Genomic DNA, 57671 nt, shown 5'->3' with positions numbered 1-57671 from the left:
GGAGACGTCCACGCGCAGGACCGGGCCGTCGATGGTGGCGCCGCGGTGGGTGATCGGGCGGGTGGGCGCGAGGATCCGTAAGGACCCGCCCGCCCGGTCCGCCGTGACGTCGTGGGCCGCGGCGGCGTAGGAGGCCCGCACCCCGGGTCGCATCCGCCAGTAACCGTCCTTGAACTTCATCCCGTCCGTCCCCCGAGGTGGGTCAGGTGCGCCGGCGCAGCGCGGCGACCGCGCGCGGCGGCAGTGTCACGGGGCCGTCGGCGACGGCTCCGGTCAGCAGGTCCTCGCAGCGCCCGCCGGGGTCCACGCGGGCCGTCGCGGTGCCGTGGTTCAGCAGGAACAGCACCTCGCCGCGGCGTACCGCCTCGACACCGGCGGGTAGCTCGGCGACCTCGCCGCGCACGCCCGCGTCCGCCAGCGCCCGCGCCATGACCTCGGCGAGGGCCGCGGGCTCCGGCAGCGTGGCGACGTACCAGGCGGTGCCGCCGCCGGCCCGGTGCCGCAGCACGGCCGGCCGCCCCGCCAGGTCGCCGCCCGTGAACTCGGCCACCGGCTCGGCTCCTTCCGCGGTCATCAGCTCCGTCCAGGTGCGGGCGGTGAACGCGCCGCCGCCGTCGCGCCAGCGGCAGCCGGCCTCGCCCGCCGCGGGCAGCCACTCCTCGCCGGAGGCGCCGAGCGCCGCGCGCAGCGGCGCGGGGAACCGCCCGGCGCGGACGTGCCCGTCCGGGTCCACCACGCCGGAGAACGGCCCGACGACCAGCACGCCGCCGCCGCGCACGTACGCGGTCAGCGCGGCCGCGTCCCGGTCGGCGACGAGGAACAGGTTCGGGACCACGACCAGCGCGTACCCGCCGAGCTCGGCGTCCGGCGGGACCACGTCCACGCTCACGCCCCGCTCCCACAGCGGCAGGTAGTAGGCGAGCGCCTGCTCGTCGGCCCGCAGCCGGTCGCTCGGCCGGCCCGGCTCCTCCAGCGCCCACCAGTTCTCCCAGCCGAACACCAGCGCCACCCGCGCCGGCACCGGCTGCCCCGCGACCTCGCCGAGCCCGCGCAGCTCCCGCCCGTGCGCGCGCACCTCGCGGTGCAGCCGGGTGTCCGGTCCTGCGTGCGGCACCATCGCCGAGTGGAAGCGTTCGGCGCCGAAGCGGGAGGCGCGCCACTGGAAGTAGCACAGGCCGTCCGCGCCCCGGGCCAGCGCCTGCAGCGACTCCAGCCGGAGCTGCCCCGGCGGCTTGGGCAGGTTGTGCGGCCGCCAGTTGACGGCGCCGGCCGCCTGCTCCATCAGCAGCCACGGCCGCCCGCCCGCCAGGCCGCGCATGAGGTCGTGGACCAGCGCGGTCCGCGCGGGGGCCAGCGGGTCGCCGGGGTCCGGGTAGCAGTCGTTGGAGACGACGTCCTCCTCGGCGGCCCACCTCCAGGCGTCCACCGGCTTGAACAGCCCCATGAAGTTCGTGGTGACCGGCACGTCCGGCGTGCGCTCGCGCAGGACGTCGCGCTCGGCCCGGAAGTGGTCGAGCAGCGCGTCGGAGCAGAACCGCCACCAGTCGAGGCTCTGCGTCGGGTTCACCAGGTAGGGGGCCCGGCGCGGCGGCAGGATCTCCGCCCAGCCGGAGTAGCGCTGGCTCCAGAACGTGGTGCCCCACGCCGCGTTGAGCGCGTCCAGGCCGCCGTAGCGCCGCTCCAGCCAGTCGCGGAACGCCTGGGCGGAGACGTCGCAGTGGCAGACCTGGCCGTACTCGTTGCCCACGTGCCAGAGGGCGAGCGCGGGGTGGCCCGCGTAGCGGGCGGCGAGGTCGCGCACGATGCCGAGCGCCCGCTCCCGGTAGACGGGCGAGGACGGGCAGAACTGGTTGCGGGAGCCGTACCAGAGCCGGTGCCCCGAGGCGTCGAGCGGCAGCGTCTCCGGCCGGAGATGCCCGAGCCACGGCGGCGGCGAGGCGGTCGGGGTGGCGAGGTCCACCGCGATGCCGGCGCCGGCCATCAGGTCCATGACCCGGTCCAGCCAACCGAAGTCGCGCGCCCCCGGCTCCGGCTCCAGCCGCGCCCAGCTGAACACGCCGACGGTCACCAGGTTGACCCCGGCGTCGCGCATCAGCGCGGCGTCCTCGGCCCAGACCTCCTCCGGCCACTGCTCGGGGTTGTAGTCGCCGCCGAACAGCAGGCCGCGGCCCGCGGTGAGGCGGTGCGTCCCGCGCGGGCGCGGCCCGCTCACGCGCCCGCTCGCGGGGGACCCGAGCTGTCGCCGGGCACCAGACGGCACGGCAGCAGCCGCTGCCGCGGCGGGCCGTCGCCCTGGAGCCGGTCGATGAGCATGCGCGCGCCGAGCCGGCCCAGCTCGGCGCTCGGCGGCTCCAGCGTCGTCAGCCTCGGATGGAACATCGCCGCCGCCCGCGCCGACGACAGCACCAGCACCAGCGTCAGGTCCTCCGGGACGCGCCAGCCGCGCGCCGCGACGCCCGCGAGCACGCCGGCCGCCGCGAGGTCGCCGGCCACGGCCAGCGCCGTCACGCCGGGGCGCTCGGCCATCAGCCGCTCGAACGCCCGCCTGCCCTCCTCGGCCGAGCCGGGACGGAACCCGTCCGCGTAGCCGAGGCCCGCCTCGCGGGCGGCCGCGGCGAACTCCCCGGCCATCCGGGCCGCGGGGCCGTAGCCCTCGGCGTACCGGCCGGGGGAGAGGTTGAAGAAGGCCAGCTCGCGGTGGCCGAGCCCGGCCACGTGCGCGACCGCGTCGCGGGCGGTGACGGCGAAGTCGATGTCGGCGTGGTCGATCGCGTCCGGCTCGCGGGTACGCCCGATCATGGCGAACGGCACCCCGGACGCGGCCAGGAACTCCGTCCGCTCGTCGTCGAGCCGCACCTCCATGAGCAGCACGCCGTCCACCAGCCCGAGGCCGGTGAGGTGGCGCAGCTCGTCGATCGGGTCGGCGTTCTCCGGCGACAGCAGCAGGTGGTAGCCCAGCTCCTTGGCCGCCTCGGCGGCCCCGGTCGCGAAGAGCATCTCCGTGTGGCCGAAGCCGCCGTCCGGCGTCGGGAACAGCAGCGCGAGGATCCTGGTCCGCTTGCTCTGCAGGCCGCGCGCCAGCAGGTTCGGGCGGTAGCCGAGCTCGGCGGCGGCCTGCTCGATGCGCCGCTTGGTGGCGGCGGCGACCGGCCGGGTGCCGTTGAGCGCGGCGGAGACCGTGCTGACCGCGACCTGGGCGCGCTCGGCCACGTCACGTAACGAGGACATCGGGCTCCGGACGAGAGCTTGTCGAAACGTTTCGCATCAACCTAAAGTCCGATTTGTGGTGGTGTCAACGGCGGCTCATCGCCAGGCTGTGGACCGGGTGCTCGCCCTCGGTCTGCAGCCGGTACTCCCGCCCCGACTTGGCGCGGTTCTCCGTGATCACCCGCTCGGAGGCCGGTTGCTCGCCGCCCATGACGGCCTCCTGCATCTTCTCGAAGCGCTCGTGGGCCTCCTGGACATAGCCGGTGCCCAGCGTCGTGTAGTCGATCTGGGTCGCCAGCAGCTCCCGCAGGTACGCCTTGTTCGGCTCGAACGTCACCGCCTGCGGCAGCTCGGGCGCGCACACCTGCTCGGGGTCGCGGCCGTCGTGCTTCTTGAACAGCTCGGCCGCCAGCCGCAGGTGCTCCAGCTCCATGTTGAGGTGCAGCTCCCAGATGTTCTTCACCTTGGGGTCGGACTCGGTCTGCATGAACGAGTGGTAGAGGTAGCACTCGTTGTACTCGTGGTTGAGCAGCATCTCCCACCAGCTCTCGCCCGGGTCCACCAGGGACTCGTAGTGGGTGACGTGCTCCTCCTCCACCATCCCGATCTCCTGGTAGAGCTGGCGCGCGATCGGCTCCATGTACGTCGGGCCGACGTTCATGTAGAAGTTCATCGTCTGCTGCTCGGCGGCCATGATCGTCAGCGCGTGCAGCTTCGAGACCGGCGCGGTGCTGGAGCGGTCGTAGGGCTCACGCACGTTGTCCACGGGGTCGCGGTGATGCAGGTACGTCGGCCGCCCCGGCATGACCTCGGTCAGGTTGTCGACGATCTTCTCCGCCTTGCGGTGCTCGATCATCTCGTACAGGTTGGCGTAGCGGTAGAGGTGGTCGAAGTCCTCCAGCACCCCGAACTCGTAGGCCTGCTTGAGATACGGGTCCGGCTCCATGCGGGCCACCCACGCGGTCAGGTCGACGGCGACCTGCTCGTACGAGATCGTCGTCTCCAGCACCGAGGCGACGCCGGGCAGCAGCCAGTTGACGGCCTTCTGCTGCTGCGCCTCGATGTAGCGGGTGCGGGCGAGCTGCTGCTTGAGCTCGATGTCCGGGCAGTGCCGGGCGAGGTGGTGGCTGAACAGGATCGCCTCGATCTCGATGCCGTTCATCGTGATGATGCGGCAGAGCGTGTAGGGGTCGCAGTGATCGGGGTCGACGGGGGTCACGTTCAGCTCGCGCCAGTTCCGCAGCTGCTTGTCCAGCGGGATACCCCGCTCCTGCAATGGGTTGAAAGGCATGACGCCGGGCTCCTTGCGTTGGTCGGGAACATCCGGTTTCCGGCGTACCCGAGCCCTTTGGGGGCAACCTCCCGTCCTGATCGGCCGGAGGACTGGAGTTGGTAATGCCGCCGCAGGTCAGGACAGGGTCATGAGGCGGTGCCGCTCGCCGTACCACTCGACGGTCAGCACCGTGGCGTCGTCCTGCAACCGGCCGCCCTGGTGCCGCAGGATCGCCTGGATGAGCCGGCGCAGCGTCTCCGGCGCGGACACGCCGTCGGCCTCGTGCCGCACCACGAAGCCGGCGAAGCCCTCCAGCCCGAACAGCTCGCCGTCCGGGCTGCGCGCCTCGACGATGCCGTCGGTGTAGAACAGCAGCCGGTCGCCGGGTTCGAGCTGGTAGCGCAGCAGCCCCCTGGACATGCCCAGCCCGAAGCCCATCGGCGGGTCCGGCATGGGGACGCTCTCCAGCGTCGCCACCCGCCGGCCGCCGCGGATCACCAGCGCGACCGAGGCGGTCAGCCCGGCCGCCGTGTCGTGCCCCATCGCGTCGAACAGCGACACGTGCAGGACGTCCCCGTCGACCGCGTGGTCGTAGGCGTCGCCGCCGTCGAGCAGCGGCACCCACAGCCGCCGCGGGCCGCCAGCAGGCCGCCCAGGGCGCGCTCGCCGTCGCTCCGCATCGCCCCCTCCTCTCCGGCGGATGAACCGCTCCTACCCGCGCGGCACGGGATCACCCTGCGGTGGGACGCGCCGCCGAGCACGTTGACGTACCTGCCGGCCCTACCAGCCGAGTTCGGCGCGGAAGGCCGCCCGCGCCTCGGCGAACGCCTCCCGCTCCAGCACCGCCCCCCGGTACGGCCCCTCGGCGACCGGCTCCTCGTGCAGCCTCGCGGGCAGCTCGTCACGGCCCGCCAGTCCCTCGCGCGCGGCGTAGGCCCGCATCGCGTCCAGCCGCTCCTGCCCGGCCGCCAGCAGCTCCGCGACCGGGAACTCGCGTCCCAGCACGGCGGCGGCGAGCCCGGTGAGCCGGTCCAGCGTGAGCGGCCGGGTGGGGGAGGAGGCGAACAGGCACACGTTGAGCGCGTCCAGGGCACTCCACAGGCGCAGCAGGCGGGCGGTCCGCGTGCCCCGCGCCGCGTCCAGGCGGCCGGCCGGCGCCGGCTCCGCCCCGATCCGCGCCGCCTCGGGGAAGCAGTACGTGAGCCCTTCGACCGGGTCGAAGTCCAGGTCGTGCTCCAGGGCGTCGTAGCGGGGACCGCCCGGAGCGAGGGCGTAGCCGAGACCGAGCCCCGGCTGCACGCGCGGGTCGAAGCAGGGCAGCTCGGCGCCCTTGACCGTCATCGCGTACCGGACGGTCTCCGGGCCCAGCCTGCCGGCCGCGCGGGCGGCGCCCCCGGCCAGCAGGCCGCCCAGCTCGCCGGCCCGGTGCGCCACGTCCGCCACCAGGGCGGGCAGGGCCGCCGCGTCGCCGAAGGCGGGCCCGCCCGGCAGCAGGCCGCGTCCGGCGCACTCCATGGCGAAGGCCAGCGTGCCGCCCAGGCTCACCGGGTCGAGGCCGAGGTCGTTGCAGAGGGCGTTGGCGGCCAGGACGGTGTCGAGGTCGTCGATGCCGAGGTTCCAGCCGAGCGAAGGGAACGCCTCCTGCCCGAGCCCGCCCGAGCGGCGCTCCGGCGCGGACGGCGGCGCGTACACCTTGAGGCAGTCGTTGGGGCAGCCGGGGCAGGCGCCGCGCAGCGTCACCGCGCGGCCCGCGTAGCCGTCCTCCTGAGGGGCGCGCAGCCCGGTCGCGGCCGTGACGGAGAAGTTGCGCACGGCGGCGTAGCCGGGCGCGGGCGGCTCGCCCGTCCACCCGGCGAACCCCGGCTCGCCGTGCTGCCAGGCCGCGAGCCGGTTGCCCGGCAGCGCCTCCCGGTAGAAGGCGGCGACGCCCGCCAGCGCCTCCGGGCCGGCGACCGGCGGCCTGGCATCGCCCACGCACACCAGCGCCTTGAGGTTCTTGGCGCCGAACACCGCGCCGATCCCGTACCGGGGGGCCGGGTGGGCGAGGTCGGTGACGACGCTCGCGTACCGGACCAGGTTCTCCCCGGCCGGGCCGATCGCCGCCACGGAGGCGTCGCCGCCGTGACGGGCCCGCAGCGCGTCGGTGGTCGCGGCGGTGCCGAGGCCGCGCAGCTCCTCCGCGTCCCGCACGCTGACCTCGCCGTCCTCCACCAGCAGGTACGACAGCCGCGCCGCCCGCCCCGTCACCGCCAGCGCCCGCACCCCGGCGGCCCGCATCCCGGCCGCGAACGGGCCGAGCGCGTGCGTCTCCCCGGCCACCCCGGTCAACGGCGACTTGGCCAGGAACACCGCCTTCGCCAGGCCGGGCGCGCGGACGCCGCCGAGCCGTCCGGGAGCCACGAACAGCAGCGCCCGGGGGTCGTACGGGTCCAGGCCCGGCGGCGTGCGCTCGGTCATCAGCCGCAGGCCGAGGATCGTCCCGTCGTGGTGGGCGGGCCCGTCGTCCCGGTGCTCGCGTTCGACGGCTCCGCTGGTCAGGTCCACGATGATCGGCACGGCACAGCCTTTCTGGAAAACGTTGCGGTACGGGTCAGCCGGGGCCGCCGAGGCTCCACAGGCGGAGCCGCCGGTCCTCGCCCACCGTGGCGACGACCGGCCGGGTCACCGCCTGCTCCGTGAGCGCCAGCGCCCGGATCCCGCCGCCCTCGCCGGAGCCGAACTCCCCGACGATCTCCCCGTCGGCGAGGCTCCAGACCCGCACGAACGCGTTCCCGCCGGACGGCGTGTGCGCCACGACCGCGACCGGCACGCCGCCCAGGGCGCCGGTCACCAGCGCGGCGGTGCCACGGTCGTCGGGGCTGCGGTCGCTGAAGTCCCACTTCTTCCTGCGCTTGCCCGACCTCAGGTCGTACACGCGCAAGGTGGCGTCCAGGTGCGTCGAGACCAGCACCGGCTCGCCCTTCAGCTCACCGCACGCCAGCCGCTCGATGCCGCCGACCTCGCCGGTCTTGAACGTGCCCGACACCACCCCCGTGGACAGGGGACGCACCCGGATCCGGTTCGCGCCGTCGCCCGTCACGAGCACGTCGGCGCCGCCCAGGCGGCCGAAGGCCAGGCCGTTGACGCCCTGGAAGTGCTCGGTGCCCGTGGGGCCGATCTGCCTGCCGGTCGTGACGTCCCACAGGCGGACGGTGCCGCGCAGGTCGCGCAGGCTGTCGTACTTCTGCGACACCGCGACCACCCGCCCCGCCGCCGTGACGGTCACTGCGATGATCGGATCGGGCGCCTTGTGCGCGGCCAGGCTCTTGCCGGACGGGCTCCACAGGCGCATGCGGCCGTCGGCGTGACCGGAGGCGATCACCGGCTCGCCCCGGCTGTTGCCGTACGCGACGGCGGTCGCCGCCGCGCCGCCGTCGCCGAGCCTGCGGGCCGGGCCGGCGGGGACGTCCCAGGCCACGACGGAGCCGTTGTTCGCGCCGATCGCCACGAACGGCCCGCTCGCCCCCATCGCCGCCGACGGGGTGCCCGTGCCCGCGGGCAGCGCCGCCGGGTCCCCGATCAGCGTCCCGAACGGCTCGGCCGCGACCGGCGTGACGGGCGGCCGGGTGGACGGCTGGAAGGACGTGGGCGTGGGCGAGCCGGGGGCGGAGGACGTCCCTATGGCGTCACCGGTGTCGGGGACGGGCGGCTGGTCCAGCGCCCCGTCCTGGCCTCGGGCGCCGCCCTCCGGCCTGAGCGCGACGAACGCCGACACCGCCGCCGTCGCCAGCGCCGCCGCCCCGGCGCTCAGCACGGCCCGCCGGCTGACGCCCTTCCCCCTGCCTCCCGGCGACGTCTCCGCGTCCGGCATGCCACCGTGGTACGGCCCCTGGAACCCGCCGCCGCGCTGAGCGGACCCGCGTCCCTCGACGGTGCCCTGCCCCCGACGCCCTCCGAAGCCCTCCTGCCCCTCGGCCATCGGCTGACCACCGCCCCCAACGGGCCCGGCCGAAGGGAGACCGGCCACACCGGCCCCCGGCCAGGGCCCGGCAGCGGCGGGCGCGGCGGGAGCGGCCGGGCCGCGGTGGGTCATCAGGTGCTTCATCAGGTCCGTGGGCGACGGCCGTAAGGCCGGATCCCTCGCGAAGCACGCGCGCAGCGCCTCCGCCAGCCGCTCCGGCACCCCGCCCAGGTCCGGCGCGCCGCTGAGCACGGCGTTGAGAATGGCGGGGACCGTCGCCCCGGCGAAGGCGGGCCGCCCGGTGGCCGCGAACACCATGGTCCCGGCCCAGCTGAACATGTCCGACGCCGGCCCGACCCGCTGCCCCTCGAACTGCTCCGGCGACATGTACGCCGGCGTCCCCACCACCCCGGACGCCATCGTCGTCGCGTCCAGCGCCTTGGCGATGCCGAAGTCGATGACGATGGGCCCCTCCGGCCCGATGAGCACGTTGCCCGGCTTGAAGTCGCGGTGCACGATCCCGGCCTGGTGGATGGCGGCCAGCGCGGTCAGCGTGGAGATCGCCAGCCGGTCCAGCGCCCCGCCCGTGCGCGGCCCGTCCGACCGGACGACCTGCTGCAGCGTGTCGCCCGCGACGTACTCGCTCACGATGTACGGGCGCTCGTCCGCCGTGCCGACGTCGAGCACCGCCGCCGTGCAGAACGCCGCCACCCGCCGCGCCGCCTCGACCTCGCGCAGGAAGCCGCGGTTGACGGCGTCGTCGCCGCTGAGGTGGCTGTGCAGCAGCTTGACGGCGACCTCGCGCCCGTCTTCGCCGACCGCCTTGTAGACCGTTCCCTGGCCGCCGGAGCCGAGCACGCCGACGAGCCGCCAGCCGGCCACCCGTTCGGGGTCGCCCGGCCGGAGCGGGCGGATCTGCGGCATCCCGCTCCCTCCGCGGACGTCCATGTGAGCGTTCCACACGATAGCCAATTTCCGCTCGGACGGGCCGCCGGGGGGAGGGGCGGGTCAGCGGGCGCTGAGGGGACGCATGTCGGTCCAGACCTCCTCGATGTGCGCCAGGCAGTCGTCCTTGCCGCCGCGGAACCCGGCCGCCCGCCAGCCGGCCGGGATGTCCTGGTCCGCGGGCCACACCGAGTACTGCTCCTCGTGGTTGATCACGACCTGGTAGTCGTCCATGTGTCCTCCTTGACCGGGGCCCCGCGTTCGCGCAGGGCCTGGAAACCGATGAGGTCGTCGGGCAGCGCGTCCGGCACCAGCGCGTCGAAGTCCCACAGGACGCGCCGCCGCCTGGCGACCAGCACGCAGGCGGCGATGGCGGCGCCGAGCAGCACGTACAGCAGGCCGATGCCACGGCCCTCGCCGGTGCCGATGACCCGGCCGACCGTGTCCGCGAGCGCGCCGCCGTCGGCGAGCAGCGGTTCGAGGAGGGACGTGCCGAGCGGCGCGACGACGGCGTACCCGATGGGCAGCGTCGAGAAGGCCACGAGCTGGTTGAGCGCGAACACCCGCCCGTGGTAGCGCTGCGGGATCTTCACCTGGACGATCGTCGTGTAGACGCCGTTGAGCAGCGTCAGCGACAGGAACAGCCCGAACACCCCCGCCGTGACCACCACGAGGTCCGGCCGCGCGCCGATCACCACGGCCGAGAGCGCCAGCGTCAGCGTGAACATGAGCTGCCCGCGGAAGCGCCGCACCCGCGGCCCGCCCCACACCGCCATGACGAGGCCGCCGAGGAACACCCCGAGCCCGCCGGCGAACGACACCCGCCCCACGTCGGCGATCGTCCCCGACGACAGCACCAGCGGCGAGATCATCAGGAACAGCGCCGCCATGAACAGGTTGACCACGGCGAAGAACGTCACCATCCGCCGGAAGCCCTTGTTGCCCCACGAGTAGCGCAGGCCGTTGACCAGTTCGGCGGCCACCGTCTCGCGGCGGCGCAGCGCCATCGTGGCGGGGAAGCGGATGAGCAGCAGGCTGACGATGGCGATCGCGTAGCTGACCACGTCGAGGACCAGGATGCCCTCCAGGCCGATGAGCGACATCAGCCCGGCCGCGGCGAGCGGCACGACGAGCTGCGCGACGCCGTTGATCATGCCGACGACGCCGTTGGCGTGGCCGAGGAAACGTTTGGGGACGAGCTGCGGCACGGCCGACTGGTAGGCCACCCGCTGGAACGCCAGCGCCACCGACAGGCCGACCAGCAGCGGGTAGATGTGCCACACCTGGAGGTTCCCGGTCCACAGCAGCAGGCCGAGCAGCAGTTGCGTGCCGAACGCGCCCGCGTCGCCGAGCAGCATCACGCGGCGGCGGTCGCTGCGGTCCACGATGGTCCCGGCGAGCGGCGCGACGACCATGCCGGGCACCAGCGCCAGCACCGAGAACAGGGCGAAGTCGACGAGCGAGTCGGTGGTCAGGTAGATCCAGAGGGGGACGGCGAACTCGGTCAGCGCCGACCCGACGATCGACACCGCCTGACCGGCCGCCACCGCGAAGAACCGCCGCATACTCGGCCGCGGCCCGCCCGCCCCGCCCCGGCCCGGCAGCCCGGCCGGTCCGCCCCGGGGCGGCATCCCGGCCGCTCCGGAGCGAGGTGGGATCCCGGCGGCCGCCCTCGCCTCGGCCGCCGGGACGTCCATGGCCCGCGCCCCGCCCGCGGAAGACTCGTGGGAGACGCCCTCCAGCCACCACGTCCGCCCGCCGTCCCCCCGCTCCAGCGTCGCCGTCTCCCCGGTGGCGAGGGCGGCGTGCGTCCGGGTGACGATCTCCGCCAGCTCCCCGGCCCGGTACTTGACGAAGAAGTGCGCGGCCTCGTCCAGCACCGCGCACGCCGTCACCGGCGACAGCACGTGCCACTCGCGGAAGCGCTCCTGGTAGAACTCCATGATCGGGTCCCGCTCCCCGGCCACGGCGATGACGGGCGCGCCGAGCCGGCCGCGCTCCTCCTCGAACAGCCGGGTGAAGTAGCGTTCGGCGGCCCGCGTCCCCTCCCGCCGGTTGCGGACGATCAGCCGCAGCTCCTCGGGGCTCAGGTCCGACACATCCAGGCCGGCCGCCGTGAGGGCGTTGATCCGTCCCTGGTCGCCGCGCAGGTCGTCGAGGCGGTCCCTGAGCCGGGCCATGCGCCCGCCCGGCCGGGCGAACGGGAAGATCCCGCCCAGGTAGACGGCCTCCACCTCGCGTCCCGAGTCGTGCAGCAGCCGCGCGGTCTCGGCGGTGATCATCGCGCCGAGCCCGCAGTGCCCGTACAGCACGACCGGGCCCTCGATCCCGGCCAGGATCTCCTCGGCGCAGCGCCGCGCGACCTCCTCCGGCGGCATCGCCTCCTCGCCGAGCTCGTGCCCGGGAACGGCGAGCGAGTACAGCGCCCAGTCGCCGGGCAGCGCGTCGGCGAGCGGCTGGTAGATCACCGCGCTGCCGCCCCCGTACGGTGCGCACACCAGCGTGGCCGCCGTCGTGGCGCGCGCGGGCGTGAGCCGGTGCAGCAGCCCGCCGTCCCCTTCGCGGGCCCGCTCCTCCCCGGCGAGCAGCGCCGCCGTCTCCCTGACGGTGGTGTGCTTGAACAGGTCCATGAGCGTGACCCGCCGCTCCGGCGCGATCCTGCGCAGCCGCGCCAGCACCCGCATGGCCAGCAGCGAGTGCCCGCCCAGCTCGAAGAAGTCGTCCAGCGCGCCCACCCGGGCGAGCCCGAGCACGTCGGCCCACACCGCCGCGACGGCCTCCTCGGCGGGCCCGTCCGGCGGGACGAAGGCGGCGCCGCCGTCCGGCCGGTCGTCCTCGGGGTCGGGCAGCGCGCCGCGGTCGACCTTGCCGTGCGACTTCAGCGGCAGGTGGTCGAGCCAGACGTACCGGGCCGGGATCATGTAGTCGGGCAGCCGCTCGCGCAGCCAGGCGCGCACCTCGGCGGCCGGCGCCCGCGCGCCGCCCTCCACCGGCAGCAGATAGCCGACCAGGCGGTCACCGCGCAGCTCGGCCACCGCCTGCGCCACGCCGGGGAACTCGGCGAGCACGGACTCGACCTCGCCCAGCTCGACCCGGTACCCGCGGATCTTGACCTGCAGGTCGCGGCGGCCCAGGAACCGCAGGGTGCCGTCCGGCAGCCACCGCCCGAGGTCGCCGGTCCGGTACAGGCGCGAGCCCGGCGGGCCGTCGGGGTCCGGGACGAACCGTTCGGCGGTGAGCGCGGGGCGGCCGAGGTAGCCGCGGGCCAGCCGGTCACCGCCCAGGCAGATCTCGCCGACCACCCCCACCGGCACCGGCCGCAGCCGCTCGTCGAGCACCCGTACCCGCGCGCCGGGCAGCGGCCGGCCGATCGGCAGCGTCGTCTCCCCAGCCGGTCGCTCCGGGTCCACGGCGTACGTGGTGATGCCGACCGTCGCCTCCGTCGGCCCGTAGTGGTTGACGACGGCGCACCGGCCGCGTCCCGGAGCCTCGTACGCGGCCAGCTCCCTCGCCCACGCCCACGAGGACGCCTCGCCGCCGAGGATCAGCAGCCGGCGCGGCAGCAGCTCGCCGGGCCCGGCCTCGCCCAGCAGCGCGGCCAGGTGCGACGGGGTGATCTTCAGGTAGTCGGCGGGGCTCTCCCGGAAGTGCTCGGCCAGCTCGCGCGCCGACGTACGGGACGGCAGCAGGTCGAGCCGGCCGCCGGTCATCAGCGCCAGGTAGAAGACCGTCACCCCGAAGTCGAACGCCAGCGACTGCGGCAGCGCGAACGACGCCCCGGGCTCGACGCCGAACCGCTCGCGCACCCCCGCCAGGTACGTCACCACCTCCCGGTGCTGCACCGCGACCCCCTTCGGCCGCCCGGTGGTGCCGGAGGTGTAGATCACGTACGCGAGGTCCGACGGCCCGATGCCCGCCGCGACGGGCGCGTCCCCGCCCGGCACCCGGTCCGGGTCGATCTCCGTCAGGCCGCCGGGCAGCGCCTCCCGCGCCCCGCCGGAGGTGATGACCGTGCGCACCCCGGCGTCCTCGACCAGGTACGCGAGCCGCCCGGCCGGCTGCGCGGGATCGAGCGGCACGTACGCCGCCCCGGCCGCCAGCACGCCGAGCAGCGCCACCGCCACCCCCGCCGACTGCTCCAGGCACACCGCCACCCGATCGCCCGGCCGCACCCCGCGGGCGCGCAGGTGGGCGGCCAGCCGCCGGGCGCGCCCGGCCAGCTCACGGTAGGTGAGCCGGGTGCCGCCGAAGACCACGGCGGTCGCGTCCGGGGTCCGCCCGGCCTGGGCGAACACCAGCTCGTGCAGCAGCTCCGCCTCCGGAGGCGCGGGCGGCGCGGCGGTCTCCAGCGCGGCCAGCCGGGCCCGTCCGGCCTCGGTCAGGATCTCCAGGCCGGACACCGGCGTGCCGGGCGCGGCCACGGCCGAGCGCAGCAGCGCCTCCAGCGACTCCGCCATCCGCTCGACGGTCCCGGCCTCGAACAGCGCCGTGTTGTACACGAACGTCCCGTCCAGCCCGCCGCCGGCCGCCCCGTGCAGGTACAGGCTGAGGTCGAAGCGGCTGGCCACGGTGTCGGCGTGGAACCACTCCAGCTCCAGCGGCCCCGCGTCCACCGGCCGGGCGGTGTAGTTCTGCAGCGCGAACATCACCTGGAACACCGCGGGGCGGCTGACGTCCCGCGTCACGTTCAGCTCGCCGACGAGCTGGTCGAACGGCAGCTCCTGGTGGGCGAAGGCGTCCAGCGCCGTCTCCCGCACCCGCCCCACCAGCTCGTCGAACGACGGGTCGCCCGACAGGTCGGCCCGCAGCGCGAGGGTGTTGACGAACATGCCGACCAGGCCGTCCAGCTCCGGCAGTCCGCGCCCGCTCACCGGGCTGCCCACCGCGAACGAGCTCTGCCCCGACCACCGGCCGAGCAGCGCCTGGAACGCGGCCAGCAGCACCATGTACGGCGTCGCCCCGCGCGCCTCGGCCAGCGCCCGCACCGCCCCGGCCTGCTCCGCGTCCAGCCGGAACCCGTACGCCGCCCCCGTGAACGTCTGCTCCGCCGGGCGCGGCAGGTCCGTCGGCAGCTCCAGCGCCGGCACCCCGGCGAGCTGCGCCCGCCAGTAGTCCACGTCCGCCCGGTACGCGGCCGAGCCGGTGCGCTCACGCTGCCAGAGCGCGTAGTCGCCGTACTGGACGGGCAGCGGCTCGGGCTCGCGGCCGGCCAGCAGCGTGAACAGCTCGCCGAGCACCACGTCCCAGCTCCAGCCGTCGGCCACCGCGTGGTGCGCCGCCAGCATGAGCACGTGGTCGTCCGCCGTGCCGGCCTCGGCGGGGCCGGCTTCGGCGGGGCCGGCCTCGGCGGGGCCGAGCCGGATCAGCAGGACCCGCAGCAGCGGGCCCGCCGCCAGGTCGAACGGCCGGGCCAGCTCCGCCGACACCAGCGCCCGCGCCTTCTCCGGCGTCCCGGCCGCCGCGACCAGGAACTCGGGCGCGGGCTCGGCGTCGATCACCAGCCGCGGCGTGCCGTCCTCCGCGGTCGCGAACCGGCTGCGCAGGCTCTCGTGCCGGGCCGCCACCTCGCGCACCGCGCGGCGCAGCGCCCCTTCGTCCAGCTCGCCGGTCACCCGCGCCGTGCAGGAGACGGTGTAGGCGGCGGTGCCGGGCGCGTACTGCTCCAGGAACCACAGCCGCTCCTGCGCGTGCGACAGCGGCGGCGGCGTGCCGGGCGGACGCGGCGGGACCGTCGTCGCGGCGGCCCGCCGCCGCAGCCGCTGGGCCAGCAGCGCCTGCTTGGCGGGGGACAGGCCGCCGGGGGAGGAGAGCGTGGTCACCGGGCCTCCGTGGGGTCGAGCAGGCGCAGCGCCTCCTCCTCGGACAGGTCCTCCAGCTCGGCCAGCAGGATCTCCTCCGTCGCCGCCGCGAACCCGGCCAGCGTCCGGTGCGTGAAGAACGTCCTGATCGGCACGTCCACCTCGACGGTGGCGCGCAGCCGGGCGGCGGCCCGCACGGCCAGCAGGGAGTGGCCGCCGAGCCGGAAGAAGTCGTCGTCGACGCCGACCCGGGCCACGCCGAGCAGCTCGCCCCAGACGTCGGCGACCAGCGCCTCGGCGTCGGTGCGCGGCGCGACGTAGGCGGGACGCGGGCCGGTGCCGGCGGTGCCGACGGTGGGCGGGGCGGGCAGGCGTTCCAGCCGCCCGTCCGGGTGCCGCCTGACCCGCTCACCGGTACGGACCCCGCCCCGCCACAGCTCGCCGATCGCGCCCGGCGGCACAGGAACGCCCCACGGATCCAGCACCCGCTCGGCCCCTTCCCCGCCGCCCGCCCCCGCCGGCTCTCCCGAGCCGGCCAGTTCGGTCAGGCGCCGGGCGGGGTTCCTCGCCACGGCGCCGAGCAGCGCCAGGAACCCGTCGGCCAGCCGCGCCACGCTGTCCGCCGTCAGCACCGCCGCGTCGTGGTGGAAGGCCAGGACCAGGCCGTCGCCGTCCGGCCGGGCCTCCAGCGCCACGTCGTAGGCGAGGTCGGCGGGCCGCGGCGCGAACGGCTCGCCGAAGGCGGCCTCCGGCGGGGCCTGCTCCCGCACGGTGAGCGTGGTCTGGAACAGCGGCTCGCGGCCGGGGTCCCGCTCCACGCCGAGCGCGGTGACGAGCCGTTCGGGGGAGAGGTCGGCGTGCTCGCCCGCCTCCCGCTCGGCCTCCTGCGTACGCCGCAGCAGCTCGCCGAAGCCGGGATCGCCGGACAGGTCGCCGCGCAGCACCAGGTGCCGGGTGAGATGCCCGGCGACCCGGGAGAGCTCCGGCCGCTCCCGCCCCGGCACCGGCAGGCCGATCACGAACCCGGTCTGCCCGGCCTGCCGGGCCAGCAGCACCTGGTACGCGGCCAGCAGCACCGTGGACAGCCCGCCCCCGGCGTCCGCGCCGAGCCGCCGCAGCTCCCGGGCCAGGTCGCCGCCCAGCCGCGCCTCGTGGCTCGCGGCGATCCTGGAGGGTACGGCGGGCCGGGGCCGGTCCAGTGGCAGGTCGAGGACCGGGGCCCCGGCCAGCCGGGCGCACCACTGCTCCAGCGCGGGCTCGGCCAGCCGCTCGCGGCGCGCCCGCCAGAGCGTGACGTCGCCCGCCTGCACGGGCGGCGGGGGGACGTCCCGGCCCTCGTACAGCGCGGCCAGGTCGGCCAGCAGCATCGGCAGCGTCCAGTCGTCGGCCGCGATCGGGTGCGCGGCCAGGCACAGCACGTGGTCGTCCGGGGCCAGGCGGATCAGCGCCGCCCGCACCGGCGGCGCCGCCCCCAGGTCGAACGGCTCCCCGGCGACCTCCGCCACCAGCTCCGCGGCGGCCGCCTCTTTGAAGGTGAGGCCCTCGGCGGCGCCGGGCCGCGTGCTCAGGTCGTGGCGGGCGAGCGGCAGGGTGTGCGCGTCCTGGACGACGGCGCGCGGCCGGCCTTCGGCGTCGGCCTCGTAGCGGGTGCGCAGCGCCTCGTGCCGGGCGGGCAGCGCCGCGACGGCGGCCGCGAGCGCGTCCTCGTCCAGGGGGCCGCGCAGCCGGCGCGCCTGGCTCAGGTGGCCGGAGGTGTCCCCCTCCAGGTACGAGTGCAGGAACCAGAGCCGTTCCTGCGCGGGCGACAGCGGCGGCGCCGTCCCGGCCTCGCGGGGCCGCGGCGGCGTCTCCTCGCCCGGCCGCGTCCCCGGCACGGGCAGCGCCCCACGGTCGATCTTGCCGTTGGGGGTGCGGGGCAGCGCCTCCATCGGGACGACGAGCGAGGGCACCATGGGCGCGGGCAGCCGTTCGGCGAGGCGTTCCCGCACGTCGCCGGGGGCGTCACCCACCAGGTACGCGATGAGGGTGTCCTGGTGGACGGACGCGACGGCCTGGCGGACGCCGGGGAGGGACTCCAGCGCCGACTCGATCTCGCCCAGCTCGATGCGGTGCCCGCGGAGCTTGACCTGGGTGTCGGTGCGGCCCACGTACTGGAGGGTGCCGTCGGTGCGCAGCCGTACGACGTCGCCGGTCCGGTAGAGCCGGCCGCCCGCCGCGCCGAACGGGCCGGGGACGAACCGTTCGGCGGTGAGGGCGGGCCGGCGGTGGTAGCCGAGGGCCAGTCCGTGGCCGCCGAGGTGCAGCTCGCCGGTGTACGCCGGTTCGCCGTGCTCGTCCAGGACGTAGACCTGGGTGTTGCCGATCGGGCGGCCGATGAGCACGTGCCCCGGGTCCCGCGGCACCTCCCAGGCCGTGGACCAGATCGTCGTCTCGGTGGGGCCGTACACGTTGAACAGCCGCGCCGTGCGCGCCCGCAGCTCGCGCGCCAGGGGCTCGCTCAGCGCCTCCCCGCCCGCCAGCGCGGTGACTTCAGGAGCGCTGAAGCCCCCGGCGAGCAGCACCCGCCATCCGGAGGGCGTCGCCTGCACGTGCGTGACCCCCTCGGCGCGGACCAGGCCGGCCAGCAGCGCCCCGTCGAGCGCCGCCTCCGGGCCGGCGATCACCGTACGGCCGCCGGTCACGAGCGGCAGGTACAGCTCCAGCCCCGAGATGTCGAACGACAACGACGTGAGCGCCAGCCAGACGTCGTCCTCGCCGGAGCCCAGGAGGTCGCGCATGGCGACGAGGAGGTTCAGCAGCGCCCGGTGCGGCACCACGACGCCCTTCGGACGCCCGGTGGACCCGGAGGTGTAGAGCAGGTAGGCGGGGTCCTCAGGGTGGACGGTCACCTCCGGCTTCGCCGCGCTGTACGCGGACAGGTCGGCGTCGAGGGACAGCGCCGCGACGGGGGTGGCGGGGAGGCGTTCCCGCAGCTCGTCCGGCACGAGCACCGCCCGCGCCCCGGAGTCCTCCAGCACGAACCGCACCCGCGCGTCCGGATAGTCCGGGTCGACGGGGAGGTAGGCGGCTCCGGTCTTGAGTACCGCGAGCATGGCGGCCAGGGTGCGGGCGGAGCGGCCGGCGTACAGGGCGACGACGTCGCCGCGTCCGACGCCGGCCTCGGCGAGGCGGCGGGCCAGCCGGTTGGCGGTGGCGTCCAGCTCGCCGTAGGTCCAGCGGGCCGCGCCGTCCACGACGGCCACCCGGCCCGGGTCCCGCGCCTCGACCAGCGGCAGGAGGCCGGGCACGGCGGGCAGCGCCGTCGCGGTGTCGTTCGGGCCGTGTACCAGCCGCTCCCGCTCCTCGCCCGTCACCCGGGTCAGCCGCGACAGGCGCGCCTCCGGCTCGGCGACGGCGCCGGCCAGCAGCGCGGTGAAGCGGCGGGCCAGGCCCTCGACGGTCGCCGCGTCGAACAGCGCGGCCTCGTACCCGAAGACCAGGTCCAGCGCGCCCTCCGCCGGCCAGGCGTCCAGCGTCAGGTCGAAGCGCGCCGGCGCGTACGCGGCGTGGAACACCTCGGCCGTGGCCTCGCCCACCGGCACCGGCGCGCCGTCGTCCTGCGTGTGCAGGATCATCATGGTGCTGAACAGCGGACTGCCGTCGCCCGCGCCCAGCCGCTCCATCGGCACGTCCCCGTGCCCGAGCGCGCCGAGCACCGACTCCCTCGTCCGCGCCAGCAACTCGGTGAACGCCGGATCGCCCGACAGGTCGGCGCGCAGCACCAGCGTGTCGGCCAGGAAGCCGACCAGCGGCTCCAGCTCCACCCGGTCCCGCCCGGCGACCGCCGTGCCGACCGTCAGGTCGTCCTGCCCGGCGTGCCGGCCCAGCAGCGCCTGGTACGCCGCCAGCAGCACCATGAACAGCGTCGTCCCCGTGCGCCGGCCGAGCTCCTCCAGCGCGGAGACCGTCGCGTGCGGCAGCCTGGCCCGGTGGAACGCGCCCCGCCGCGCGAGGCCGGGGGAGCGGGGCCGGTCGGCGGGCAGCTCCAGCGGCGGCGCGCCGGCCAGCCGCTCCCGCCAGTACGCCAGCGCGGCCTCGCCCGCGCCCGCCGCCTCCCGCTCGCGCCGCCAGTGCACGACGTCCCCGTACCCGACCGCCAGGGCGGGCAGCTCCCGGCCCGCGTAGCAGGCGGCCAGGTCGGACAGCAGCACGTTCTGCGACCAGCCGTCGCCGATCACGTGGTGGAACACCACGCACAGCACGTGCTCCGCCGCCGAGAGCCGGATCAGCGTGGCCCGCACCGGTGGCGCGGCGGCCAGGTCCAGGGGCGTGTTCACCCGTTCCGTCACCAGCCGCAGGGCCGCCGCCTCCCGTTCGTCCTCGGGCAGCGCCGACAGGTCCAGCCGCTCGACCGGCACCGGTCCCGGCGGCTCGACCACCGCGACCGGCACGCCGTCCACCTCGGGGAAACGGGTGCGCAGCGGCTCGTGCCTGGCCGCGACGCGGGTCAGCGCGTCCGCCAGGCGGCCGGCGTCGAGCGGGCCGCGCAGCCGCCGCGCCAGATGGACGTTGTAGGAGGCGTCGTCCGGGTCGAGCCGGTACAGGAACCACACCCGCTCCTGGCTCGGCGACATCGGCGCCGGGCTGCCCGCCGGGCGCGGCCGGAGCGGCACCGACGGGGCGGCCAGCTCCTCCAGCGCCCGCGCGAACCCCTCCACCGTCGGATGCGCGAACAGCGCCGCCACCGGCGCCTCGACACCGAGCCGCCGGGTGATCCGCGCCGCCGCCCGCGCGGCGAGCAAGGAGTGCCCGCCCAGCAGGAAGAAGTCGTCCCCTAGCCCCAGGCCGCCGGCCCCCGGCGACGTGAGCGCCGGCCCGCCCGGCCTGGTCCCGCCCGCGGCCGGCTCGCCCGGCCCCATCTCGCCCGGCCCCATCTCGTCCGGCCGCGGGGCCAGGCCGAGGACCTCGGCGAAGACCTCGGCCACCGCGCGCTCGGCCGCCGTCCGCGGCGCGGCCCCCGCGCCCGCCTCCGGGGCGGCGGGCTCCGGCAGGGCCTTGCGGTCCACCTTCCCGTTGGGGGTGAGGGGCAGCGCCTCCATCGGGACGACGAGCGCGGGCACCATGGGCGCGGGCAGCCGCTCGGCGAGACGTTCCCGCACGTCGTCAGGAACGTCACCGACGAGGTAGGCGACGAGGGCGTCCTGGTGCACGGCGGCGACGGCCTGCCGCACGCCCGGCAGGTCCTCCAGCGCCGACTCCACCTCGCCCAGCTCGATGCGGTGCCCCCGGAGCTTGACCTGCGTGTCGGTACGCCCGAGGTAACGCAGCCCGCCGGGCTCCGCGCGCACGAGGTCGCCGGTCCGGTAGAGGCGGGCGCCCGGCGGCCCGTACGGGTCGGGGACGAACCGCTCGGCGGTGAGCCCGGGGCGGCGGTGGTAACCGAGGGCCACGCCATGGCCGCCGATGTACAGCTCACCGGTCTCGGCCGGCTCGCCGCGCTCGTCCAGGACGTGGAGCTGGGTGTTGGCGATGGGACGGCCGATGGAGACGTCCGCGGGTTCCTCGGGCACCTCCCATGCGGTGGACCAGATCGTCGTCTCGGTCGGCCCGTACACGTTGAACAGCCGCCCGGTGCGCGCCCGCAGCTCGCGGGCCAGCGGCACGGTCAGCGCCTCGCCGCCGACCAGGGCCGTGACGTTGGGGCCGGCGTATCCGGCGGCCAGCAGCACCCGCCATCCCGAGGGGGTGGCCTGCACGTGCGTGACTCCCTCGGCGCGGATCAGCCCGGCCAGCCGGTGGCCGTCGCGGGCGGCGGCGGGCTCGGCGATCACCGTACGGCCGCCGGTGACGAGCGGCAGGTACAGCTCCAGCCCCGAGATGTCGAACGACAACGACGTGAGCGCCAGCCAGACGTCGTCCTGGCCGGAGTTCAGCAGGTCGCGCATGGCGGCGAGGAAGTTCAGCAGCGCCCGGTGCGGAACGGCGACGCCTTTGGGGCGGCCGGTGGATCCGGAGGTGTAGAGCAGATAGCCGGGATCCATCGGATCAACCGCCACCTCTACATTTACAGCGCTATATGCGGATAAATCGTCGTCAAGGGATAAAACGGACGCCGAAGTGTCCGCGGGTAAACGTTCCCGCAGCTCGTCGGGCACCAGGACGGTCCGCGCCCCGGAGTCCTCCAGCACGAACCGCACCCGCGCGTCCGGATAGTCCGGGTCCACGGGGAGGTAGGCGGCTCCGGTCCTGAGCACGGCGAGCATGGCGGCCAGGGTGCGGGCGGAGCGGCCGGCGTACAGGGCGACGACGTCGCCGCGTCCGACGCCGGCCTCGGCGAGGCGGCGGGCCAGGCGGCCGGCGGCGGCGTTCAGCTCGCCGTACGTCCAGCGGGCCGCGCCGTCCACGACGGCCACCCGGCCCGGGTCCTGCGCCTCGACCAGCGCCGTCAGCCCGGGAACGCGGGGCGTCGCCGTGGTGGTGTCGTTCGGTTCGCGAAGTTCGCGCATGCGCCATCCTTCGTCGGACAGGCGGGGGACAGGCGGGAATTCATGGGAACGCTCCCACGGCTTCGTCAGCGTAAGGAGGCTTTCCGCTTGCGGTCAACGACAGTTGAAAATTTGATGGAAATACCCCACGAAACCGGGCGATAACGCTTCTAGCTGCGGTTCCTTACAAGCCCGTTTCGGAAACATTACAGAGTCTGTTCCCTTGACAATGCCGAGTCGTGATTCCAGGCTCGTTCTGGGGGCGATCCCGGGGTCTTTTTTGGGAGCGCTCCCAACTAGACAGCCCTGCCCTCTGAACCTCCGGAGAACGGTAATGACACCGACCGAGGAAGCCGTCATGGGGATCTGGACCGGCCTCCTGAGCACTCCTCCGCGCTCCCTCGCCGACGACTTCTTCGCGCTCGGCGCGCAGTCGCTCACGGTCGTGCGCTTCCTCGCCGAGGTGCAGGAGCGGTACGGCGTGGAGCTCCCCGTGGACGAGCTGTTCGCCGGCGACTTCACCGTCGCGGCGGCCGCCAGGCTCATCGACGAGACGCTGCTCGGCGAGGTCACCGAGGACCAGCTCGCCGAACTGCTCGACGAACTGGAGGGCATGTCCGAGGACGAGGTGCGGGCCCTGCTGGACGAGGGCACCCCGCTCGGCGAGTCCTCGCCGTGACGCCCGGCGGCCCGCTCACCCGCGTCCTGCTGGTGGCGCACGGCAGCGACGGCGACGTGCTGCCGTTCGTCCGGCTGGGAGGCGTGCTGCGCGAGCGCGGGCACGACGTGACCCTGCTGACCCACGCCCCCTACCGGGAGCGGGTGGAGGCGGCGGGCCTGGACTTCGTCCCCGTCGACACCCACGACGCCTTCGCCCGCTACTCCGCGGACACCGCGCTCCTCCCCGACGGCCTCGGCACCCTCGACTGGCTGTCCTTCTACCGGCGCAACCACCTGTTCGAGCAGTTCGCGGGCGAATGCCGGGCCCTCGTGGCCCGGGTCGTCCCGGGCCGGACGGTCCTCGCCGGGCGGCACACCTCCGCCCTGTCGGTCCTCGCCGCACGCGAGCTGACGGGCGCGCCGGCCGCGTGGATCGCCGTCGCGCCCATCCAGCCGCTGGCCGCCGAGGTCGCCCGCCACCTGCACCAGCACGTCCTCGGGCCCGGCATCGACGCGGTGCGCGGCGACCTCGGGCTGCCTCGCGTGCCCGACTGGCGGGCCTGGTTCTCCTCCGCCGACCTGCGGCTCGGGCTCTGGCCGCGCTGGTTCGACGCGGCGGGACCCGCCACCGGGCCGGCCATGCGGCTGACCGGCTTCCCGCTGCCCGACGACGACTCCGCGGACCCCGTACCGGCCGAGGCCGCGGAGCTGCTGGACGGGACGGTCCGGCCGGTGCTGATCACCGGAGGCACCGGGCGCATGCTGCGCCCCGGCTTCCACGACGCCGCGCTGGCCGGCTGCCGGCGGGCCGGGCTGCCCGCGCTGCTCGTCGCCCCGCACGCCGAGTCGGTGCCGCGGCCGCTGCCGCCCCACGTGCGGCGCTTCGCGCGGCTGCCGTTCCGCGAGGTCGTCCCCCAGGTCGCGGCGGTGCTCCACCACGGCGGGATCGGCACGCTGACCCGGGCGCTCGCGGCCGGGACCCCGCAGGTGATCCTCGCCCACGGAGCCGACCGGCCCGACAACGCCGCCCGGCTGGAGAAGCAGGGCCTCGCCCGGTGGCTTCCCGAGGAGCGCTGGGACGCCGGCGAGGTGGCGGAGGCGCTGCGCGCGGCCCTGCGCGACGGCCGCCACCCGCCCAGGACGGGACCCCGCGACGCCGCCGACGGTCTCGCCCTGGCCGCCACCCACCTGGAACGCCTCCTCCACGGCCCGGCCCGTCTCGGCGAACCTCTCACCGAGGAGGAGCAGGGCGGCGAGGCGAGGAGGCGGTTGGCCGCGCTGCCCGCCGAGCGGCGCAGGCTGGTGGCCGCGCGCCTGCGCCGGCCGGCCGGGCAGGAGGCGTCGTGAGGATCCTGCTGGCGCAGAACCTGATCCACCTGCCCTCCCACGGCGGCGCCAACAAGTCGAACCGCCTGCTCATGGAGCGTCTCGCCGCCCGCGGCCACGAGGTGCACGTGGTGGCCCCGCTCTCCGGCGCCCTCGCCACCGGCCCGTCGTCCGCCGCCGGCCTGGCCGCCGCCCTCGGCGAGCTGACCCGGCGGGGCGCGAGGATGATCACCTCCGCTGGTCCTGACGAGGTCGCCTACCTGTACCACGGAGTTCTCGTCCACGCCGTCACCGACCCGGCGGCGCTGCCCCGGCGGGTCGCGGAGGTGGCGGCGCGCCTCGTGCCCGACTGGACGCTGGTCCCGTCCGACGACCCCGGCCTGGTGGTCCTCGGCGCGGCGCTGCGCGCGACCCCGGGGCGGGTCGTCTACCTGGTCCACACCCTTCAGCAGCTCCCTTTCGGGCCGGGCGCGTTCTACCCGAGCGCGGCCGGCACCCGGATGGTCCGCCGCGCGGCCGGCGTCGTGGCCGTCAGCCGCGCGGCGCGGGACCACTGCCGGCGGTACGCCGATCTGCACTCCACGGTGATTTATCCGCATATATACGACGACGACCCGCCCGCCACCGCCCCCACCGCCCCGTACGTCACCATGATCAACCCCTGCGGCTACAAGGGCCTGCCGATCCTCCTCGGCCTCGCCGACGCCTGCCCGGACCTCACCTTCCAGGCCGTCCCGACCTGGGGCGCCACCGCCGAGGAGCGCGCGGCCCTCGTCCGCCGCCCCAACATCCGCCTCACCCCGCCCGCCGACGACCTCGGCCCGGTCCTGGCCGCCACCCGCGTCCTGCTCATGCCCTCCCTCTGGGACGAGACCTTCGGCTACACCTGCGTCGAGGCCATGCTGCGCGGCGTCCCCGTCCTCGCCGCCGACGTGGGCGGCCTGGCGGAGGCCAAGCGCGGCGTGCCGTACCTGCTGCCGGTCGCCCCCATCGAGCGGTACGAGGCCGCCGCCGGACACGCCCGCCCCGTCCCCGTCGTGCCCGCCCAGGACCTGACCCCCTGGCTGGGCGCCCTGCGCCGGCTCATGGACGACCCCGCCCACCACGCCGCCCTGGCCGCCCGATCCGCGGACGCCGCCCGCGCGTTCGTCAGGGGACTGGACCGGGACGCGCTGGAGGCGTACCTGACCGCGCTGACGCCCGCAAGACGGCGGCCGGACCCGCCGCCCGACCCGCACCGGCGGGCCGCGCTGGCCAGGCTCGCCGCCGCCCGCGCCGCCGAGAAGGGAGCCGCCCGATGACCGGCACGATCGTCGAGGGCGTCGAGCACGGCGGCCTCAGCCCGCTCGCCCCGGCGGACCTCGACCGCCTGCTGCTCATCAGGCACTTCGAGAACGCCCTGCTCCGGCTGTTCGGCGAGGGCCTGCTCAGCGGCACCACGCACACCTGCCTCGGCCAGGAGCACGTCCCGGTCGCGCTCAACCCCCTCCTGCGCGAGGACGACTTCACCTTCAGCCACCACCGCGGCCACGGCCACTTCCTGGCCCGCTACGGCGAGGAGGCAGGCGCGCTGCTCGCCGAGATCATGGGCCGCAGGGGCGCGCTCTGCGACGGCGTGGGCGGCAGCCAGCACATCTACCACCGCACGTTCCTGTCCACCGGCGTGCAGGGCGAGAGCCTGCCCGTCGCGGTCGGCATGGCGCTGCGGCTGCGCAGGGCCGGGCACGGCGCGCTGGCCTGCGCCTACCTCGGCGACGGCACGTGGGGCGAGGGCTCGGTCTACGAGGCGCTCAACCTGGCCGCGCTGTGGGGCGCGCCGCTGCTGGTCGTCGTGGAGAACAACGGCATCGCCCAGTCCACGCCCACCGAGCGCGGCCTGGCCGGCACGATCGAGGGGCGGGTGGCCGCGTTCGGCATCCCGTACCTGCGGATCGACTCGATCGACCTGACCGCCGTCAGGACCGCGCTGGCCGGACCGGTCGCCGCCGTCAGGAAGGACGCCTTCCCTCTCGTGGTGGAGTTCGTGACACGGCGGCTCGGGCCGCACAGCAAGGGCGACGACACGCGCACCGCCGACGAGCTGCGGCGGGCCAGGGCCGGCGACTGGTACGAGCGCTACGCCGCCGCCTTCCCGCGCCGTTTCGCCGAGGCCGACAAGACGTGGCGGCGGTACGTGGACGACCTGGTCGCCGAGGTCTCGGCGCGGCCCCCGGCGCAGTGGACGGTGCGATGAGGGAGCCCGTACGCGCGGAGCGGGTGTCGGAACACCTGAACCGCGCGCTGCACGACGTCCTGGCCGCCGACCCCACGGTCCACGTGCTGGGCGAGGACATCGCCGACCCGTACGGGGGCGCGTTCAAGATCACGAAGGGGCTGTCGTCGCGGTTCGGCGAGCGGGTGCGCTCCACCCCGATCAGCGAGGCCGCCATCGTCGGCGCGGGCGCCGGGCTGGCGCTCGGCGGTGACAAGGCCATCGTCGAGATCATGTTCGCCGACTTCGTGACGCTCGCCTTCGACCAGCTCATGAACTTCGCCGCCAAGTCGGCCACCATGTACGGCCGCCCGGTGCCGATGCCGCTGGTCGTCCGCAGCCCGTCGGGCGGCCGGCGCGGCTACGGGCCGACGCACAGCCAGAGCCCGCAGAAGCACTTCCTCGGCGTCCCCGGGCTGTCGGTGCTGGAGCTGACCCCGTTCCACGACGCCCGCGCCCTGCTGGAGGACGCCTTCGCCGCCGGGCGGCCGGCCCTGCTGTTCGAGGACAAGGTGCTCTACACGCGGCGCATGTTCCGCGACGGCGTCGTGGACGAGCTGTTCCGCTACGAGCTCGTGGACGGCGTCGCCCGCGTGGCCGTCGAGGGCGTCGCCGGCCACGACTGCACGATCATCGCCCCCGGCGGCATGGCCCACCGCGCGCTGGAGGCGATGCGGGAGCTGCTGCTGGAGCACGACGTGCTGTGCGAGCTGCTGGTGCCCGCCCGGCTCTACCCGTTCGACCTCGGGGGCGCGCTGCCGCGTGGCCGGCACGTGTGCGTCGCCGAGGACGGCACCGCCGGCGCCACGTGGGGCGCGGAGGTGGCCACCCGGCTCTACCCCGTCCTGTGGGGGCGGCTGGCGCGGCCGATCACGCTCGTCAGCGCCGCCGACAGCGTCATCCCGGCGGCGCCGCACCTGGAGCACGAGGTGCTCGTGCACGCCGACACCATCCGCCTGGCCGTTCTGGAGGCGCTGGCATGAACGCGGTCGTCGTTCCCAAGATCAACAGCAATGACGCCCGCTACCTGCTGGTGGAGTGGGTGGCCGCCGACGGGGCCACGGTGCGGCCCGGCGACGTCCTGGCGCTCATCGAGACGTCCAAGACCGTGGAGGAGCTGGCCGCCGAGGGCGGCGGCGTGCTGCGGCACCGGGTGGCGGCGGGCGACGAATGCCTCCCCGGCCAGACCATCGCCGACCTCGCCGACCTCAGCGACCTCGCGGGCCCTGGGGAGGCCGGCGTACCCGCCGCCGGGCTCGCGGCGGCGGGCGGGAGCGACGTGGCGGAGGACGGGGTGATGATCACCGCGCCGGCCCGCCGGCTCATGGACGAGCTCGGGATCGGCGAGGCCGCCGTACGCGCCCTGGGCAGGAGGATCATCCGCCGCGACGACGTGGCGGCCCTCGCCCGACCGGCCCTCGACCGCCCCGCCCCCGCCGATCCCGCTCCCGCTCCCGCTCCCAGTCCCGCTCCCGATGCCGCTTCCGATGACGAGGAGATCGTCTTGCCCGTGTCACAGCGGCGGGTCGCCGACGTGGTGGCCCGCGCCCACCGGGAGGTCCCGGCCGCCTACACCGTCGTCAAGGTCGACGTGGAGGACGCGCTGCGGCTCGCCCGCGAGCTGACCCCCGCCCTGCGCGCCCTGATCGGCCTGCCGGAGCTGCTGGTCAAGGCCGTGGCGGGCCTCGTGGGCCGGTTCGAGCTGCTGTTCGCCACGCCGGTCGGCCCCGGCCGGGTCCGCCGCGCCTCCACCGCGCACGTCGGCGTGACCATGGACGTCGGCAAGGGCCTGTCCGTGCCGGTCGTCCACGACGCCACGGGCCGCACGCTGCGCGAGATCTCGCGGACGCTGATGGCGTACCGGATGGCGGCGCTGCGCGGCGGCCTGCGCGAGGAGGACCTGTCCGGCGGCAACGTCACCCTCACCCTGCACAACGAGAGCACGGTCACGCTGGCCGTCCCCATCGTCTTCCCCGGCCAGCTCTGCGCCCTGTCCCTGGCGGCCCCGCAGCAGGAGCTCGTCCCCGCGGAGGGACCGGCCGGGTTCGCCGTCCGGCACACCGTGCACCTCGGCCTCGCCTACGACCACCGCTATGTCAACGGCCACGACGCGATCGTCTTCCTCGACGCGCTCCGCGCCGCGCTCGAAGCGCCCGCCGCCCTGGCCGCGGACCGCTCGTGACGCACCCAGCAGAGTCGCCCGCCGAGGTGCCCGCCGACCGGCGGGAGCTGATGGCCCGGCTGCTCGCCCGCAAGGCCGCCGCCGCTGCCGTCCCCGTCCTGCCGCGCACCGGCGAGCCGATGGAGTGCTCGCACGAGCAGCGCCGCGTCTGGCTGGCCGCCCAGGCCGCCCCGGAGACCGCGCCGCCGAACGTCACCCTGGGCCTCGCCGTCACCGGCGAGCTGGACCTGCCGCGCCTCGCGGCCGCGCTTGCCGCGCTGGTGGCCCGGCACGAGGCGCTCCGCACCTGGTACGTCGCCGCCGACGGCCTGCCGCGCCAGGCGGTCCGCCCGGCCCAGCCGGTGCCCCTGGAGCTCGTGGACCTCACCTGCCTGCCGGAGCCCGAACGCGAGCCCGAGGCGCTGGCCCTCGCCCTCGCGGCGGCGGGGGAGCGGTTCGACCTGGAGCGCGGGCCGCTGCTGCGGCTCACCGTGTACCGCGTCGGGCCGCTCGACCACCGCCTCCTCCTCGTCTGCCACCACATCGCCTGCGACGGGAGCGGCGTGGCGCTGGTCGCGGCCGACCTCGCCGCCGCGTACGCGGGCGAGGAGCTGCCGCCGCCGCCCGCCCTCCAGTACGCCGACTACGCCGCCTGGTCCCTGCGCCGGGCGGCCGAGCGGGCACCGCGCCGGCTGCCGTACTGGAGGGAACGCCTGGCCGGCCTGGAACCGCTGTTCCCTCGCCTGCCCGCGGTCCCGGCCGCCCAGGGCCGGGCGTCGGCGACGGCACGGGTGCGCGTCGGGCGGCCCGTCGTCGAGCGGCTGCGCGGCGGAGGGGGTGACGGCCCGGCGGGGGGCGGGCCCGTCACGCCCTTCGCCGCGCTGCTGGCCGCGTACCTGGTGCTGCTGCACGAGATCAGCGGCCGGCGCGACCTCGTGACGGGCGCCGTCACCTCCGGGCGCGGCCGCCGCGAGCTGGAGCCGGTCGTCGGCTCGTTCGTCAACCTGGTGCCGCTGCGCGTCGGGCTGGACGGCCTGACCGGCTTCCCCGCCCTGCTCGCCCGCGTCCGCGAGACCGTGGCGGGAGCGCTGGCCAACGAGATCCCGTTCGACGCGCTCGTCTCGGGGCTCGGCGGGCACCGGCTGCCGGGCGTGCACCCCTCCTTCCACGCGGCCTTCGTGCACCGGGGCGATCCGGCGCCGCCGGCCGGCTGGGCCGGTCTCGACGTGCGGGTGTGGGAGCACGAGGTGGACGACGGCGGCTTCGACCTCGGGCTGACGGCGACGCCGCGCGGCGGGACGTACGAGCTGGCGCTGACCGGCCGCCTGGCCCGCTTCACCGCCTCCGACCTGGCCGTGCTCGCCAAGCGGCTGGCCGCCGTCGTGGAGGGCCCTTACCTGCCGGGCTGATCGCGGCCGGTGGGCGGCGCCGCAACGGCGAGGCTCGGCTACAGTGGATGAAATCGGTCAAAGAACCTCTACGACACGAGGAGGCAGAGCCCGTCCAGGCGGGCTCGCTGTTGTGACAGGTCTCATGAGCGGCCTTGGACAGGACGGAGCCGGCGCCCTGTGGCGTGGCTCCCCCCACCCGGTTCTGGTGGTCGACGCCGCGGGCCTGATCATCCGAGCCAACGACGCCGCGCTGCGGCTGCTGCCCGCGGCGCACCCCGGAGCGTCGCTGGCGGACGCCGCGCCCGCCTGGCTGTCCTGCGCCCACACCCGCGCCCTCGGCCCTGTCCTCGTCTCCGGCTCAGCCGCCGGCGACCTGCGTGAACGCGGCCCCGTCGGGCCGGCCACCGTCGAGGCGCGGCCGGTGCGCGAGGGCGACGCCATCGCCTGGTGGCTCGACGACGTCACCGACCTCGAACGCGCCACCCGGGCGCTGCGGCTCGAACGCGAGCGGACCGCGTTCCTCGACACCGCCTCCGGCGAACTGCTGTCCTCGCTCAACCTCGACCGCTGCATGGAGGTGACCGCCCGCCTGGCCGCCCGCCACCTGGCCGACGCCGCGCTGGTCATCCTGCCCCCCTACCGCCGCCGGCATCCGATCGCCTACTGCGGCCAGGACGGCGTCGTCATCCGCGAGGAACTGGCGGTCGACCCCGAGGGCGTGCCCGGCCTCGCCGAGGCGCTGCAGGGCTACCCGCCGCTGCCCTCCCGCTGGATCGATCCCGCCACCGCGCCGGACTGGCTGGCCCGCGACGGGCTCGGCGAGATCGGCTCGATGGTGGTGAGCGCCCTGCCCGGGCACGGCGTCCCCGCCGGGGCGCTCGTCCTGCTGCGCCGCGGCGGCCAGGCCGGCTTCTCCGAGGGCGAGGAGGTCTTCGCCCGGCTGTTCGCGGCCCGCGCGGGCGCCGCCATGTCCGCCGCCCGCCTGTACGCCGAACAGGCCGCCATCACCGAGACCCTGATGCGCGAGCTCCTGCCGCCCCGCGTCCGCAACCTGCACGGCGTCGAGGTGGCCGCCCGCTACCGCCCCTCCGAGCAGACCGCCCGCGTCGGCGGCGACTTCTACGACCTGCACGCCCACGCGGATCCCGGCGGGGAGTCGCTGGTGGTGCTCGGCGACGTGGCCGGCAAGGGCCTGGAGGCCGCCGTGCTCACCGGCAAGATCCGGCACACGCTGCACGCGCTGCTGCCGCAGGCCGACGACCACCAGCGGGTGCTCGAACTGCTCAACGGCGTGCTGCTGACCGGCGGCGACCGCACCCGCTTCGTCACGCTCGTCCTGGCCTCGCTGCTGCGGGTCGGCAACCGGGTACGGCTCCGCCTCACCAGCGCCGGGCACGCGCCGCCGCTCGTCGTGCGCGCCGACGGGCGCGTCGAGGAGGCCCGTACCAGAGGCACCATCATCGGCATGCTGGAGCGCGTCACCAGCGTCACCGACACCGTGCTGCTCGAACCCGGCGAGACGTGCCTGTTCTACACCGACGGCATCAGCGAGGCCAGGGGAGGCCCGCTGGGCGACGAGATGTACGGCGACGAGCGGCTGAAGGAGGAGCTGCGGCAGTGCGGCGGCATGCCCCCCGAGGCGATCGCCGAACGGGTGGAGATGCTGGCCTCCCAGTGGGTAAGAGGTGGCGACCACGACGACATGGCCGTCATCGCCATCACCGCGCCGCGCGGCGCGCACCTCAGCGCGGTGGGAGGCAACGGCCGGGGAAGGTTCACCGCATGACGTGCACAGACGAGCTCCCCTCCGGGCTCTCCGCCTGGAGGGACAAGCTCTGGAACGCCGCCGTCGCCGGCGACGAGTACGCCGCCTCCGACGCCGCGCTCGCCGCGCTCGACTCCGGCATCCCTCTGGAGACCCTGCTCCTGGAGGTCGTCGCGCCCGTGCAGGGCCGGGTCGGCAGCGAGTGGGAGGCCAACCGGCTCACCGTGGCGCAGGAGCACGCCGCGACCGCCGTCAACGAGCGGGTGCTGGCCGCGCTCGCCCACCACCCCGTGGCCCGCGCCGCCGCCTCCCGCCCGCCCGCCGGCCGGGTCGCGGTCGCCTGCATCGACGGCGAGTGGCACGCCATGCCCGCCCGGATCCTGTCCGAGGTGCTGCGGCTGCGCGGCTGGCGGGTCGACTACCTGGGCGCCCAGGTGCCGACGCCGCACCTCATCGCCCACCTGCACCGTACGGCCTGCGACGTGGTCGCGCTGTCCAGCTCCATCCCCATCCGGCTGCCCACCGCGCACGCGGCCATCACCGCCTGCCAGGCGACCGGCACCCCGGTGATGGCCGGCGGCGCGGCCTTCGGGCCCGGCGGCCGTTACGCCCGCCTGCTCGGCGCGGACGCCTGGGCCCCGGACGGCGGGGCCGCCGCCGACCGCCTGGCGGCCGGCCCGCTGCCCCGCCCGCCCGCTCCCCGCCAGGCCGCGGACGACCTGCCGCACCTGGACGACCAGGAGTACACCATGGTCAGCCGGTCGGCGCGGCGGCTGGTCAGGGACGTGATGAACGGTCTGGAGGAGCGCGTCCCGGCGATGGCGGCGTACACGCCGCAGCAGCGCAGGCACACCGCCGAGGACATCGCGCACATCGTCGACTTCCTGGCCGCCGCGCTCTACGTGGACGACCCCGAGCTGTTCGGCAGCTTCCTCGGCTGGACGGCGGGGGTGCTGGTCGCCCGGGGCGTCCCCGCCGGTACGCTGCTGCCCGCGCTCGACCTGCTCGGCGGGCGGCTGGAGGAATTTCCACGGGCCACGGCCATGATGACGCACGGGCGGGACGCCGTCCGCGCCGCGTCCCCCTCCCCGTTCCCCGGACATCCCGGAAAGACCGCATGACCGCCTTCGTCCCCCTCCCGCTGACCCTCGTCCTGGACCCGTCCGGCCCGGGGGCGCTGCGCGTCGCCGTCGGCGGCGACCTCGACTTCACCACCGCCGGGGAACTGCTCACCACCGTCGTCGCCGCGCTGGACGGCGGGGGCCTGACCGACGTGCGCCTCGACTGCGGCGGGCTGCGCATCTGCGACTCCAGCGGGTTGTCGGCCCTGCTGACCGTCCACCGGCAGGTCACGGAGGCCGGGGCGCGGCTGCACCTGGACGACCGGCCCGCCGCGCTGGACCGGCTGCTGGACGTCAGCGGCACCTACGAGCACCTCACCGGCGAGCCCGCCACGTCCGACCGGTGGCACTCCACCACCCCCGACTGAGGCGCGGGACGCCGCCTCCGGGGGCATGATCCGGGTAGGTTGGCCGACCATGAAGGACCAGCGACCCCCGACCACCCCCGGCACCCCGCTCCCGCCGCAGGCCGGCCCGCCATGGGGCCGCCTGACCAGGGGGACCGGCGCCGCCCGCGCCCGCCGGCCTGTCAGCCTCGCGCTGGTGGCCGCGACGGCCGCCGTCAGCGCGCTGACCGGCTGCGGCGCGGCCTCGCCGGCCGCCCACCCGGCCGGCGCGACGTCCGCGACGCGGACCGGAGAGCCGTCCGGTGAAGGGTCCGACGGGCGGTCCGGCGGGCCGGACGAGGCGGGGCCGGCGCGCCCGACGGCGGAGGCCGGAGCCGGTCGGGCCCTTCCCGCCCCCGGCGAGCCGCTTCCCGCCACGCCCGCCCGCCTGGCCACCGCCCTGCGCGAGACGACGGCCGCGCTCGACGAGGCCATCGACCGCTGGAAGCCGGCCAAGGGCGGCCCGCCGCGTGACGTCGAGCTGCTGGCCCTCTACCAGCAGCGCCTCTACCGCCACGCCGCCCGCCACCGCACCCTCGCCGACCGCGCCTTCGCCCGCCTCCCCGCGGCCCTGGCGGGACAGGCCAGGGACAACGTCGCCGCCATCCGCGAGCTGCTCGCCCTGGCCCGCCCCATCAAGCCTTCAAGGTCCAGCCGGCCCGCCCGGCCGCCGAGCTGCTCGGGTACTTCAAGCGCGGCGAGCGCCGCTTCGGGGTGGAGTGGGAGGTGCTGGCCGCCGTGATGCTCGCCGAGACGAAGTTCGGCCGGGTGCGCTCCGACAGCCACGCGGGCGCCCAGGGCCCGATGCAGTTCATGCCGGCGACCTGGCGGGCGTACGGGATGGGCGGCGACGTCCAGGACCCCCGGGACGCGATCATGGGCGCGGCCAACTACCTCCGCGCCAGCGGCGCGCCCCGCGACTACCGCCGGGCCCTGCACGCCTACAACCCGTCGCGGGCGTACGTGAACGCGATCCTCCTGCACGCCCGCCGGATGAAACGCGACCCGCGCGCCTACTACGCCTACTACAACTGGCAGGTCTTCGTGCTCACGACGGAGGGCGAGCGCCGCCTGACCGGCCCGAAGTAGCGGGGCCCGCGCGGCCTCATCCGGTCGTGACGCCGGCCTCGCCGGCCAGGGGGGACGACAGCGCGCGGGCGGCGTGCACCAGCGGCACGTGGCTGAAGGCCTGCGGGAAGTTGCCGACCAGCCGCCCGTAGCGGGGGTCGTACTCCTCGGCCAGCAGCCCGACGTCGTTGCGCAGCTCCAGCAGCCGCTCGAACAGCTCCGCCGCCTCCTCCTTGCGCCCCTGCATCGCCATCACCTCGACCAGCCAGAAGCTGCACGCGAGGAAGGCGCCCTCGCCGCCGGGCAGGCCGTCGACGTCGTTGTCCTCGGCGATCGGGTAGCGCAGGACGAAGCCGTCCGACAGGAGCTGCTTCTCGATCGCGGCGACCGTGCCCAGCACGCGGGGGTCGTCGGCGGGCAGGAAGCCGACCATGGGGATCATCAGCAGCGCCGCGTCCAGCTCGGACGACCCGTACGACTGGGTGAAGGTGTTGCGCGCGTCGTCGTAGCCCTTGTCGCAGATCTCCCGGTGGATGACGTCGCGCAGCGTGCGCCACTTCTCGACGGGGCCGGTGCGGCCGAAGCGCTCGACGTACTTGACGGCCCGGTCGAGCGCCGCCCAGCACATCACCTTGGAGTGGACGAAGTGCCGGCGCGGCCCGCGCACCTCCCACAGGCCCTCGTCGGGCTCGTCCCAGTGCTCCTCCACGTAGTCGAGGAGCTGGCGCTGGATCGTCCAGGCCCGGTCGTCGGGCGCGAGGCCGCGGCTGCGCGAGACGAACAGGCAGTTCATCACCTCGCCGTACACGTCGAGCTGGAGCTGGCGGACCGCCTCGTTGCCGATCCTGACCGGGCGGGAGTCCTCGTAGCCGTCGAGCCAGTCGAGGCGCAGCTCGGGCAGGCGGCGCTCGCCGGCGACGCCGTACATGATCTGCAGGTCCTGGGGGCGTCCGGCGATGGCCCGCAGCAGCCACGACCGCCAGTCGGCGGCCTCCTCCAGGTAGCCGTTGGAGATGAGCGCGTCGAGGGTCAGCGTGGCGTCGCGCAGCCAGCAGAAGCGGTAGTCCCAGTTGCGCACGCCGCCGAGGTCCTCGGGCAGCGAGGTGGTGGGGGCGGCGACGATGCCGCCGGTCGGCGCGTACGTGAGCGCCTTCAGCGTGATGAGCGAGCGTTTCACCGCCTCCTTGTAGGGGCCCTCGTAGGTGCACCGCGCCATCCAGTCACGCCAGTACGCCTCGGTCTCGGCGAGCTGCTCCTCGCAGTCGATCGCCGGCGGCATCTCCTCGTGCGAGGGATGCCAGGTGAACACGAACGGCAGCCGCTCGCCCGCCTTGACGGTGAACGTGGCCCGGTGCGCGTAGTCGCCGCCCTTGAGTGGCACCGGCGCGTGCAGCCACACCGAGTCGGGCCCGCCGATGGCCTGGAGGTGCCCGTTCGTCCGCCGCACCCACGGCACGATCCGGCCGTAGTCGAAGCGCACCCGCAGCACGGTGGAGACCTCCACGCTGCCGGTGACGCCCTCGACGATGCGCACCACGTCGGGGTTGCGGTCGCGGGGCGGCATGAAGTCGATGATCCGCACGGTGCCCGTCGGGGTGTCCCACTCGCTCTCCAGGATGAGCGTGTCCGGGCGGTACCGCCGCCGGTCGGCGTGCTTGCGGCCGGTGGGGCCCAGCCACCAGTGCCCGTTGCGCTCGCTGCCGAGCAGGGACGAGAAGCACGCGGGGGAGTCGAACCTGGGCATGCACAGCCAGTCGATGGAGCCGTCCCTGCCCACGAGCGCGGCCGATTGCATGTCTCCGATGAGGGCGTAATCCTCGAGGCGCATGCTACGACGCTACTCGGCGCGCGGGACCTCCCGCGATCACGAAAGCGGGAACCGGCGGGCGAAGAGCTGCGTCAGCGGGCCGATGGCCAGCGCGAACACGAGGGTGCCGAGGCCGACGGTGCCGCCGAGCAGCCAGCCCGCGGTCAGGGCGGTGATCTCGATGAGGAAGCGGCCGAGCCGTACCGACAGGCCGAGCCGGGTCAGCCCGGTCATGATGCCGTCGCGCGGTCCCGGCCCCATGCCGGCGCCGATGTAGAGGACGGTGGCGAGGGCGATCGCGCAGACGCCGGCGGCCACGTACAGGGACTGGAGGGGGAGCGCGTGCGGCGTCGGCAGCAGCGCGATCGCGGCGTCGGCGAACAGGCCGAGGAACACGACGTTCGCGATCGTGCCGATGCCGGGGCGCTGGCGCAGGGGGATCCACAGCAGCATCACCAGCGCGCCGACGGCGATGATGACGGTGCCGATGGAGACGCCGGTGCGCAGGGCCACCCCCTGGTGGAAGACGTCCCACGGGCTGTTGCCGAGCCCGGACTCCACCTGGAGGGCGATGCCGGTGCCGTACAGGGCGAGGCCGCCGTGGAGGCGGGTGAGCCGGGCGGGAAGGGAACGGGGGCGGGGAAGGGTGGTGCTCTCACTCATAGTGGCCTCAGAGTGGCAGGGTTCGACTTGCCAAAACAGGGCCAATCGCGAAAAGTGGCCCTATGCGGCATCTCTCGGCGGCCCAGGTGGCCCGGCTCGCCGGCGTCGAACCCGGCGCCCGGCCCTACTACCGGGCGCTCGCCGACGGCGTGCGCGCCCGCATCATGGACGGCCAGATCCCGGTCCGCGTCCGCATGCCCGCCGAGCGCCATCTCGCCGAGGCGCTGCGGGTCAGCCGCACCACGGTCACCGCCGCCTACGACCTGCTGCGTGAGCGTGGCTACCTGGAGAGCCGCCAGGGCTCGGGGAGCTGGACCGCGCTGCCCGACCCGGCCTCCACAGCCGAGAACCCGTGGCTCAGCACCGGCGGCGACGGCCTCATCCAGCTCCAGAGCGCGGCCCCGCCGGCGCCCGCCGCGCTGCGCGAGGCGATGCTGGAGGTGGTCGAGGACCTGCCGCGCCACGCCATGGGCAACGGCTACGACCCCATGGGCCTGCCGCTGCTGCGCGAGCGGATCGCCGCCCGCTACACCGCCCGCGGCGTCGCCACCCGGCCCGAGCAGATCATCGTCACCACCGGCTCCCAGCACGCCCTCCACATCGTGCTCGGGCTGCTCGCCGGGCCGGGGGACGCGGTGGTGGTGGAGTCGCCGACCTACCCGCACGCGATCGACGCGGCCCGGCAGCGGGGCGCCCGCATCGCCCCGGTCGGCATCTCCCACGAGGGCTGGCGGCCCGACCTGCTCACGGGCGCGATGCGGCAGTCAGGGGCCCGCCTCGCCTACCTCATGCCCGACTTCCAGAACCCGACCGGCGCCCTCATGGACGACGCCACCCGCGCCGCCGTGACCGCCGCGGCCCGGCGGCACGACACGCTGCTGCTCATCGACGAGACCTGGCAGGAGCTGGCGCTGGACGAGGTGCCGGCCACCTCGCCGATGGCCGCGTTCGACACCGACAGCCGGGTGATCAGCGTCGGGTCGGCGTCCAAGCTGTGGTGGGGCGGGCTCCGGGTCGGCTGGGTCCGCACCACCGCGGCGCTGGCCCGCCGCCTCGCCCTGCACCGCTCGGCCGTCGACATCGCCTGCCCCGTGCTGGAGCAACTCGTCGTGGCGCGGCTGTTCGACCGGCTGGAGGAGACCCGCGCCGAACGCCGCCGCGCCCTGCGCGCCTCGCGCGCCGCGCTGGTCGCGGGGCTGCGCGAGCACCTGCCCGGGTGGACGTTCACGGTGCCGCGCGGCGGCGGCTCGCTCTGGGTCCGGCTGAACGGCGACGCCGCGACCCGGATCGCCGAGGCCGCCGCCGGGCACGGCGTCCGGCTCGCGCCCGGCCCCTGGTTCGGGCTGGAGGGCACGCTGGAGGGCTACCTGCGGCTGCCGTTCACCCTGCCGCCCCAGGCGCTGGCCGAGGCCGTCGTCCGCCTGCGCGCCGCCCGCGAGCACGGCCCGCTCGGCCCCGCGCTCGTCCCCGTCCCCGACGCGCTCATCGCGATGGTGTGAGCCGCCCGCTCACTCGGCGACGCCCCTGGCGACGGGGAAGCGCCAGTTGAACCGCATGGCCGTGATGCGCAGCCCGAAGGCCAGCAGCGCCGCGGCGAGGGTGGCGGGCCAGCCGTGCAGCCCGGACGACGACAGCGCCGCCATCACGCCCGACCCGAGCATCGCCGGGACCGCGTAGAGCTGGCGGTCGTAGAGCAGGGTCGGGATCTCCCCGGCCAGCACGTCCCGCAGCATGCCGCCGCCGACCGCCGTGACCACTCCCAGCAGGGCGGCGTGCAGCGGGTTGAGGCCGTACTCCAGGGCCTTCTCGGTGCCGACCGCGCAGAACAGCCCGAGCCCGGCCGCGTCCAGCACCAGGATGGCCGGCATCACCCTGGCCACGTGCGGGTGCCAGAAGAAGACGATCACCGTGGCGGCCACCGGCACCAGGATGTAGCCGAGGCTCTGGAACGCGATCGGCCGCACGTTGAGTATGAGGTCGCGGACCACGCCGCCGCCGAGGGCGGTCATCGCGGCCAGCACCAGCATGCCCACCGCGTCCAGCCGTTTCCGCACGCCCATCAGCGCGCCGGACAGTGCGAAGACGAAAATACCGACAAGATCCAGGATTTGCGACACGTTGGATTTCTACCGGATCGAGGAGGGAAGGGCCTCCGCGTGGTAGTGCTCGGCCATCAGCACCCGCAGCCGCCGCGCGAACATGAACAGCGCCAGCCCCGCCACGATCGCCATGAGCGCCAGCACCAGGTAGTAGGCGGGCTCCGACAGCACCGCGCCCAGCCGTCCCGTCTGCCCGCCGACCGCGTCGCCCACCGACACCGCGATGAACCACACGCCGAGCATCTGCGCCTTGAACGCCTCCGGCGCCAGCTTCGTCGTCACCGACAGCCCGACGGGGCTGAGCGACAGCTCGCCGAACACCTGGATCGCGTACACCAGCACCAGCCACCACACCGACACCCGCCCGGACTCGGCCAGCCCCGCCGCCACCGCCATGACCACGAAGCTCAGCCCCACCATGACCAGCGCGAAGCCGAACTTCTGCGGCGTGCTCACCCGCGTGCCCAGCTTGACCCAGAGCGCCGCGAACACCGGGACGAAGATCATGATGAGCAGCGGGTTGAACGACTGCGTCGTGGCCGGCTGGATGCGGATCCCGAACAGCGACAGGTCGGTGTGGTCGGCGGCGAAGGCCAGCAGCTTGCTCGGCGCCAGGTCGTAGATCATCCAGAAGATGGCCGCGGCCACGAAGAGCCAGATGTAGGCCTTCATCCGGTCCCGCTCCTCCTGCGACAGGTCGTGGCCGCCCATCATGATGTACGAGAAGTAGACGACCGGCACGACGAGGATGACCACGGTGATCGCGATCGTCAGCCGGTCGACCGTGAGCGTGCCGCTCGCCGCCCAGAGCGCCAGCGCGACCACGACCACGGCGGCGGCCAGACCCGCGAGGCGGCCGAAACGGCGCCGCTCGGCGGGCGACAGCCGCAGGCCGGGGCGCTCGCCGACGCCGCGCAGCGCGCGCCTGCCCCACACGTACTGGATCAGGCCGAGCGCCATGCCGACGGCCGCCGCGCTGAAGCCGAGGTGCCAGCGGTCGCCGGTGGCCAGCCAGCCGACCACGATCGGTGCGAAGAACGCCCCCAGGTTGATGCCGAGGTAGAACAGCGAGAACCCGGCGTCGCGGCGACCGTCCTCGTCCTCCGAGTAGAGCCGGCCCACCATGACCGAGATGTTCGGCTTGAGCAGCCCCGTGCCCGCGATGATCAGCAGCAGGCCGAGCCAGACGAAGGCCGGCGTCGTCACCGGGATCGCCATGCTGATGTGCCCCAGCATGATGACGAAACCGCCCCAGAACACCGACCTGCGCGCCCCGAGAATCCGGTCGGCCACCCACCCGCCCGGCAGCGCCACCAGGTAGATGAGCGCGCCGTAGACGCCGACGACCGCCTGCGCCGTCTCCGGGGACAGGCCCAGCCCCTGGCGGACCGGCGAGGCGACCATGAACGTGTAGAGGATCGCGCGCAGGCCGTACCAGCTGAACCGCTCCCACATCTCGGTGCCGAAGAGCGTCGCCAGGCCCCACGGATGACCGAAGAACGTCCTGCCGCTGCCCCGCATCGCCCCGCCCCCAACGTGACTGATCGCACCCGATCCATCACTCTACGTCAGAGATGCCGTTCTTCCTCCGCAAGGTCTTGCCGCTGTCCGGCCGGTGTGGTGCGATGCAAGCCATTCATGCAAGTGAATACTGACTGGAGGCGCGCCATGGCCGAAGTCCTCGAGGTCCGGGCCGAGATCGAGCAGCAGATCGCCGGCCGTACCGTCTGCGGGCAGCTCGCCGAACTGGCCGAGCGGCACCCCGACGCACCCGCCTACTCCGACCCCGGCGACCCCGACTCCGGCGAGGAATGGCGCACGCTCACCTACGCCGAGGCCAGGCAGCGCGTCCTGGAGATCGCGGCCGGCTTCGCCGCCCTCGGCCTGGAGCGCGGCGAGTCCGTCGCGGTCATGATGGTCAACCGCAGCGAGCACGTCCTCGCCGACCTCGGCGCCGTGCACGCCGGGGGAGTGGGCTGCACGATCTACGGGACGTTCGCGCCCGAGCAGATCGAGTTCGTCGCCGGCGACGTCGGCGCCCGCTTCGCCGTCCTCGGCGGCCCCGCCGAGCTGGCCCGCTGGCAGCCGGTGCTCGACCGCCTCGGCGGCCTGCAGAAGATCATCATGCTGGAGGGCGCCCCCGGCGACGACGAGCGCTTCATGGCCTGGACGGACTTCCTGGAGCTCGGCCGCGCCCGGCTCGCCGCCGCCCCCGCCGCCGTCGAGGAGCGCCTGCGCGCCGTCACCGCCGACGACGTCGTCACCGTCCTCTACACCTCCGGCACCACCGGGATGCCCAAGGGCGTCCCGCTCACCCACTCCAACGTCTTCTACGAGGTCGCCGCCACCGACCGGCTCACCTCGCTGCCGACGCTCGGCACCCAGATCTCCTACCTCACCTACGCCCACATCGCCGAGCGCATCCTCAGCCTCTACCTGCCGCTGGTGAAGGCGTCCCACGTCTACTTCTGCACCGACCTCGCCAACCTCGGCGCCACGCTGGGGCAGGTCCGGCCGATGATGTTCTTCGGGGTGCCGCGCGTGTGGGAGAAGATGATGGCCCGCCTCCTCGCCGTGCTCGCCGGCCAGCCCGAGGAGCAGCAGGCCGCGGTGCGCGAGGCCATGGCCGCCGGGCGCGCGTACGTCGAGGCCGGCCAGTACGGCCACACCGTCACGCCCGAGATCCAGGCGGCGTACGAGAAGGCCGACGCCGCCCTGTTAGGGCTCATCCGCGGCATGATCGGCTTCGACCGCGCCGAGTGGACCGCCACCGGCGCCGCCCCCCTCCCGCCCGAGGTGCAGAACTTCTACGCCGGCCTCGGCCTCAAGGTCATCGACGTGTACGGCATGACCGAGACCACCGGCGCCTTCACCGGCAACAGCCCCGCCTGCTACCGCCTCGGCACCGTCGGCAGGGCCGAGCCCGGCGTCGAGGTCCGCATCGCCGAGGACGGCGAACTGCTCACCCGCAGCCCGCTCAACACCCGCGGCTACCTCAACCGCGCCGAGGCCACCGCCGAGCTCATCGACGCCGACGGCTGGCTGCACACCGGCGACATCGGCAGCGTGGACGACGACGGCTTCTACCGCGTCGTGGACCGCAAGAAGGAGCTCATCATCACCGCCGGCGGCGAGAACATCTCCCCGGCCGAGATCGAGAACCACCTCAAGCAGCACCCGCTCATCGGCCAGGCGCTCGCCTACGGCGACCGGCGGCCCTACCCCGTCGCCGTCCTCACCCTCGACGCCGAGGTCGCGCCCGGCTGGGCGCAGGCCCGCGACATCACCTACGGCTCGCTCGCCGAGCTCGCCGAGCACCCCGACGTGCTCAAGGAGGTGGAGGCCGCCGTCGAGGCCGCCAACACCAAGCTCGCCCGGGTGCAGCAGGTGAAGAAGTGGGCGCTGCTCGGCACCGAGTGGACCGCCGAGACCGAGGAGCTCACCCCCAGCCTCAAGCTCAAGAGGCGGATCATCCACACCAAGTACGCCGACGTCATCGAGGGTCTCTACGCCGGCTGATCCCGTCTTTCCCGGGCTTTGCCCATCGAGGCGTGTGTCGAGGGTTTGGCCATGACCGGGCGGTTCCTACCGTCTCGGTCATGACCAGAGGACTGCTACTCGCCTCGCTCGCGGCGGGGACGCTCGTGGCTCCCGCGTCCGCGTCCACCGCCACCGCGACCGCGTCTACCACCGCCGTGTCCACCACCGCTTTGTCCACTGCCGCCGCGTCCACCGTCGGCGCCGTGCCCGGGGCGGCTCTGCCCGCCGCTCCGTTCTCGCCTCCGTCCTCCGCCGAGGACGGGCCCGTCATCCGCGCCATCGACGTGCGGCCCGCCGAGCCGGTCGCCGGCCCGCGCGGATCCGTCCGCCTGGTGATCGACGTGATCGCCAAGGGGACGCGGGGCAGGAACGGCGTCACCGTCGAGGTCGAGCCCGGCGCTCCGCCCGGCCCGGTCCTGGCCTCCAAGCCGTTGCCCGCCGAGCCGCCCACCGTCCACACCCCCGCCGAACCACCCGAACCCCAGTCCCCGACCGACCCGACCCAACCGGACTCCCCGGCCGGGCCGGTGAAGCCAGGGTCCCCAGGCGGGCCGGTGAAGCCAGGATCCCCAGGCGGGCCGACGGAGCCGGGGTTCCCAGGCGGGCCGCCTGAGCTGGACGATCCAGAAGAGCCGCCGGCGCTGGACGACCCGCCGACGACGCCCGACGCGACCGCTCCCGCGCCACGGCCGACCCCGGCCCTGGCCCCCGCGCTCCGCCCGGCGGGCCTGCCCACGGGCCATGCCGCGGCCCGTTTCCAGCACCCCGTCCCGCTCGAACATCCCGCGTTGCTCCAGCGCTCTGTCCCGCTCCAGCGTCCCGCCTTGCTCCAGCGCTCTGTCCCGCTCCAGCGTCCCATCCCGTTCCAGCCCTCCGCCGGGCACGCGGGCGCGGGGACGCACATGGGCGGCGGCCTCCCGCGCGCCCGCGCCGTCGTGCCGGGGCAGGGCGCGCGGCGGCCGGCCGACGGCTGGGAGACCTGGCGCTTCCTTCCCGACAAGAAGCTCAGCCGCTACTACCCGACCGGCGCCTGGACGGTGACCGCCACCGCCCGCGGCAAGGGCGGCAGGACCGTCACCGAGTACGCCGCCTTCCAGTTCCGCCGCGCGACCCGCCTGTCGCCCCTCCACGCGGAGAAGTCCGGGTCCGGCGGCGGCTCGGTCCGCGTACGCGGCTCGCTGACCCGCGTCGACCCGCGCGGCCTGACCGACTACGGCCCGTTCGGCGGGCAGCGCCTGGAGGTCCTGTGGCGTCCGGACCTGACCTCCGCGTGGCAGCGCGTCGGCGAGACCGTCACGGACGCCGCGGGCGGCTTCGAGACCACGGTCGGGGGCCGGACGAAGGGCTACTGGCGCGTCCGCTTCCCAGGAACCGGCCACTACGCCTCAACCACCTCCAGATCCCGACGAATCGCCCCATAGGGCGCTTGTTGCCGAACTGTGATCTCCTTTGCCGCAACTTTTCTTGACCTTTACGAGTCAATGGTTGACGTGTCCCGCTTCGGGGCGCGTACGTGACGGGGAAGGAATCATGAAGATGCGACGAATCGCAGCCGGTCTGGCGGCGGCCGCCCTGGGCGCCACGGTGCTCGCCACCGCGGCCACGCCCGCGTTCGCGGACGAGCCGGACCCGGACTTCGTCGGCGGCAACACGAGCCTGGCGCTCGACGCCAACCCCGAGCCCGCCTGGCGCGGCAAGCCGATCCGCCTCGACGGCAAGCTGTCGGTGCAGTGCGAGGAGGACTACATCAGCGGGTTCGTGCAGGTGCTCCACTCCGACACCTGCAAGAAGCAGGAGCGCTGGCACCGCCTGGCCTGGAAGCGGATCGTGATCCTCTTCCGCCCGAACGGCACCGGCAAGTGGGAGTACGTCGAGACGGTCAGGACCGGCCGCGACGGCAACTTCCACACCCGCGTCCCGGCCCGTACGTCCGGTACCTGGCGCGCCGTCTTCGAGGGCGCCAGGTACCTGGAGCCGTCGGAGGCCACCGACTACGTCAAGGTGATCGGCCGCCGCCACCACCACTGAGGCGCGGCCCTCACCACTCCGGACGCCCGGCATCGCGCAATCGGCCGGGCGTCCGGCGTTCCAGGCCGGAATCAGGCCGAAGCCGCGAATGTTGTCGTGCGGTGACAAGGTGGTTTTGAGTATGGCCGGAACCACGTCGTAGGCTGGCTCCCTGGCGATCGAACTGGAGGTGACGCCCCGTGTTGCGAGACTCGTTCGGACGGGTGGCGACGGATCTTCGGGTGTCCCTCACGGACAAGTGCAACCTGCGCTGCACCTACTGCATGCCTCCCGAAGGTCTCGACTGGCTGCCGAGCGCCCAGCTCCTCACCGCCGACGAGATCGTCCGCCTGGTGGGCGTCGGCGTCGAGCGCCTGGGCGTCACCGAGGTCCGCTACACCGGAGGCGAGCCGCTGCTGCGGCGCGAGCTGGTCGACATCGTGGCCCGCACGGCCGCGCTGGAGCCCCGCCCGCAGATCTCGCTGACCACCAACGGCATCGGCCTCGCCCGCCTGGCCGAGCCGCTGGCCGCCGCCGGGCTCGACCGCGTCAACGTCTCCCTCGACACCCTCGACGCCGCCACGTTCAAGCGCCTCGCCCACCGCGACCGGCACGCCGACGTCATCGCCGGCCTCGCCGCCGCCGACCGCGCTGGGCTCCGCCCGGTCAAGATCAACGCGGTGCTCATGCGCGGCGTCAACGAGCACGAGGCGGTCCCGCTGCTGCGCTGGTCGCTGGAGCAGGGCTACGAACTGCGCTTCATCGAGCAGATGCCGCTCGACGCGCAGCACGGCTGGAGCCGCGAGGCCATGGTCACCGCAGACGAGATCCTCGGCCTGCTGTCGGAGGCGTTCGACCTGACGCCGGACGACCAGGAGGAGCGGGGCAGCGCGCCCGCCGAGCGCTTCCTGGTCGGTGGCGGGCCCGCGCGGGTCGGCGTCATCGGCTCGGTCACCCGCCCGTTCTGCGGCGCCTGCGACCGCGTCCGGCTGACCGCCGACGGCCAGGTCCGCAACTGCCTGTTCGCGACCGAGGAGTCCGACCTCAAGTCGGCGCTGCGGGCCGGCGCCACCGACGAGGAGCTCGCGGCGCGGTGGCGGGCCGCGGTCGCCCGCAAACGCGCCGGCCATGGCATCGACGACCCGTCCTTCCTCCAGCCCTCCCGCCCGATGTCCGCCATCGGCGGCTGACACCGTGCCCACCGCGGGCCCGCCGCCCGCCGCCTCCGGACGGGGCTCAGGCGGCGGGGAGCCGTCCGAGGCGCCGGGGCCGTCCCTGGCGGCCCCGGGCACGGGCTTCGACGCGGTGGTGCTGGCCGGGGGAGAGGCGAGGCGGCTCGGCGGGCGGGACAAGCCGGGCATCACCGTCGGCGGCCGGTCGCTCGTCGCGAACGTCGTCGCCGCCGCGTCCGGCGCCCGCCGCACGATCGTGGTCGGTCCTGAGCGTCCCCTCCCCGGCGTCCGGTTCGCGCGCGAGGACCCGCCGGGCGGCGGGCCCGTCCCCGCCCTCGCCGCCGGTCTGGCGCACGTCACCGCTCCCTGGGTGGCGCTGCTCGCCGGAGATCTGCCGTTCCTGACGGAGGCGCACGTGAGGGCGCTGCTGGAGGCCGCCCCGCCGGGCGCGGGCGCGGTGATGGTGGACGACGGCGGGCGGGAACAATGGCTGGCGGGCGTCTGGCCGGTCACCGAGCTGAGGAGCGCGCTCGCCGGTTACGCCGGCCGCTCGCTCCGCGGCCTGCTGGCCCCCCTGGTCGGCGCGCGCCTGACGCCGCCAGGGCGCCCCTGGTTCGACTGCGACACGACCGACGACCTTGAGGAGGCTCACATGCACGTGCTCAACGAATGGACGGCCCTGGCCTGCGAGGAGCTGGGCATCGACCCGGCCGCCGTGGACCGCGACCAGATCCTCGACCTCACCAAGGAGGTCGCCCACGGCGTGGCCCGGCCGGCCGCGCCGCTGACGGCGTACCTGCTGGGGCTGGCTCAGGGAGCGGGCACCGCCCCGGAGGACGCCGTCGCCAAACTGACCACTTTGGCGAAGAACTGGCCGGCGGCGGCCGGCGGGACGCTGACAGATGGCTGACACTCGAACGAACTCTTGAAGTCAAGCCCGCTCCCGCCTGAAGATTTCCTGTGAATAACGGGACAGGCGGGAGTGAAAACGATTTCGGGAAAGCAGCCCTATCGGACCGCCCCGGCGCCGCCGTTCTAGATCATCCGCCGATGCGGGTTTGTCCAGGAAAAGGGCGATGCCGGGTGGTTACGGGGGCAAACCACCCGGCATCGCTTCATCGGCGTTCCGACGGGGGCCCGGAACGCCGGCACCAGCGCTCCGACGGGGGACCGGAGCGCTTGGCTAAAGCGTACACCTACAACCCATGGGATGCGTCAAGACTTAGTCACGACCCGATCTCGCGTCGATGCAGCGGTATCTCGCTTTGGTTAGCCTCAGGGTCCTGAAAGGCCGGGGGCGGGGCAGGTTCGCCCCTCTCATTGGCCCCGATTACCGCTATGTATGGCAAAAACACGGCGCCGGCGATGAACAGCAGCCTGAACGGCCACGGCACGGGCACCACCACCGCGAGGACCAGGCAGACCGTGCGGATGCCCATCTGGACGAGGTATCTCACCTCACGCCGGTGGATGTCCGCCGTCAGCGACGGTTTGGCGTCCGTGACCTGGTGGACGTCCGGGTTTCTGCGCCACCGCTTCATACCTTCCACGGTAGACCTCGGGCTGCGTGCTCGCGACGGCGGACCGGGGCGGCGGAGGGGGTCATGCGATCATGGCCTTGGGGTAAGGAGGAGAGGGATATGTCGGATCGAACGTACCGGGTCACCGAGATCGTCGGGACCTCGGGAGAGAGCGTCGACCAGGCCATCCGCAACGGGATCAGGCGGGCCTCGGAGACGCTGCGGCACCTGGACTGGTTCGAGGTGACGGAGATCCGCGGCCACATCGACGCGGGGGAGGTCGCCCACTTCCAGGTGGGCATGAAGGTCGGCTTCCGCCTGGAGGACGCCTGAGCGGCACGCTGAGCGCCGCCCACGGCCCGGCAGGGCCGGGGGCGGCGGCCGTCCGGCCCCTGGGGCTCAGCTCGCCTGGCTCACCGTGGACATGTTGAAGTCGGGCACCCGGACGGCGGGCATGATCGTCCGCTGGAAGTAGTCGTTCCACTCGCGCGGCAGCGTCCGCCCCTCCGCGCCGACCTCGGAGATGCGGCCGAGCAGGTCGACGGGGCTCTCGTTGAAGCGGAAATTGTTGACCTCGCCCACGACCTCGCCGTGCTCCACGAGGTAGACGCCGTCACGGGTCAGCCCGGTGACGAGCAGCGTCTGGGGATCGACCTCCCGGATGTACCACAGGCAGGTGAGCAGCAGCCCGTGCCGCGTGCCCGCGATCATCTCCTCCAGCGACGGCGACGGCCCGCCGCCGGGCCCGCGCAGGATCAGGTTGTCGACGGCCGGCGTCACCGGCAGCCCGCTCAGCTCGGCCGAGTAGCGCGTCTGGTGCAGCGCCTCCAGCCGCCCGTCCCTGATCCAGTCGGTCGGCCCCAGCGGCAGCCCGTTGTCGAAGACCGAGCTCTGCCTGCTGGAGGCGTGCGCCGTCACGAACGGCGCGCACGCGATGCCCTCCGCGCCCGGATCGCTCGACAGCGTCACCGGCAGCGTGCCGAGCCGCTCGCCCACGCGGGTTCCCCCGCCGGGCCTGGCGAACACCGACCGCCCGTCCAGCGCGTCGCGCGCCCCCGCCGACCAGAACAGGTAGATCATCAGGTCGGCCACGGCGCTCGGCGGCAGCAGCGTCTCGTAGCGGCCCGCCGGCAGGTCCACCCGGTTCTTCGCCCACTCCAGCCGCTGGGCCAGCGACGCGCCGAGCGCGGCCACGTCGACGTCCGTGAAGTCCTGCGTGGACACGCCGGTCCAGGCCGACCGCTTGAGGTCGCCCGACTTGGCGTTGAGCTCCAGGCGGCCGGTCGGCTGGTCGTGCCGCAGCCGCACGCCCGTGGACGTGCCGAGGAACGTCGAGGTCATCCGGTGCTCGGCGAAGCCGTAGAGCCTCCTGCCGCCCGCCTCGGCCGTCGCGAACGCCTCCCCGAGCGCGGGCGCGAACGCCTCGAACACCCCGATGTCGGTGGGCCGCACGTCCTCGTCCCAGTGGGCGGAGGCGGGGCCCGCCTCGACGAGCGGGCGCGCGTCCTCGGCGGGCCTGGCGTCCCTGGCCGCCGCGTCGGCCGCCGCCACGACATCGGCGAGCTGCTCCTCGCGCACCGCCGCCCGCGACACCACGCCGGCCCGGTCGCCCGCGATCGAGATCACCGTGAGCCGGGACGAGCGCGCCACGCCGTTGGTGGTCAGCGTGTTGCCCGCGAAGCGCAGGTTGGCCGTGGACCCCTCGTCCACGAGCACCACGCAGCCGTCGTTCGTGGAGAGCGCCAGGGCCCTTTCCACCATCTCCTGGGGAGTCACTTCCCGCCCTCCTGCACGGTGTTGAGGATCCGCACGCCCCTGAACAGCGCGGACGGACATCCGTGGCTGACCGGGGCGACTTGCCCGGGCTGGCCCTTGCCGCAGTTGAACGCGCCGCCCAGCACGTACGTGCCCGGCCCGCCCACCGCCTCCATCGACTGCCAGAAGTCCGTCGTCGTCGCCTGGTAGGCGAAGTCCCTGACCTGCCCCGCCAGCTTGCCGTGCGCGATGCGGTAGGCCCGCTGGCCGGTGAACTGGAAGTTGTAGCGCTGCATGTCGATCGACCAGCTCTTGTCGCCGACGATGTAGATGCCCCGCTCGACCCCGGCGATCAGCTCGTCGGTGCCCGGCCCGTCCGGCGCGGGCTGCAGCGAGACGTTGGCCATGCGCTGGATCGGCATGTGCCCGGGCGAGTCGGCGAAGGCGCACCCGTTGGAGCGCCCGAACCCCTTCATCAGCGCCATCCGCCGGTCGAGCTGGTAGCCGACGAGGATGCCGTCCTTGACGATGTCGAAGCTCTGCCCCCGCACGCCCTCGTCGTCGTAGCCGACGGTGGCCAGGCCGTGGGTGACGGTGCGGTCGCCGGTGACGTTCATCAGCGGCGAGCCGTAGACCAGCTCGCCGAGCTGGTCGAAGGTGGCGAAGCTGGTGCCCGCGTAGGCCGCCTCGTAGCCGAGCGCCCGGTCGAGCTCGGTGGCGTGGCCGATCGACTCGTGGATGGTCAGCCACAGGTTGGACGGGTCGATCACGAGGTCGTGGTCGCCCGCCTCGACCGACGGGGCGGCGAGCTTCTCGGCCAGCAGCTCGGGCAGCCGGGCCAGCTCGCCCTGCCAGTCCCAGCCGGTGCCCGTCAGGTATTCGTAGCCGCGCCCGACCGGCGGCGCGATCGTCGACATGTCGTCGAAGCCGCTCTCGCCCGCCTTCATGGCGTTGAGCCGGGGATGCAGCCGCACCCGCTGCTGCGTGGTCACCGTGCCGGCCGTGTCGGCGTAGAACTTCTGCTCCTTGACCTGCAGCAGCCGCGCCGAGACGTGGTCGGCCCCCTTGAGCAGGCCCGCCGACCAGTCGGCCAGCAGGGCCACCTTGTCGGCCGACGGCACCTCGAACGGGTCCACCTCGTAGGACGACACCCACACCGCCTCGGCGTGCACCGGCTCGGGCGCCAGCTCGATCGGCTCCCTGTTGATCGGCGCCGACACCTCCGCCACCCGCACCGCCTGCTCGGCGACCCGCGCCGCGGCCTCCGGGGTGAGGTGGATCCCGGCGGCGAACCCCCACGTGCCGCCCTTGACGACGCGCACCGCGTAGCCGAGGTCGTCGGCGTCCATGGCGCCCTCCAGGCGGGCGTCGTAGAGGCTCAGCGTCTCGGCGCGGACGCGTTCGAGACGGAAGTCGGCGTGCTCGGCGCCGAGGTCGCGAGCGCGTTGCAGGGCGGCGTCCGCGAGCTGCCGAAGCGGCAGCTCCAGGAAATCGGCATCGATCTGGCGCATGTCCACGATCCTAACCCTGCGATCTTGTCTCACCCGGACAACCGGATACCGGCCGGTAGGGGATAGCGTCTGGTGTCATGGCACGCTCTGTACTCGTCACCGGGGGCAACCGAGGCATCGGCCTCGCGATCGCCCGTGAACTCGCCGCGGCAGGCGACGCCGTCGCGGTCACCTATCGATCGGGGGAGCCTCCCGAGGGCCTGTTCGGCGTGCGCTGCGACGTCACCAGCACCGACGACGTCGAGGCCGCCTTCGACAAGGTCGAGGCCGAGCAGGGCCCGGTCGAGGTGCTCGTCTCCAACGCGGGCATCACCAAGGACACGCTGCTGGCGATGATGAAGGAGGACACCTTCACCGACGTCATCGACACCAACCTCACCGGCGCCTACCGCGTCGCCAAGCGCGCCATCCGGCCCATGATGAAGCTCAAGCGCGGTCGCATCGTGCTCATCTCCTCCGTCATAGGCCTGTCAGGACAGGCGGGCCAGGCCAACTACGCGGCCTCCAAGGCGGGCCTGGTCGGCTTCGCCCGCTCCCTGGCCCGCGAGTACGGCTCCCGCAACATCACGGTCAACGTGGTCTCGCCCGGTTTCGTCGCCACCGACATGACCTCGGGGCTCGACCAGGACAAGATCGTGGCCAACATCCCCCTCGGCAGGCAGGCGGCCCCCGAGGAGATCGCGCGCGTCGTCCGCTTCCTGGCGAGCGACGACGCCTCCTACATCACCGGAGCCGTGATCCCGGTCGACGGCGGACTTGGAATGGGGCACTGACGTGGGCATTCTCGACGGCAAGCGGATCCTCGTGACGGGCGTGCTCACCGACGCCTCGATCGCCTTCTCGGTCGCCAAGCTGGCCCAGGAGGAGGGCGCGACGGTCGTGCTGACCGGGTTCGGGCGGCTCAGCCTGGTGGAGCGCATCGCGAAGCGGCTGCCCAGCACGCCGCCGGTGCTGGAGCTCGACGTCCAGAACACCGAGCACCTCGACACGCTGGCCGACCGGGTCGGCGAGCACGTCGACGGCCTCGACGGCGTGGTGCACTCGATCGCCTTCGCCCCGCAGACCGCGCTCGGCGGCAACTTCCTCAACACGCCGTGGGAGGACGTCTCCACGGCGGTGCAGATCTCGACGTACTCCTACAAGTCGCTGGCCGTGGCCTGCCTGCCGCTCATGAAGGAGGGCGGCGCGGTGGTCGGCCTCGACTTCGACGCCTCCAAGGCGTGGCCGGTCTACGACTGGATGGGCGTGGCCAAGGCCGGCCTGGAGTCGTGCAACCGCTACCTCGCCCGCGACCTCGGCAAGCACGGCATCCGGGTCAACCTCGTGGCGGCCGGCCCGCTGCGCACGATGGCCGCCAAGTCGATCCCGGGTTTCAAGGAGTTCGAGGACAGCTGGCCGGACCGGGCCCCCCTCGGGTGGGACCTCGCCGACACGGTGCCGGCCGCCCGCGCCTGCGTGGCGCTGATGTCCGACTGGTTCCCCGCCACCACGGGCGAGATCGTGCACGTCGACGGCGGCGTCCACGCCGTCGGCGGCTGACCCGCGCCGCTGTCACCGACGGCCGCCGGGGCCCCGCGTCAGGCGAGGCGCTGGCGGCTGCCGCCGCCCACGCGGGCCGGCTCGAACGGGATCGACTCGACCGGCTCGGTGCGCTGCCGCCGCTGCTGCACGATGCGCGTGGCCAGCACCGCCGAGCCGAGCAGCGCGATCGTCAGCACGGTGCCGAGCACGTCGGAGGCCGGGGGAGTGGGCCGCACCACCCGCTGGTCCTGGAGCGGCACGGTCAGCTCGCGGGCGAACGGGTTGGGCCACAGCAGCTCCACCCGGGGCTCCTCGGGATCGGCGGTGGAGCGGGAGCTCTCCTCGTTCTCCTCGCGGGCGTCGTCATCGGCGGGGCGCGGGCGGGCGCTCCACGGAGGCGAGGCGGTCACGGCGGGGACGGCCGGCCCGGAGGTCGGCGAGGTGGTCGCCGTGGCGGCCGGCTTCTTCTTCTCCGAGGGCTGGGACGGACGTTCGCGCTGCGGCGGCGCCGAGGTGGTCGTGCCGGACCGCGGGACCGGCTCGCCGGCGCAGGCGACCGGCGTGTCGCACCCGTCGTCCTCCTGGCCGTGGGACCTCGCCGTGCGGGTGGCGTCCGGCGAGGGCGACGCGGCGTTACCTGAGCCGGTCGGCCGCCCGGTCGGCACGACCTCGCCGACCCGGCCGAGCAGCTCGTCGGTGGTCTTCTCCACGGGCCGGGTCACCGGGTCGGTGACGCCGCCCGTGAGCGCGTCCACGGTGCCCGTGAGCGTGCCCACCACGTCGCACAGGGTGTTGGTCACCCCCGACAGCAGCCCCCCGTCCCGCGTGCAGTCCTGGGCGCCGGCCGTCGCCGCCACGGCGGGCGCCGCCCCGGGGACGGCCACCAGTGCCACCGCGAGAACTCCGGCCGAGATCGCGGTTCTGCTCCCCATCCGTCCCCTCCTGCGTCGCTTACGAGGAAAATCTTGATGGACGCCGCCCGCGGGCGCACGTGTTCGGCAGAGGAAGTTGCGATTCGGTATCGACTAGTGATACGCGAGAGAGCTTCTTGTTCCCGCCGGTCGCGGGTCAGTCGAGCGACGACACGTCGTCCAGGGCCTCCCGGATCTCGATCGGGAGCACCACCTCCTCGGCCGGGAGCACGCCCTTGAGCTGCGCATGCGTACGCGCCCCCACGATCGCCGAGGCCACGCCCGGCTGGTCGCGCACCCACGACAGCGCCACGGCCAGCGGCGAGACGCCGAGCCCGTCCGCCGCGGTCATCACCGCCTCCACCACCGCGCGCGAGCGCTCGTCGAGGTAGGGGCGGACGAAGTCGGCGAAGTGCGGCGTCGCGGCGCGCGAGTCGGCCGGGATGCCGGTGCGGTACTTCCCGGTCAGCACGCCCCGGCCGAGCGGGGACCAGGCCAGCACCCCGACCCCCAGGTGCGCCGCGGCGGGCAGCAGCTCGCGCTCCGGCTCGCGGGCCAGCAGGCTGTACTCGGCCTGCGCCGAGGTGATCGGGATGCGGCCGGGGATCGACTTCTGGGTGACCGCGGCGGCGGCGAGCTGCCAGCCGGTGTAGTCGCACACGCCGGCGTAGACCGCGCGGCCGGAGGAGACGATCGCGTCGAGCGCGGCCAGCGTCTCCTCCAGCGGCACCTCCTCGTCGTACGTGTGGAGCTGCCACAGGTCGACGTAGTCGAGCCCGAGGCGGTTGAGCGAGTCGTCGACCGCGGCGATGAGATGGCGCCGGGAGGCGTCGCGCGGGCGGCGCCCGTTGGGGGTCACCACGGCCTTCGTGGAGATCACGAGCTCCGAGCGGGGCGCCGACTCGCGCAGCAGCCTGCCGAGGAGCCGCTCGGCGTCGCCGCCGGTGTAGACGTCGGCGGTGTCCACCAGCGTGCCCCCGGCGTCGAGGAACGTGCGGAGCTGGGCGGCCGCCTCGTCCGCGTCGGTGTCACGACCCCAGGTCATCGTGCCGAGCCCCAGCCGGGACACCGACAGGCCGCTGCGGCCGACATAGCGCTGCTCCATGATCCCGCCAGGTTACCGCCCGGGTGGCCGCGACGTCCTGATAGACGCCGCGCACGGCACGGACGCGCCTTCCCCGGCGGCCTTTCCCCGGCGCCCGGCCCCGGCCGCGTTCCCGGCCTCGACGCCGCGTTCCCGGCCTCGACGCCGGTTTCGACGCCGGTTTCGACACTGTGATCGAGAGCTGCGACACTTGCCGGGTGACCACGCTGCTTCTGGCCCGCCACGGGCTGACGGACCTCACCGGCCCGGTGCTGGCCGGCCGGACTCCGGGCGTGCGGCTGAGCGAGGCGGGGCGGGCCCAGGCCGAGGCGCTCGCGGGGCGCATCGCCGGCGTCCGGCTCGACGCCATCGTCTCCAGCCCGCTCGAACGCTGCCAGGAGACGGCCGCGGCGGTCGCCGCGGGCCGCGACCTCCCTGTGCGGACCGATGAACGTTTCATCGAGTGCGGCTACGGCGAGTGGACCGGCCGGCCGCTGAAGGAGCTCGCCAAGGAGCCGCTGTGGCAGGTCGTGCAGGCCCATCCGAGCGCGGCGGCGTTCCCCGGCGGGGAGTCGGTGGCGGCCATGCAGCACCGGGCCGTCACGGCGGTCCGGGAGTGGAATCATCACCTGGGGGAGAAGGCTGTCTACCTCGTCTGCAGCCACGGCGACGTGATCAAGTCGATCGTCGCCGACGCTCTGGGGCTGCATCTTGATCAGTTTCAGCGGATAACGGCTGATCCGGCGGCCCTCACCGTCATTCGCTATGCACCCTTGCGTCCCTTTGTTCTCAGGCTCAACGATATGGGGGAATTGCGGCTTCCCGAGGATTCGGAGGAGAAAGACGGGGGAGAAAATCACACCGGGAGCGATGCCGCCGTCGGCGGTGGACCCGGAACCACGTAAGGTCAGGCTATGCCGGTCTTCGACTACGACCCACCGGAGAGGTTCGTCGCAGGCGCCCTGGGGCAGCCGGGCGCGCGGGTCTTCTATCTGCAGGCCAGGGCCGAGGGCAGACTGACCACGGTGGCGCTGGAGAAACTGCAGGTCGCGGCGCTCGCCGGCCGGCTCGACGAGCTCCTCGACGAGGTGCTGAGGCTCAGCGGGGGCACCGCCCACGTGCCCGCGGTGGCGCCGGCCGACCTGACCGACGACGCCCCGCTCGACGTGCCCCTGGCGGAGGACTTCCGGGTCGGCACGATGGCGCTGGCGTGGGACGCCGAGCGGTCGCAGGTGGTGATAGAGGCGCAGGAGGTCGTCGACGAGGAGGATCTCGACGGCCCCGATCCCGCGGTGCTCCGGGTGCGGATCAGCGCGGGCGCCGCGCGCGCGTTCACCAAACGGGCGTTGCAGATCGTCTCGGCGGGCCGGCCGCCGTGTCCCCTGTGCGGGCAGCCGCTCGACGCCGCGGGGCACGTCTGCGTCCGCCTCAACGGATATCGCGGGGGTGAGGCGGCTTCATGACCGCTCCGGAGAGCGAACCGGCCGTCAAGCCGTCCAATCCGCCGGGCATGAACGAGGAGGAGGCCCTCGCGCTGCTGCGCGACGGCCGGCTTGAGGTGGCGGGCCGCCTGGTCGAGGCCACCAACATGACGCTCTACTGCTCGGTCACGCTGGGCGAGCGCACGGCGGCGTGCGTCTACAAGCCGGTGCGCGGCGAGCGCCCCCTGTGGGACTTCCCCGACGGCACGCTCGCCGCCCGCGAGGTGGCCGCCTACGAGGTCTCCCAGGCCACCGGGTGGCGCATCGTGCCGCCCACCGTCTACCGCGAGGGCCCGTTCGGCCCCGGCATGTGCCAGCTCTGGATCGACACCGAGCGCGAGATCGACCTCATGCGCCTGGTCAAGAGCCGCAACCCCGTCGTGCGGCGGATGGCGGTCTTCGACGCGGTGGTCAACAACGCCGACCGCAAGGGCGGCCACCTGCTGCCGCTGCCCACGGGCCACGTCTACGGCGTCGACCACGGCGTGTGCTTCTCCGTGGAGGACAAACTGCGCACCGTGCTGTGGCAGTGGCGCGGCAAGCCCCTCTCCCGCGAGGCCGTCGCGGTGCTGGCCAAGCTGGAGCGCGACCTGGAGTCGGGCACGCTCGGCCGGCGGCTGCGCGAGCTGCTCACGCTCGCCGAGGTGGAGGCCACCTGGCAGCGGGTGCGGCGGCTGCTCGACACCGGGGTGCACCCCTACCCGTCGGAGGGCTGGCCCGCCGTCCCCTGGCCCCCGATCTGACCGACATTCCGGCATTTACTACCCTTTGCCCATGTGCACGCTGATCGTACGGACGGGACACCCGCTCACCCTCATGGGCGTGCGGGACGAGTTCACCGACCGCCCCTGGGAGGGGCCCGGGGAGCACTGGCCGGACTACCCCGGCGTGGTCGGCGGGCGCGACCTCAAGGCCGGCGGCACCTGGCTGGCGGTCAACCAGGCGGCCCGGCGCGCCGCCGCCCTGCTCAACGGCCGAGGCAAGGCCGCCGCCGAGCGGACCAAGGTCTCGCGGGGCGATCTGGCGTTGCGGGCGGCGTACACAGGGGAGGGACCCCGCGGCGACCTGTCCCGCTACGACCCCTTCCACCTGGTGCTGGCCACGCTCGGCGGAGTCCGGCTGTTCAGCTGGGACGGCGAGCGCCTGACCACCACCGACCTGCCGGACGGCACCAGCATGGTGGTCAACGAGGGCCTGGACCCGACCGGACCGCGCGTGCTGGCGCACCTGCCGCGCTTCCGGGCGGCCGGGACCTGGCGGGACCTCGTGGCCGCCGAGCCGTCGGCCGACCCCGGCGCGCTCATCGTCCGGCACGAGCTGCCCGACGGGCGCATCTTCGCCTCGTTGTCGGTGATGGAGGTTGCACTGTCACCGGACGAGGTCACGTACGACTTCATCGACCTGACCGCGGAAACGGACGGATAGGCTCAAAGGCATGAGATCGTGGTCTGCCCAGAACATCCCCAAGCTCCCTGGTGAGAGCATTCCGCTGCGTCTCTACGACACGTCCGCCAAGCAGGTCCGGCAGACCGACCCCGGCCCGACCGCCAGGATGTACGTCTGCGGCATCACCCCCTACGACGCCACCCACCTCGGCCACGCCAACACCTACCACGCCTTCGACCTGGTCGGCCGGATGTGGCGGGACGCCGGCCACGAGGTCCACTACACCCAGAACGCCACCGACGTCGACGACCCGCTGCTGGAGCGGGCCGCCCAGACCGGCGTCGACTGGCGGGAGCTGGCCGAGCGGGAGATCGAGCTGTTCCGCGGCGACATGGAGGCCCTGCGCATCCTGCCGCCCCGCGAGTACGTCGGCGTCACCGAGGTCGTCGACCGGGTGGCCGACTCGATCGCCAGACTGGCCGACAAGGGCGTCACCTACGACCTCGACGGCGACGTCTACTTCAGCGTCGCCGACGCCCCCAAGTTCGGCCAGGTCTCCGGCTACGGCGAGGACGAGATGACCGCGCTGTTCGCCGAGCGCGGCGGCGACCCCGACCGGCCCGGCAAGCGGCACCCGCTCGACTGGCTGCTGTGGCGGGCCGAGCGGCCGGGCGAGCCGGCCTGGGAGTCCCGGCTGGGCAGGGGACGGCCGGGCTGGCACATCGAGTGCACCGCGATCGCGCTGGACAACCTGGGCCCCGGCTACGACGTCGCCGGCGGCGGCTCCGACCTGATCTTTCCGCACCACGAGTGCGGCGCCTCCGAGGGCCACGCGCTGACGGGGGAGTGGCCGTTCGCCAAGTTCTACTCCCACGCGGGCATGGTCGCGCTGGACGGCGAGAAGATGTCGAAGTCCCGGGGCAACCTGGTCTTCGTCCGGCGGCTGCGCGCCGAGCACGACCCGATGGCGGTCCGCCTGGTGCTGCTGGCCCACCACTACCGCGCCGACTGGGAGTACGTGCCGGAGCTGATGGCCGAGGCCGAGCGGAGGCTCGCCACCTGGCGCTCGGCCGTCGCCCGCGACTCGGGGCCGCCCGCCGGGGACCTGCTGACCCGGGTGCGCGAGCGCCTGGCCGACGACCTCGACACGCCCGGCGCGCTGGCCGCGATCGACGCCTGGGCGGCGGACGCGCTCGCGCCCGGCGGGGCGGACCCGGCCGCACCCGCCTTGGTCAACGACCTGGCCGACGCCCTGCTCGGCGTCGCACTCCGGCCCCCCTCCGGCGCCCCCGCCCGCTAGAGGGCCCGTTCCAGCGGTTCCTGGGTGCCGAGTTCGGCGCGGAACCACTCGATGGTGCGGCGCAGTCCCTCCTCGGCCGGCACCCGCGCCCGCCAGCCCAGCCGTTCGGCGGCGAGCGTGGTGTCGGGCCGGCGCACCTTCGGGTCGTCGGCCGGCCG

At 74.5% G+C, this 57671-nt stretch carries 46 protein-coding genes (2 of these 46 only partly in view); 26 read left to right on the top strand and 20 right to left on the bottom strand.

The window, feature by feature from the left end:
• From yicI to Nocox_RS26545, 10 genes are all read right to left on the bottom strand, one after another.
• Positions 1 to 180 carry the 5' portion of an alpha-xylosidase gene (gene yicI / locus Nocox_RS26590; protein ID WP_020547513.1) on the bottom strand. Its footprint begins 2097 nt before the window's first position, so only the first 180 of its 2277 coding nucleotides appear in the window; the start codon lies at positions 178 to 180; its stop codon lies beyond the left edge, outside the window.
• Between the two features lie 22 nt (positions 181 to 202).
• Positions 203 to 2212 carry a beta-galactosidase gene (locus tag Nocox_RS26585; protein WP_020547514.1) on the bottom strand — a complete coding sequence of 670 codons (2010 nt, stop codon included), beginning with the start codon at positions 2210 to 2212 and terminating at the stop codon, positions 203 to 205.
• A complete protein-coding gene (locus Nocox_RS26580; protein ID WP_020547515.1) occupies positions 2209 to 3228 on the bottom strand; it encodes a LacI family DNA-binding transcriptional regulator in 1020 nt (339 codons plus the stop codon). Before Nocox_RS26580 ends, Nocox_RS26585 begins: the two co-directional genes overlap by 4 nt.
• Before the next feature lie 64 nt (positions 3229 to 3292).
• The gene (locus tag Nocox_RS26575; protein ID WP_026215229.1) at positions 3293 to 4498 is read right to left on the bottom strand and encodes a ferritin-like domain-containing protein; all 1206 of its coding nucleotides are present in this window, start codon (positions 4496 to 4498) and stop codon (positions 3293 to 3295) included.
• Between the two features lie 117 nt (positions 4499 to 4615).
• Positions 4616 to 5101, bottom strand: a complete 486-nt coding sequence (locus Nocox_RS26570; RefSeq protein WP_020547517.1) for a PP2C family protein-serine/threonine phosphatase — start codon at positions 5099 to 5101, stop codon at positions 4616 to 4618.
• Positions 5102 to 5260: 159 nt separating this feature from the next.
• Positions 5261 to 7036, bottom strand: a complete 1776-nt coding sequence (locus Nocox_RS26565) for an aldehyde ferredoxin oxidoreductase C-terminal domain-containing protein (RefSeq protein ID WP_020547518.1) — start codon at positions 7034 to 7036, stop codon at positions 5261 to 5263.
• Between the two features lie 34 nt (positions 7037 to 7070).
• Complete coding sequence (locus Nocox_RS26560; RefSeq protein ID WP_020547519.1) at positions 7071 to 9344, bottom strand: WD40 repeat domain-containing serine/threonine protein kinase; 2274 nt, start codon at positions 9342 to 9344, stop codon at positions 7071 to 7073.
• Positions 9345 to 9428: 84 nt separating this feature from the next.
• Complete coding sequence (locus Nocox_RS26555; protein ID WP_020547520.1) at positions 9429 to 9599, bottom strand: MbtH family protein; 171 nt, start codon at positions 9597 to 9599, stop codon at positions 9429 to 9431.
• Positions 9578 to 15184, bottom strand: a complete 5607-nt coding sequence (locus tag Nocox_RS26550; protein ID WP_020547521.1) for a non-ribosomal peptide synthetase/MFS transporter — start codon at positions 15182 to 15184, stop codon at positions 9578 to 9580. Before Nocox_RS26550 ends, Nocox_RS26555 begins: the two co-directional genes overlap by 22 nt.
• Positions 15181 to 21648 (bottom strand): non-ribosomal peptide synthetase, encoded by a 6468-nt coding sequence (locus Nocox_RS26545; RefSeq protein ID WP_020547522.1) that lies wholly within the window; start codon positions 21646 to 21648, stop codon positions 15181 to 15183. Before Nocox_RS26545 ends, Nocox_RS26550 begins: the two co-directional genes overlap by 4 nt.
• A gap of 337 nt (positions 21649 to 21985) precedes the next feature.
• On the opposite strand from Nocox_RS26545, the gene Nocox_RS26540 reads away from it, so the two are divergent.
• From Nocox_RS26540 to Nocox_RS26485, 12 genes are all read left to right on the top strand, one after another.
• A complete protein-coding gene (locus tag Nocox_RS26540; RefSeq protein WP_020547523.1) occupies positions 21986 to 22306 on the top strand; it encodes a phosphopantetheine-binding protein in 321 nt (106 codons plus the stop codon).
• Complete coding sequence (locus tag Nocox_RS26535; protein ID WP_020547524.1) at positions 22303 to 23634, top strand: glycosyltransferase; 1332 nt, start codon at positions 22303 to 22305, stop codon at positions 23632 to 23634. Before Nocox_RS26540 ends, Nocox_RS26535 begins: the two co-directional genes overlap by 4 nt.
• Positions 23631 to 24914 (top strand): glycosyltransferase family 4 protein, encoded by a 1284-nt coding sequence (locus Nocox_RS26530; protein ID WP_020547525.1) that lies wholly within the window; start codon positions 23631 to 23633, stop codon positions 24912 to 24914. Before Nocox_RS26535 ends, Nocox_RS26530 begins: the two co-directional genes overlap by 4 nt.
• A complete protein-coding gene (locus Nocox_RS26525) occupies positions 24911 to 25846 on the top strand; it encodes a thiamine pyrophosphate-dependent dehydrogenase E1 component subunit alpha (RefSeq protein ID WP_020547526.1) in 936 nt (311 codons plus the stop codon). Before Nocox_RS26530 ends, Nocox_RS26525 begins: the two co-directional genes overlap by 4 nt.
• Entirely contained in the window at positions 25843 to 26847 is a 1005-nt protein-coding gene (locus Nocox_RS26520) for an alpha-ketoacid dehydrogenase subunit beta (protein ID WP_020547527.1), read from the top strand. Before Nocox_RS26525 ends, Nocox_RS26520 begins: the two co-directional genes overlap by 4 nt.
• Complete coding sequence (locus Nocox_RS26515; RefSeq protein WP_020547528.1) at positions 26844 to 28046, top strand: 2-oxo acid dehydrogenase subunit E2; 1203 nt, start codon at positions 26844 to 26846, stop codon at positions 28044 to 28046. Before Nocox_RS26520 ends, Nocox_RS26515 begins: the two co-directional genes overlap by 4 nt.
• Positions 28043 to 29434 (top strand): condensation domain-containing protein, encoded by a 1392-nt coding sequence (locus Nocox_RS26510; RefSeq protein ID WP_157383495.1) that lies wholly within the window; start codon positions 28043 to 28045, stop codon positions 29432 to 29434. The genes Nocox_RS26515 and Nocox_RS26510 overlap by 4 nt, the downstream gene beginning before the upstream one ends.
• Positions 29435 to 29558: 124 nt before the next feature.
• Positions 29559 to 31202 carry a SpoIIE family protein phosphatase gene (locus tag Nocox_RS26505; RefSeq protein WP_020547530.1) on the top strand — a complete coding sequence of 548 codons (1644 nt, stop codon included), beginning with the start codon at positions 29559 to 29561 and terminating at the stop codon, positions 31200 to 31202.
• Entirely contained in the window at positions 31199 to 32302 is a 1104-nt protein-coding gene (locus Nocox_RS26500; protein ID WP_020547531.1) for a cobalamin B12-binding domain-containing protein, read from the top strand. The genes Nocox_RS26505 and Nocox_RS26500 overlap by 4 nt, the downstream gene beginning before the upstream one ends.
• Positions 32299 to 32670 carry an STAS domain-containing protein gene (locus Nocox_RS26495; protein WP_020547532.1) on the top strand — a complete coding sequence of 124 codons (372 nt, stop codon included), beginning with the start codon at positions 32299 to 32301 and terminating at the stop codon, positions 32668 to 32670. Before Nocox_RS26500 ends, Nocox_RS26495 begins: the two co-directional genes overlap by 4 nt.
• Positions 32671 to 32719: 49 nt before the next feature.
• Positions 32720 to 33430 (top strand): hypothetical protein, encoded by a 711-nt coding sequence (locus Nocox_RS26490; RefSeq protein ID WP_051112790.1) that lies wholly within the window; start codon positions 32720 to 32722, stop codon positions 33428 to 33430.
• Positions 33415 to 33777, top strand: coding sequence for a lytic transglycosylase domain-containing protein (locus tag Nocox_RS26485; RefSeq protein WP_020547533.1), 363 nt, complete (start codon positions 33415 to 33417; stop codon positions 33775 to 33777). The genes Nocox_RS26490 and Nocox_RS26485 overlap by 16 nt, the downstream gene beginning before the upstream one ends.
• A 16-nt stretch (positions 33778 to 33793) precedes the next feature.
• Here the strand turns inward: Nocox_RS26485 and Nocox_RS26480 are convergent, their stop codons facing one another.
• A complete protein-coding gene (locus Nocox_RS26480) occupies positions 33794 to 35584 on the bottom strand; it encodes a glycoside hydrolase family 15 protein (RefSeq protein WP_020547534.1) in 1791 nt (596 codons plus the stop codon).
• Positions 35585 to 35620: 36 nt separating this feature from the next.
• Positions 35621 to 36226, bottom strand: coding sequence for a membrane protein YczE (gene yczE, locus Nocox_RS26475; RefSeq protein WP_020547535.1), 606 nt, complete (start codon positions 36224 to 36226; stop codon positions 35621 to 35623).
• Between the two features lie 62 nt (positions 36227 to 36288).
• Here yczE and yczR point away from each other — a divergent pair, with 62 nt between their 5' ends.
• Positions 36289 to 37725 carry a MocR-like transcription factor YczR gene (gene yczR, locus Nocox_RS26470; protein ID WP_020547536.1) on the top strand — a complete coding sequence of 479 codons (1437 nt, stop codon included), beginning with the start codon at positions 36289 to 36291 and terminating at the stop codon, positions 37723 to 37725.
• Positions 37726 to 37734: 9 nt separating this feature from the next.
• On the opposite strand, the gene Nocox_RS26465 is transcribed toward yczR, so the two are convergent.
• Both Nocox_RS26465 and Nocox_RS26460 read right to left on the bottom strand, forming a co-directional pair.
• Positions 37735 to 38286 (bottom strand): trimeric intracellular cation channel family protein, encoded by a 552-nt coding sequence (locus tag Nocox_RS26465; RefSeq protein ID WP_246649551.1) that lies wholly within the window; start codon positions 38284 to 38286, stop codon positions 37735 to 37737.
• 66 nt (positions 38287 to 38352) lie between these two features.
• Positions 38353 to 39846, bottom strand: coding sequence for a peptide MFS transporter (locus Nocox_RS26460; protein ID WP_020547538.1), 1494 nt, complete (start codon positions 39844 to 39846; stop codon positions 38353 to 38355).
• A 147-nt stretch (positions 39847 to 39993) separates the two neighbouring features.
• Here Nocox_RS26460 and Nocox_RS26455 point away from each other — a divergent pair, with 147 nt between their 5' ends.
• The 5 genes from Nocox_RS26455 (at position 39994) to Nocox_RS44015 (ending at position 45954) form a co-directional block, all read left to right on the top strand.
• A complete protein-coding gene (locus Nocox_RS26455) occupies positions 39994 to 41844 on the top strand; it encodes an AMP-dependent synthetase/ligase (protein ID WP_020547539.1) in 1851 nt (616 codons plus the stop codon).
• 80 nt (positions 41845 to 41924) lie between these two features.
• Positions 41925 to 43286 (top strand): hypothetical protein, encoded by a 1362-nt coding sequence (locus Nocox_RS26450; protein WP_026215233.1) that lies wholly within the window; start codon positions 41925 to 41927, stop codon positions 43284 to 43286.
• Positions 43287 to 43401: 115 nt separating this feature from the next.
• Complete coding sequence (locus Nocox_RS26445) at positions 43402 to 43893, top strand: hypothetical protein (RefSeq protein WP_157383497.1); 492 nt, start codon at positions 43402 to 43404, stop codon at positions 43891 to 43893.
• A gap of 179 nt (positions 43894 to 44072) precedes the next feature.
• On the top strand, positions 44073 to 45062 hold the full coding sequence (gene moaA / locus Nocox_RS26440) for a GTP 3',8-cyclase MoaA (RefSeq protein WP_026215234.1): 990 nt from the start codon (positions 44073 to 44075) through the stop codon (positions 45060 to 45062).
• A gap of 4 nt (positions 45063 to 45066) precedes the next feature.
• A complete protein-coding gene (locus Nocox_RS44015; protein ID WP_020547542.1) occupies positions 45067 to 45954 on the top strand; it encodes an NTP transferase domain-containing protein in 888 nt (295 codons plus the stop codon).
• A gap of 316 nt (positions 45955 to 46270) precedes the next feature.
• Here Nocox_RS44015 and Nocox_RS26430 read toward each other — a convergent pair whose 3' ends face one another.
• Positions 46271 to 46585 carry a DUF3099 domain-containing protein gene (locus Nocox_RS26430; protein WP_020547543.1) on the bottom strand — a complete coding sequence of 105 codons (315 nt, stop codon included), beginning with the start codon at positions 46583 to 46585 and terminating at the stop codon, positions 46271 to 46273.
• A gap of 99 nt (positions 46586 to 46684) precedes the next feature.
• On the opposite strand from Nocox_RS26430, the gene Nocox_RS26425 reads away from it, so the two are divergent.
• Positions 46685 to 46897, top strand: a complete 213-nt coding sequence (locus tag Nocox_RS26425; protein ID WP_020547544.1) for a dodecin — start codon at positions 46685 to 46687, stop codon at positions 46895 to 46897.
• A gap of 66 nt (positions 46898 to 46963) precedes the next feature.
• On the opposite strand, the gene Nocox_RS26420 is transcribed toward Nocox_RS26425, so the two are convergent.
• Entirely contained in the window at positions 46964 to 48340 is a 1377-nt protein-coding gene (locus Nocox_RS26420; RefSeq protein WP_020547545.1) for a metallopeptidase TldD-related protein, read from the bottom strand.
• A complete protein-coding gene (locus tag Nocox_RS26415) occupies positions 48337 to 49830 on the bottom strand; it encodes a TldD/PmbA family protein (protein ID WP_020547546.1) in 1494 nt (497 codons plus the stop codon). Before Nocox_RS26415 ends, Nocox_RS26420 begins: the two co-directional genes overlap by 4 nt.
• A 77-nt stretch (positions 49831 to 49907) precedes the next feature.
• Here Nocox_RS26415 and Nocox_RS26410 point away from each other — a divergent pair, with 77 nt between their 5' ends.
• Positions 49908 to 50603, top strand: coding sequence for a beta-ketoacyl-ACP reductase (locus tag Nocox_RS26410; protein WP_020547547.1), 696 nt, complete (start codon positions 49908 to 49910; stop codon positions 50601 to 50603).
• A 1-nt stretch (position 50604) separates the two neighbouring features.
• Positions 50605 to 51369, top strand: coding sequence for an enoyl-ACP reductase FabI (gene fabI / locus Nocox_RS26405; RefSeq protein ID WP_020547548.1), 765 nt, complete (start codon positions 50605 to 50607; stop codon positions 51367 to 51369).
• Between the two features lie 38 nt (positions 51370 to 51407).
• Here fabI and Nocox_RS26400 read toward each other — a convergent pair whose 3' ends face one another.
• On the bottom strand, positions 51408 to 52283 hold the full coding sequence (locus Nocox_RS26400; protein ID WP_020547549.1) for a hypothetical protein: 876 nt from the start codon (positions 52281 to 52283) through the stop codon (positions 51408 to 51410).
• Positions 52284 to 52419: 136 nt separating this feature from the next.
• The gene (locus Nocox_RS26395) at positions 52420 to 53367 is read right to left on the bottom strand and encodes an aldo/keto reductase (RefSeq protein WP_020547550.1); all 948 of its coding nucleotides are present in this window, start codon (positions 53365 to 53367) and stop codon (positions 52420 to 52422) included.
• A 197-nt stretch (positions 53368 to 53564) separates the two neighbouring features.
• Between Nocox_RS26395 and Nocox_RS26390 the strand changes: the two genes are divergently transcribed.
• From Nocox_RS26390 to mshC, 5 genes are read left to right on the top strand one after another with little or no spacing between them, the layout of a single operon-like run.
• Positions 53565 to 54251, top strand: a complete 687-nt coding sequence (locus tag Nocox_RS26390; protein WP_020547551.1) for a histidine phosphatase family protein — start codon at positions 53565 to 53567, stop codon at positions 54249 to 54251.
• Positions 54252 to 54260: 9 nt separating this feature from the next.
• The gene (locus Nocox_RS26385; protein ID WP_020547552.1) at positions 54261 to 54809 is read left to right on the top strand and encodes a DUF3090 domain-containing protein; all 549 of its coding nucleotides are present in this window, start codon (positions 54261 to 54263) and stop codon (positions 54807 to 54809) included.
• Positions 54806 to 55570 (top strand): SCO1664 family protein, encoded by a 765-nt coding sequence (locus Nocox_RS26380; RefSeq protein ID WP_020547553.1) that lies wholly within the window; start codon positions 54806 to 54808, stop codon positions 55568 to 55570. The genes Nocox_RS26385 and Nocox_RS26380 overlap by 4 nt, the downstream gene beginning before the upstream one ends.
• A 31-nt stretch (positions 55571 to 55601) precedes the next feature.
• Positions 55602 to 56252 carry an NRDE family protein gene (locus Nocox_RS26375; protein ID WP_020547554.1) on the top strand — a complete coding sequence of 217 codons (651 nt, stop codon included), beginning with the start codon at positions 55602 to 55604 and terminating at the stop codon, positions 56250 to 56252.
• Positions 56253 to 56262: 10 nt separating this feature from the next.
• Positions 56263 to 57513 carry a cysteine--1-D-myo-inosityl 2-amino-2-deoxy-alpha-D-glucopyranoside ligase gene (gene mshC, locus Nocox_RS26370; RefSeq protein ID WP_020547555.1) on the top strand — a complete coding sequence of 417 codons (1251 nt, stop codon included), beginning with the start codon at positions 56263 to 56265 and terminating at the stop codon, positions 57511 to 57513.
• On the opposite strand, the gene Nocox_RS26365 is transcribed toward mshC, so the two are convergent.
• Positions 57510 to 57671, bottom strand: the 3' portion of a protein-coding gene (locus tag Nocox_RS26365) for a UDP-glucuronic acid decarboxylase family protein (RefSeq protein WP_020547556.1). 798 nt of this gene lie beyond the right edge of the window; the window shows 162 of its 960 coding nt (coding positions 799-960); the start codon falls outside the window, past its right edge; the stop codon is at positions 57510 to 57512. The genes mshC and Nocox_RS26365 overlap by 4 nt on opposite strands.

The sequence above is a fragment of the Nonomuraea coxensis DSM 45129 genome (assembly GCF_019397265.1).
Classification (GTDB): domain Bacteria; phylum Actinomycetota; class Actinomycetes; order Streptosporangiales; family Streptosporangiaceae; genus Nonomuraea; species Nonomuraea coxensis.
This window is presented reverse-complemented; position numbering and strand designations above follow the sequence as displayed.

Excerpts from the sequence above, each read along its gene's own strand:
- Nocox_RS26410 (WP_020547547.1), top strand. The coding sequence starts at position 49,908 with ATGGCACGCTCTGTACTCGTCACCGGGGGCAACCGAGGCATCGGCCTC.
- Nocox_RS26375 (WP_020547554.1), top strand. The coding sequence starts at position 55,602 with ATGTGCACGCTGATCGTACGGACGGGACACCCGCTCACCCTCATGGGC.
- Nocox_RS26560 (WP_020547519.1), bottom strand. The coding sequence starts at position 9,344 with ATGCCGCAGATCCGCCCGCTCCGGCCGGGCGACCCCGAACGGGTGGCC.
- Nocox_RS26575 (WP_026215229.1), bottom strand. The coding sequence starts at position 4,498 with ATGCCTTTCAACCCATTGCAGGAGCGGGGTATCCCGCTGGACAAGCAG.
- Nocox_RS26580 (WP_020547515.1), bottom strand. The coding sequence starts at position 3,228 with ATGTCCTCGTTACGTGACGTGGCCGAGCGCGCCCAGGTCGCGGTCAGC.
- Nocox_RS26495 (WP_020547532.1), top strand. The coding sequence starts at position 32,299 with ATGACCGCCTTCGTCCCCCTCCCGCTGACCCTCGTCCTGGACCCGTCC.
- Nocox_RS26455 (WP_020547539.1), top strand. The coding sequence starts at position 39,994 with ATGGCCGAAGTCCTCGAGGTCCGGGCCGAGATCGAGCAGCAGATCGCC.
- Nocox_RS26540 (WP_020547523.1), top strand. The coding sequence starts at position 21,986 with ATGGGGATCTGGACCGGCCTCCTGAGCACTCCTCCGCGCTCCCTCGCC.
- Nocox_RS26385 (WP_020547552.1), top strand. The coding sequence starts at position 54,261 with ATGCCGGTCTTCGACTACGACCCACCGGAGAGGTTCGTCGCAGGCGCC.
- Nocox_RS26465 (WP_246649551.1), bottom strand. The coding sequence starts at position 38,286 with ATGGGCGTGCGGAAACGGCTGGACGCGGTGGGCATGCTGGTGCTGGCC.
- Nocox_RS26490 (WP_051112790.1), top strand. The coding sequence starts at position 32,720 with ATGAAGGACCAGCGACCCCCGACCACCCCCGGCACCCCGCTCCCGCCG.
- Nocox_RS26525 (WP_020547526.1), top strand. The coding sequence starts at position 24,911 with ATGACCGGCACGATCGTCGAGGGCGTCGAGCACGGCGGCCTCAGCCCG.
- Nocox_RS26450 (WP_026215233.1), top strand. The coding sequence starts at position 41,925 with ATGACCAGAGGACTGCTACTCGCCTCGCTCGCGGCGGGGACGCTCGTG.
- Nocox_RS26430 (WP_020547543.1), bottom strand. The coding sequence starts at position 46,585 with ATGAAGCGGTGGCGCAGAAACCCGGACGTCCACCAGGTCACGGACGCC.
- Nocox_RS26545 (WP_020547522.1), bottom strand. The coding sequence starts at position 21,648 with ATGCGCGAACTTCGCGAACCGAACGACACCACCACGGCGACGCCCCGC.
- Nocox_RS26505 (WP_020547530.1), top strand. The coding sequence starts at position 29,559 with ATGAGCGGCCTTGGACAGGACGGAGCCGGCGCCCTGTGGCGTGGCTCC.
- Nocox_RS26515 (WP_020547528.1), top strand. The coding sequence starts at position 26,844 with ATGAACGCGGTCGTCGTTCCCAAGATCAACAGCAATGACGCCCGCTAC.
- Nocox_RS26460 (WP_020547538.1), bottom strand. The coding sequence starts at position 39,846 with ATGCGGGGCAGCGGCAGGACGTTCTTCGGTCATCCGTGGGGCCTGGCG.
- yczR (WP_020547536.1), top strand. The coding sequence starts at position 36,289 with ATGCGGCATCTCTCGGCGGCCCAGGTGGCCCGGCTCGCCGGCGTCGAA.
- Nocox_RS26395 (WP_020547550.1), bottom strand. The coding sequence starts at position 53,367 with ATGGAGCAGCGCTATGTCGGCCGCAGCGGCCTGTCGGTGTCCCGGCTG.
- mshC (WP_020547555.1), top strand. The coding sequence starts at position 56,263 with ATGAGATCGTGGTCTGCCCAGAACATCCCCAAGCTCCCTGGTGAGAGC.
- Nocox_RS26520 (WP_020547527.1), top strand. The coding sequence starts at position 25,843 with ATGAGGGAGCCCGTACGCGCGGAGCGGGTGTCGGAACACCTGAACCGC.
- Nocox_RS26445 (WP_157383497.1), top strand. The coding sequence starts at position 43,402 with ATGCGACGAATCGCAGCCGGTCTGGCGGCGGCCGCCCTGGGCGCCACG.
- yczE (WP_020547535.1), bottom strand. The coding sequence starts at position 36,226 with ATGAGTGAGAGCACCACCCTTCCCCGCCCCCGTTCCCTTCCCGCCCGG.
- Nocox_RS26480 (WP_020547534.1), bottom strand. The coding sequence starts at position 35,584 with ATGCGCCTCGAGGATTACGCCCTCATCGGAGACATGCAATCGGCCGCG.
- Nocox_RS26555 (WP_020547520.1), bottom strand. The coding sequence starts at position 9,599 with ATGGACGACTACCAGGTCGTGATCAACCACGAGGAGCAGTACTCGGTG.
- Nocox_RS26400 (WP_020547549.1), bottom strand. The coding sequence starts at position 52,283 with ATGGGGAGCAGAACCGCGATCTCGGCCGGAGTTCTCGCGGTGGCACTG.
- Nocox_RS26500 (WP_020547531.1), top strand. The coding sequence starts at position 31,199 with ATGACGTGCACAGACGAGCTCCCCTCCGGGCTCTCCGCCTGGAGGGAC.
- Nocox_RS26380 (WP_020547553.1), top strand. The coding sequence starts at position 54,806 with ATGACCGCTCCGGAGAGCGAACCGGCCGTCAAGCCGTCCAATCCGCCG.
- Nocox_RS26425 (WP_020547544.1), top strand. The coding sequence starts at position 46,685 with ATGTCGGATCGAACGTACCGGGTCACCGAGATCGTCGGGACCTCGGGA.
- Nocox_RS26415 (WP_020547546.1), bottom strand. The coding sequence starts at position 49,830 with ATGCGCCAGATCGATGCCGATTTCCTGGAGCTGCCGCTTCGGCAGCTC.